This window comes from Streptomyces sp. BE303, assembly GCF_036290945.1.
In the GTDB taxonomy this organism is placed as follows: Bacteria; Actinomycetota; Actinomycetes; order Streptomycetales; family Streptomycetaceae; genus Kitasatospora.
In genome coordinates, this window is the sequence record NZ_JAQYWZ010000383.1 from 56,911 (window position 1) to 100,475 (window position 43,565).

A 43,565-nucleotide genomic window follows, 5' to 3' on the forward strand; every position below is an offset into this window, starting at 1 on the left:
GGTGCGGATGGCGCGCGAAGGGTACGGGTGGTGCGTGGGCACGCCGGGTGCACGTCGGCGGCTGCCACCGCCGGGCATGCGTTCGCCATACTGGACAGTCGGAACGCGTGCGGGTCTCCGGCGGCCTGGCCGCAGATTGGAAACCCGTCAGTGTTGTAAACCGGACGTCGCGTCAATGTCAAGACAAAACACAGGAGTTGGCGATGAAACCGGAGTCAGCTACTCGTCGTGCGGACGTACTCCTGCCCGGCGCGCGCACCGGCCGGGACCCGGCCCGATCGATCAAACGCGGTCCGAGCCGGCTGCCGCCCGACGTGGTCGCCGCCACCCAACGGGAGCGGCTGCTCGACGGGTTGGTGCACACGGTGGCGCAACACGGCTACCAGCGAGCCACGGTGAGCGACATCTGCCGCGCGGCGGGGGTGACCAGACCGGTCTTCTACGAGCTGTTCACCGGCAAGGAGGACGCCTTCCTGGCCGCTCACCGGCACGGGACGGGGGTCGTGATCCGCCGGATGGCGGCGGCCTTCGCGGTGGCGCCGGACTGGTGCACCGGGATCCGCGAGGCGCTTCGGGCGATGCTCGAACTGCTGGCCGGGGTACCGGCCTTCGCCACCATGGCGGTGATCGAACTGGACGCCGTGGGGCCGGCCGGGCGCCGCGAGCGGGACCAACTCCTCACCCGGTTCCGGGCCTTCTTCGCCGAGGTGCCGCAACTTCCTGACGGGGTGGCGGCGGAGGCGATGGTCGACGCGGTCGTCGGCGGCGTGTACAGCATGCTCCAGCGCTGCATCGACGCCGGGCGGACGGAGGAACTGCCGAGCTTGCTGCCGACGTTGAGCCTGTTCTGCCTGGCGCCGTTCCTCGGCCCGGAGGAGGCGGCGCGGCGCCTTGCGGCGGTTCCGGCGCCGCCGGAGCCCGGTGGGCCGGAGCCGTCGTCCCCGACCGGGTCGGGCCCGGTCGGGGGGTGCCCCGGACCGGGCCCGAGCGGTCGATGATCCTTCGCGCACCCGTATTGACCCCTTGAATACCGGGCAGTAGCTTCCCAGTTACCCACTGCGGATCCGACGGCCCGCCCCGCTGCCGAGAGACGGTCCACCCGGCCGGTCCGCAGAACGCTGTCCGCGCCAGGACAACGTGCCTGTGCCTGCCCGTCCACCGTTCGAGGGAGCACACATGGCCACGTCCGATGACGCAGCCCGCACCACCGAGACCACCGAGACCGCCGAGGCGCCCACCGGGTTCAGAGGACGGGTCCGGCTGAAGCGCACCGCGCTGATGGCCGTTCCCGCCGTCGCCGCCGGCGCCCTGCTGATGACCCTGACCGCGCAGGGCGTGCTCGCCGCCCAGTTCGCCATCTCCGGCATGCCGTTCACCGTCACGGCCGACAGCCTGGACGGCGTCGGCTTCGAGCAGTTCGGCAGCCTGGACCACATGATCGAGAACAGTCCCAACGAGGGGGACACCGGCGGGCAGGTGCTGGTCGCCGTCTCCGCGATCAAGGAGGCCTCGCTCACCAGGCTCTGCCAGAGCGTGGACCTGGGCGGCATCAACCTGCTGATCAAGGCCGGGGACGCCGGGACGCCCGTCACCGCCACCGACCTCACGACCGACTCCGACCTGCTCTCGGGCGACGCGGAGTTCAAGAACATCGAGATCGGCGGCGACGCGAGCACCTACACCAAGGCCGGCGTCAAGGGCCTGCCGGGCGTCTTCGGGCAGCAGGCCGACACCGTGAAGATCCGCAACCTGCGGCAGCACAACTACGCCACCACGGCCGGGGCCTTCAAACTGCCCAACCTCCGGCTGACCTTCAGCTCGGAGGGCTGCTGACGGTGGCCGAGCCCGAACCCGCCGCAGGACCCGCACCCGGGAACGCCTCCGCCGGGCAGGACGGCCGGCCGAGCAGCGACCAGGACGGCCGGCCGACCGCCGGGCAGGCCGTCGAGGAACGCCCCGCCCGGACCGGAGCCCGCCCCGGTCGGCGGGGCTGGCAGGGCCGACGGCCCTTCTGGGGCGGGCTGCTGGTCCTCCTGGGCGGCGCGGAGATCCTCTTCACCCTCCGGGCCCCGCTGCCCGTCGTCCTGCACATCGGGCTCCAGGGACTGGCCGGCTACCTCGTCCCGTCGGTGATGACGCTCTGCGGCCTGCTGATCCTCTTCAACCCGGCCCAGCGGCTGTTCTACTCGATCGTCGCCGTCCTGGCGTCGCTGGGCAGCTGGCTCACCTCCAACCTGGGCGGGTTCCTGATCGGCATGCTGCTCGGCGTGGTCGGCAGCTGCCTGACCTTCGGATGGCTGCCCGACCAGCCCCCGCGCCGCCGCTTGCTGCGCCGGGGCTCCGGCCGCCGCAAGGCGGCCCGCCCGGCCGGGGCGTGAGCCGGGCGGGCGCCGTACCTGCGCCCCGCCCCCGGTGATCGGAGAGCACCGGGGGCGGGGATCCGGGCGCCGACGGCGGCGCGTCCGTGCGCCGGACCGCGCCGTCGGACCGGGGCGGTCGGGCGGGGTGGGCGGGACGGTGACGGGGGACCGGGGAGGTCAGATCGTCGCGGTGTCGATCACGAAGCGGTACCGCACGTCACTCGCCAGCACCCGGTCGTACGCCTCGTTGATCTGCTCCGCCCGGATCAGCTCGATCTCCGCGCCGATGCCGTGCTCGGCGCAGAAGTCGAGCATCTCCTGCGTCTCCGGCAGGCCGCCGATCATCGAACCGGCCAGCGACCTGCGTCCGACGAGCAGCGCGTGCGCGTTGATCGAGACCGGCTTCTCCGGCGCCCCGACCTGGACCAGGGTGCCGTCGGTCCGCAGCAGCCCGAGGTAGCCGCTCAGATCGAGGTCGGCCGAGACGGTGTTGACGATCAGGTCGAAGGTGCCGGCCAGCTCGGTGAAGGTGGCCGGGTCGGAGGTGGCCCGGTAGTCGTGGGCGCCCAGCTCCAGCCCGTCCTCGCGCTTGCGCAGCGACTGGCTCAGCACGGTGACCTCCGCCCCCTTGGCACGGGCGATCTTCACCCCCAGGTGGCCGAGGCCGCCCAGACCGACGATCGCGACCTTGCGGCCGGGACCGGCGCCCCAGCGCGTCAACGGGGAGTACAGGGTGATGCCCGCGCAGAGCAGCGGCGCGGCGACGTCCAGCGGCAGCGCCCCGGGGATGCGCAGCGCGTAGTTCTCGTCGACCACCAGCTGCCTGGCGTAGCCGCCGTAGGTGGGCGCGCCGTCCCGGCCGACCGCGTTGTAGGTGAAGACCGCGCCGCTCCCACCGGTGCAGTACTGCTGGAGTCCGGCCCGGCAGCTGTCGCACTCCCGGCAGGAGTCGACGAAGCAGCCGACCCCGACCCGGTCGCCGACCGCCCAGCGGGTGACCTCCGGGCCGACCTCGCCGACCACGCCGGCGATCTCGTGGCCGGGGACCATGGGGAAGATCCCCGGACCCCAGTCCTCGGCGACCTGGTGGATGTCCGAGTGGCAGATACCGGCGTAGGCGATGTCGATCAGGATGTCGTGGGCACCGAGCGCCCGGCGGGGGACGGTGGTCCGCTCCAGGGGGGCCTTCGGGGCCGGGGCGGCGTACGCGGCGACGGTGCTGCCGCCCGCCTCGGTGCGGGGGGCCTCGACGTCGCCGGCCTCGGCGTTCGTGTGGATGGTGTCCGTGACCGTGGTGTTCGTCATGCCTCAAGGCTCGGCCCGGCGGCCCGGGGTAGACAGACCAGTGCCTAACGTAGGCACGGCCTTCCTACCACCGGCAGTATCACCCTCCAGCACTCGCCGGGAGCCCGGTCGCACGCATACTGCAGACGTGGACCAGCGCACCGAACTCAGCGAATTCCTCCGGTCCCGGCGTGCCCGGCTCCAGCCGTCCGACGTCGGCCTGCCCGACTACGGCGGCCGGCGACGGGTCCCCGGGCTGCGCCGGGAGGAGCTGGCCCAGCTGGCGGGCGTGAGCACGGCGTACTACGTCCGGCTGGAGCAGGGCCACGGGGAGAACGTCTCGGCCGCCGTCCTGGACGCGATCGCCCGCGCCCTGCGGCTCTCCTCCGCCGAGCGCGAGCACCTGCGCCGCATCACCAAGCCCGCGCGCCGCCGCCCCGGTCGCGGCCGTTCCACCCGCCCGCAGCAGATCCGCCCCGAGTTCCAGCAGCTGCTGGACGCGATGGAGAGCGTCCCGGCCTACGTGCTCGGGCGGCGCCTCGACGTGATCGCGTGGAACCCGCTCGGCAACGCGCTGGCGGGGGACTTCGCGGCGCTCCCGCCGGAGCACCGGAACATGGCCTGGCAGGTCTTCCTCGATCCGGCCGCCCGCGAGCTCTACCTGGACTGGGAGACCAAGGCCGCCGACGTGGTCGGCATTCTCCGGCTGGACGCGGGCCGCGACCCGGACGACCCGAGGCTGACCTCGCTGATCGGCGAACTCTCCCTCAAGAGCGGCGAGTTCCGTCGTCTCTGGGCCGCGCACGACATCCGGGACAAGGGCCACGGCACCAAGGAACTGCACCACCCGGTGGTGGGCCGGCTCACGCTGCGCTACGAGACGCTGCGCCCGGCGGAGGAGGCGGACCAGGTGCTCGTCGCCTATCACGCCGACCCGGGCTCGCCGTCGGCCGAGTCGCTCCGGCTGCTGGCCAGCTGGACCGCGACCGGGCCGGCACGGCCGTCCTCGCCGGCCGTCCGGCCGGACGGTGCGCCGCCGCCGGACGCCTCGCCGGTGCACGGGGACGCGGGACGGCCCCCGACCCCGCCGGTGTAGTTCTCCGGGGAGTCCGGCGGCCCTGCCGGCAGCGCCCGCCCGGCCTGGCAGGCGTCGCCGCCCCCGCGTCCGGGCGTTGCCGGCGGCCGGGGCCCGTCGGGACGGCCGGTCCTCCCGGAAGGGTGCCGTCATGGCGGCACCCCGGTAGCCGCGCGGCCGTGGCCGTGGCGGCGATGGGTCGGGAGTCCTCTTTGTGGCGGGGTCGTTGGTCCGGTGGTCCCGGGAGGGCCGGGACCACCGGCCCTTTCCCGGTGGCGCGTCCTGCCGTCTACTGGACCGGGAGCCACCCCCGGGCCGCCGCCTGCCCGAAACCCGGTCGGGGCGGGTCCGTTGCCGGTCGACGGCATGAACGGTCCTGTCCTGTCATGTAACTGATGGGTAGTTAGGCTGCCGGTCATGGAGATCAGCAGCACCACCACCGAGTACGACCGCCTGATCGCGCGGCACCATGCCATGCGCCTTCGCCGGCAGATCCTCACGCCGGCGTCGTCCCCGCTGGACTCCTTCCCCGACGCCCGTCCCGGCTCGCGCCCCGGCGGCCTCGGCCCCGGTGCCCTCGACGCCGGTACGGGCGGGGCCCTCGACGCCGGGGACTTCGACGCCGCCGCCGACCAGCGGCTGATCATGGGCGCCCTCGGCCTGGTCGCCCCGTTCGCCGACCTGATCGACCACCTCTACGCGTGCATGTTCCGCCGCCGCCCGTACCTCCGGGCGCTCTTCCCGGACTCGATGGAGTTCCAGCAGGCCCACCTGGAGCGGATGTTCGACTACCTGGTCGAGAACCTGCACCGGCCCGCCCAGCTGTCCGCCACGCTCGCCCAACTCGGCCGCGACCACCGGAAGCTCGGGGTCCGGCCGGTTCACTACCGGGCCTTCGAGGAGGCCCTCTGCGAGGCGATCCGGCACCGGGCCGGATCCCGGTGGAGCGCCGGACTGGAGGACGCCTGGGTGCGGATGCTGCGGTTCGCGGTCGAGGCGATGGTGGCCGGCGCCGAGTCGGCGCTCACCGAACCCCCGTACTGGCACGCGGTGGTGGTCGGCCACGAGCGCCGCCGACCCGATATCGCCGTGCTGCAGGTCCGCACCGGCGAGCCCTACCCGTACCGGGCCGGCCAGTACGGGACGGTGGAGCACCCGCGGCTGCCGCACACCTGGCGGCAGTACTCGATGGGCTGTGCGCCGCGCGCCGACAACGAGCTGGAGTTCCACGTGCGCCGCACCGGCCCGGGCGGCGTCAGCGAGGCGCTGGTGGAGCACACGGCCGTCGGCGACCGGCTTCGGCTCGGGCCGCCGCGCGGCACGCTGATGCCGGACGACGACAGCCGGGACCTGCTGCTGGTGGCCGGCGGCACCGGACTCGCCCCGATGAAGGCGATCGTCGAGCAGCTGGTCGAGCACCGCCCGCGCGGTCGCCGGGTCCACCTCTTCGTCGGCGCCCGGGCCCGGGCCGACCTCTACGACTGGCCGTCGCTCGCCGAACTCGGCGGCTGTAAGCCCTGGTTGGAACTGGTGCCGGTGGCCGACGACGCGGCCGGCGGGCGACCGGGCGCCGGCCCGGGCCGCCGGCTCGCCGAGGCGGTCGGCCGGGCCGGCGACTGGTCCGAGCACCTGGTCTGCGTCAGCGGCCCGGCCGGCCTGGTGACCGAGGTCCGGACCAGGCTGGCCGCCGACGGCCTGCCGGCGAGCCGGATCCACCACGACCCGGTGCTCGGCCGGGTCTGACCGCCGCCGGCGGCCAGGGCGACCGGCGGCGGGCCCTTCGGCACTGCCGCCGGAGGGCCCGCCAACGGCCGCGACACCCCTGCTCGGGGACCGCGAGCGGGACCGCGGCCAGTGACGGGGACCGCAACCGCGACGGGGACCGCGACCGCACGGGACTACCGGTAGCAGTACGAGTCCGAGGAGGCGTCCCCGCCCGCCAGGTGGGTCTGGTGCACGCGCAGCCCGCGGAACTCCTCGCCGTGCGGGAAGAAGCGCCGGTCCACGGTCAGCCCGCCCGCCTCCGGGTCGGCGTCCAGCTTGACGATCCACGGCTCGATCCCGTCGGGGTAGAACTGGTCGTCCCACGCCCCGTACAGCGAGTTGGTGACGTAGAGCCGCCGACCGTCCCGGCTGATCTCGACCATCTGCGGCGCCCCGCTCAGCGGTCGGCCGGGCTGGGCCGGGTGCGGCGTGCGGGCCGCGACCCCGCCGAGCCGCACCGAGGCCGTGAGCCGCGGGTGGAACGGGTCCGACACGTCGTACTGGAACAGCTCGCCGGTGCCCCAGGCCGAGACGTACAGCCAGCGGTCGTCGACCGACAGGTTGATGTCCGTGATCAGCGGCGGCACCGCGCCGAACGGCTGGAGGGCCGGCGGCAGGTCCTCGGCCTTGGCCTCCTCGGCGGGTATCTCGATCACCTTCCGCGCCGTGAACGCCTCGCCCTGCCGGTACCAGAGCCAGACCGACGCGGAGAGGTCCTCCACGTTGGTGACCACCCCGGCGAACCCCCACTCCGCCTGCGGATCGTGCGCCGGGCGCAGCTCCAGCACCATCTGGTACTGGTCGCCGAGGTCGATCCGCTGAAGGTGCCGGCCCGAGTCGAGCTCCCAGAAGTGCAGCGCGTGCCCGTACTTGCGACCCAGCAGCAGCTCCGGGACGACGCCGTCCTCGACCATCCACGGGGTGCCCCACTCGCTGGTGACACCCACGTTGGTCCCGAGGTGCCACCACACGTCGTAGGCGAAGTTCTGCGGTCCGCGCTCGGTTTCCCAGGGGCGCAGCACCTCGAAGGTGGTGTGGTCGAGCAGCGCCACCCCGCCGGGCCCGTCCGCGCCCTCCGCCGCGCCGAGGCAGGAGAGGAACACGCCGTCCGGTCCGCAGTGCAGCGTGTGCGGCCGTGAGTAGCCCGCTCTCTTCGCGAGCTCCTCCGCCTCGACGGTCTTCACCAGCCGTGGCCGCACCGGATCCGGTCGGGTGTCCAGCACGTGCAGCTTCGACGACCGCAGCCCGGGCAGCAGCAGGTACCGCCGCTCCGGGTTGTCGTGGCAGGCGTGCGCGAGCGCGCTGGAGCAGGCGTTCCACCCGAAGTGGTGCAGCTCGTCACCGACCCCCGGCATGGCGGTGAAGTTGAGGACCCGCCCGTAGCTCGGCGACTCCGGGTCGGCGTCGACGGTGATCAGCGCGTCCGGCTGCTGCGCCGACCGGTCGAACCCGGCGACGTACGCGAGCTTCTCCGGCGGCGCGGCGATCGCCTCGGCGGGCGTGCGGTAGAGGGAGGGGTCGCTGTGTCCGTCCTGGTGGTCGTCGTGCGGGCCGTGTCCGTGCGGCATGCTGGCTCCTCAACTCGCCTTCTCGGCAAGGGAAGTGACAGGGGCCCGGGTAGCCTTCCACAGATTCACGGGCGCACAGCAGGCGCACGGGGGAGCGGGCGGGGGGTATTCCCGTGGCACGGGCTCCGCCATCCGGACGGTCGCGGTCCGCCCGGCCCGCCGCACGCCGGTGCGGCCGGCCCCACGGTCGGCCCTGCGGCCGGGACCGCGGGGGCCGCGCCCGCGCAGACGACTCCGCCGGCACCCGGGCGGGTGCCGGCGGAGGGGGAGGCGCGGAGGCGAACGGGTCACGCGTCCTCGGGCCGCGGGCCGTCGGAGCACGGGGGCCGTCGGAGCGCGAGGGCCGGTGTGCGGCGAGGGATCAGTGCACGGCGAGGGGGAAGTAGGCGTCGAGCCAGCGGTCGAGTTCGGCGAAGACCTGGGTGCGGGCCTTCTCGCCGGAGAGGACGAGGTCGTGCATGCCGCCCTCGATGCGCACGATGGTGACGTGGCGGCCCAGGTGGGGCCCGGCGGCGGCGATGTCGTCGGCGCGCAGGATGGCGTCCGCGTGGTGGAGGGCGTTGTGCCAGCGGGTGGTGGAGATCGAGGCGGTGGAGGCCATCAGCAGGATGGGGACCTCGACGCCGAGGCCGCGCCGCACCTCGCGGTGGCCGCGCTGGACGGCGGCGAGCCAGCCGGCGAACAGCGGGACGCCCTCCGCCGGCTTGAGACGCAGGTCGAAGTCCCACGCGCCGCGGTGGTCCTGGTGCAGGCTGTGCACGTAGTGCGGGTTGAGGGCCGACGGCAGCACGCGGGTCGGGGCGAAGCGGCCGAGGGCGTCCAGGGCGGGGGCGCCGAGGGTGCGGACGGCGGGGGCGGCCGGCATGGAGAGGAAGGGGCTGTTGAGGAAGAGCGCGTCGACCAGCCCGCGCCCGGCGCGGCGGCCGGCCCAGAGGGCGGCGATCAGGCCGCCGGTGGAGTGGCCGTTGATCAGCAGCCGGGTGTGCCCGTCCAGCTCCCGGACGACCCGGACCGCCTCGTCGAGCTCCTCGTCGTAGGCGGCGAGGTCGCGGACGAAGTTCGGGGACTGGTGCGGTCGCAGCGAACGGCCGTACTTGCGCAGGTCGAGCGCGTAGAAGGAGAAGCCGGCGGCGGCGTAGTGGTCGGCCAGGTGGGTCTGGAACCAGTAGTCGTTGTAGCCGTGGATGTAGAGGACGGCCCGGTCCGAACCGGGGACCAGCCGCCGGACGAGCGTGGCGGAGACCTCGCCCTCCTCGTCCGGGCGGAGCGGCAGTTCGACCGCCTCGTAGGGGGCACCCAGGATGTCTTCGCGGAACTCCATGTCCAGTCGCACCCAATCTCTGCTCGGTATCGCTGCCTCGGGAGCCCCGACGATACCGGCCGGTAGCCTCGGGCGTGACGGCGACTCGGGCGAGCCGCCTATGCTGCCGTCATGCCCGAGATGCCCGACACGCCCAGACCGTCCGTGGACGACGACCCCGTACCGGTCGTGCGGCGGACGGACCTCGGGCAGGCCAAGCTGCTGCCCGACATCGACCACGACGGCGGCTGGCTGCTCACCCTGGACGACACCCCGCAGTCCTACGTCGACCTCGGGGACCCGACCCACCTGGAGTTCGAGTACACGCAGCGGTTCGGCCACCTGGTCGACGCGCTCGCCCCGGCCGGGCAGCCGCTGGACGCGCTCCACCTGGGCGGTGGCGCGCTGACCGTCCCCCGCTACCTGGCCGCCACCCGTCCGGGCTCCCGCCAGCGGGTGGTGGAGGTCGACGGCCCGCTGCTCTCGCTGGTGGCGGAGCACCTTCCCTGGCACGGGCCGGGCGCCGACATCACGGCCGTGGTCGGTGACGCCCGGGCGGCGCTCGCGGAGGCCGCACCCGGCTCGCTGGACCTCGTCGTCGCCGACGTCTTCCACGGTTCGCGGACGCCCGCGCACCTGACCTCGGTGGAGTTCCTCCGGCTGGCGTCGGCCGCGTTGCGCCCCGGCGGCTGCTACGCCGCCAACCTCGCGGACGGTCCGCCGCTCGCCTTCGCCCGCGCGCAGGCGGCGACGGTGCGGGCCGTCTTCCCGGAGGCCTGCCTGATCGCGGAGCCGCCGGTGCTGCGCGGGCGGCGGTACGGCAACATCCTGCTCGTCGGCTCGACCGGTCCGCTGCCGGTCGCCGACCTGGTCCGGCGGCTGGCCGGCGACATCTTCCCGGCCCGGCTGACCGACGGCGCCGACCTCGCGGCCTTCGTCGCCCGGACGGAGCCGGTGACGGACGCCACCGCCACCGACTCCCCGCCCCCGCCGGAAGGGGCGTTCAGCGTCGGCTGACCGTGCGCGCGTCCCGGGTACGGTGCGCACGGTCGCGCGGGGCGGCGCGCCGGGGCTTCGCGCGCTCTGTTCACGCCCCCGGCAGTGTCAGAATCGGCGGGTCCGTCCCGGGGTCCGAGGATGCAGAGGAACGACCGAGTGATGAACAGCATGGAACGGCCGGATCTGACGGCGGTCCCCGAGACGGCACTGTGGACGCTCTACCAGCGCTCCGTCGAGGCGCGCAGGCCGGACACGGTGCTGCACGACCCGAAGGCGGTCGAGCTGGTGGACCGGATCGACTACCCGTTCGCCGAGCGCTTCGGAACCAGCGGCGTCCAGGCCCAGCTGCAGGCGCTGCGGGCGGCCTGCTTCGACCGCGAGGTGGCGGACTTCCTGGCCCGGGAGCCGCGCGGCACCGTGGTCTGCCTGGGGGAGGGCCTGGAGACCCAGTACTGGCGTGTCGACAACGGCCGTGCCCGGTGGATCGGGGTGGACCTGCCCGAGTCGGTCGCCCTGCGGGAGCAACTGCTGCCGCCCGGGCCGCGCCGGCGCTCCGTGGCCGCCGACGTCACCGACCTCGGCTGGGCCGAGGAGGTGGACCGGAGCCGGGCGGTGCTGATCACCGCGCAGGGTCTGCTGATGTACCTGCGGCCGGCCCAGGTGCGGGCCCTGATCGCGGGCTGTGCCGAGCGGTTCCCGGGCGGTTCGCTGGTCCTGGACGCGGTACCGCGCTGGTTCGGCCGGCTCACCCTGAGCGGCAGGGTGCGGACCCGGGGCTACGAGGCGCCCCCGATGCCGTGGGCGATGGACGCGGGCGAGCGGGCCAAGCTGCGCAGCGCCGGTCCTGCGGTGGCCGCGGTGCGGGACGTCCGGCCGACCGGCGGACGCGGACTCGTCGGCGCCCTGCTCCCGATCGCCCTCGCCGTTCCCCCGCTGGCGGACCGCCGCCCCTCGGTCACCGTCGTGGACTTCGCGGACCGCCCCGTGCAGCCGTAGCCGACCGGGCCGTGGGGCCGGGGCCCCCGGCCGGTGCCGGGTCGGGGGCGGCTGCACGGGGCCGGCGAGGGTCCCCGGGCGGAGGCGCGGTGGGCGGCCCGGTTCCCGGGCACGCCGGAACCGCCGCAGGCCGCCACGCGTCGTAACCAGGGGTGATCGGCCAGGGGGACGGGCCGCCCGGCACGTTAGGCTGCCTTCTCGGGGAGCGGCCTGGTGCCGCCATTCGGACGACGTCGAGACCGGCGCGCGGGCTGCGGATACCTGACCGGGCCTGCCGTGGGTCTCGTCCTGCCACGGAGGTACTGGCCTTGCTGCACATCGACGCCTGGATCGAGGGCGTGCCACCGGGCGCGGTGTATGCCCTTGTAGGTCTGATCATCGGACTGGAGTCGCTGGGCATTCCGCTCCCCGGCGAGATCGCCCTGGTGTCCTCGGCGCTGCTGGCCGCGCGCGGCGTGGTCAGCCCGGTCTGGGTGGCGGTCTTCGCGATCCTCGGTGCGATCATCGGCGACTCGATCGGCTACTCGATCGGACGCAAGGGCGGCAAGCCGCTCTTCGAGAAGCTGGGGCGACGGTTCCCCAAGCACTTCGGCCCGGACCACCTGGCCAGCGCCGAGCGCTCGTTCCAGAAGTGGGGCATGTGGGCCGTCTTCTTCGGCCGCTTCATCGCCCTGCTGCGCATCTTCGCCGGGCCGCTCGCCGGCGCGCTCAAGATGCCGTACTGGAAGTTCCTGATCGCCAACGTCCTCGGCGGCATCGTCTGGGCCGGCGGGACGACCCTGCTCGTCTACCAGGTCGGCAAGGTCGCCGAGCAGTGGCTGTCGAAGTTCTCCTGGATCGGCCTGCTCCTGGCCGCCCTCGGCGGCGCCTTCTCGGCCTGGCTGATGAAGCGCCGCGCCGCCAAGTCCGCCCGGGCCCGCGAGGCGGAGGACGCGGCGGCGGAGGCGGCCTCGGCCGCCGAGGCCCCGATCGGAGCACCGTCGGCGACTGCCGCCGCCACCACGGCCACCACCACGGTCACCACCACCACGGTCACCACCACCACGGCCACTGCCGCCGCCACGGCGACGGCGACCGCACCGGGTGCCGGCGCGCAGACCGCCGCAGCACCCGCCGGGCCCGTCGCGGACTGACCCGCCGGCCAGGGCCGCCGTCGCCCCGGGGGAGCGACGGCGGCCTTCGTGCGACCGGGCGCGGTACCCACCGGGCACGGATCCGACCGGGCGGCGGAGTACGGTCGAGCACCATGGCGGTACGGCACAGCACGGCAGCACACGAGATCGACATCGACGCACGACCGAACACCCGCGCACGACCGAGGAGCGAGACCACCATGCGGATCGGACTGCTGGGCACCGGCCCCTGGGCGGAGCGGGTGCACGCACCCGTCCTGGCGGAGCACCCCGCCTTCGAGTTCGCGGGAGTCTGGGGCCGCCGCCCCGAGGCCGCCGCAGCGCTCGGCGCGCAGCACGGCGTCCCCGGCCACGCCGACCTCGACCGGCTGCTCGCCGAGGTCGACGCCGTCTCCATCGCACTGCCGCCGACCGTCCAGGCGGACCTCGCCGTACGGGCCGCCGAGGCGGGCTGCCACCTGCTGCTCGACAAGCCCGTCGCGCTGACCGTCCCCGACGCCCGCCGGGTGGTCGAGGCGACCGGACGCAACGGCGTCGCCTCGGTGGTGTTCTTCACCGTCCGCTTCGGCGGCGACCAGATCCCGTGGATCGAGGCGCAGGCCGCCGCCGGCGGCTGGTTCACCGGCCGCTCCGACTGGCTCGGCTCGGTCTTCGCCCCGGACTCCACCAGCCCGTACGCGGCCTCCGCCTGGCGCAAGGACAAGGGCGCGCTCTGGGACGTCGGCCCGCACGCCCTCTCCGTGCTGCTCCCGATCCTCGGCGACGTCACCTCCCTGACGGCCGTGGCCGGCCCGCTGGACACCGTCCACCTCGTGCTGCGCCACGTCGGCGGCGCGTCCAGCACCCTGGCGCTCAGCCTCACCGTCCCCGTGGCGGGCGGCGGCACCGGGATGGAGCTGCGCGGCGAGGCCGGCACCGTCCACCTGCCCGAACGCGGCGAGGGCCCGATCGCGGCCCTGCACCGCGCCCTCGACGCGCTCGACGAGTCCGTCCGCACCGGTGAGCCGCACCCCTGCTCCGCCGCCTTCGGCCTGCGGACCGTGGAGATCCTCGCCGCCGCCGAACGCTCCCTCGCCGCGGGCACCACGGTCGCCGTCTGACCACTGGTCCCGGATCCCTCCCGCCGCCGCGTGCGCCGGACCCGCAGCAGCGGTCCGGCGCACGCGGCACCGCTGCTCATGTCGCCGTGATCGCCGAAGCAGCCGGTCCGGGGAAGGGCGGACGCCCCGTCGCGGCCGGGGCGTCAGATGACGTCCGGGCGGCGGTCGGTGGGGCGGGCCGGGGGCACGGTCGGCGCCCGGAAGTCGCGGGGGCCGGTCCAGAGGGCGGGGACGGCGTCGCTGCGGCGGGCGAGCTCGTGGGCGAGGTGCTCGTAGTTGACCCGCCAGCCGCGGAAGTGCGGCCAGGCCTCGGCGGCGGGCCGTTCGTGCGGGAACCCGGCGGCGGCGATCAGGGCGACGGCGGCGTCGAACTCGGTGTAGCCGAGGCGGATCGGCGCCTCGGGGGACGGGTCGGGGTCGAAGTCGACGCGCAGCGAGCGGCCGATGTCGCGCAGCGCGGTGAAGCCGGCCCGCAGGACGAGGCGGGCCTCGGGCGGGGCGGTGCGCGGGGCGATCGCGAGGTGGAGGGCGGCGGCGTCCATGACGGCGGTCAGGCCGACCACCCAGCTGCGCTCGGGCTGCGGGGAGCGGAACGAGATGAGAACGGGGTAGTTGGAGTGGCTCTCGCCGAGGTCGGCGGCGAGCCGTTCCCAGTCGCGGTACAGCTGGGGGAGGGCGGTCTCGGTGTCGACCAGCGCCTGCCGGGCGAGCAGTTCGGGACCCCAGGCGGGTTCGCCGGCCCGGGACTGCAGGAGCGTCACCTCCAGTTCGCGGCGGTTGTAGGCGGCGTAGAGGGTGGGGAGGTACGCGATCTGCAGGGCGATCACGAGGGGGCCGCTGGCGGCGGCGAGGAAGTCGATGACGGAGAGGTGGAGCCGGTCGCCGCTGGCGAAGCCGAGGGTCAGCAGGCTGGAGCCGGCCTCGCGGAAGGAGACCGACCAGTCCAGTCGCGAGGTGCCGTGCAGTATCAGCGTGTAGGCGGTCAGCATGGCGCCGAGCCAGACCCCCAGCATGCCGAGCAGCATCAGCGGGGCCAGCCAGGTCTGCGCCCGGTCCTGCGCCCGGTAGGTGCCGAACGGGGCGGCGGTCAGCCGCAGGACGGACCGCAGTGCCCGCCACAGGCCGTGCACCAGGGAGGAGTACAGGCCGCGCGGCACGACCAGCGTGCGCAGGATGCTGCCGATGGTGAGCAGCAGGAGCAGCACGCCGGCCACGGTGTGGATCAACCTCATGGGCACATTGTGGCGGGCGGGTGGGATTGACAGGTGAACGCGGTCGGCTGAATGCTAAGCAAGCGCTTAGTCAGTGGATCGCCAACAGGCCAACAGGCCGACCGACCAAGGAGCCGACGGGCCGCCAAGGGCCGCCGACGGCCGACGAGGAGAGAGCCCGTGCCGGAGAACCACCCCGCCGATCCGCCCGGGCTCGACCTGGGCCGGCTCCGCGCCCACCTCGACCGGGTGCTTCCGGGCACGGTGAACGGCCCGCTGCGGGCCGAGCTGATCGAGGGCGGCCGTTCCAACCTCACCTACCGGCTCACCGACGGCCGCTCCCGCTGGGTGCTGCGCAGGCCGCCGCTCGGGCACGTCCTCGCCACCGCGCACGACATGGGCCGTGAGCACCGGGTGATGACTGCCCTGCACGGCACCGGCGTGCCGGTGCCCGCCACGCTCCACCTCGACCCCGGTACGGAGGTGCTCGGCGCGCCCTGGTACCTGATGGCGTACGTGCCCGGCACCGCGCACCGGGACGCGGCGCCGCTCGCGGCACTCGGCGAGGGGCGCGTCCACGCCATCGGCCTGTCGCTGGTGGAGACCCTCGCCGCGCTGCACCGGATCGATCCGGCGGAGGCCGGGCTCGCCGACTTCGGGCGCCCGGAGGGCTACCTGGAGCGGCAACTGCGCCGCTGGTCCACCCAGCTGGACGCCTCGCGCAGCCGCGACCTGCCCGGCATCGACCGGCTGCACGAGCTGCTCGTCGCCCGCCGGACGGTCTCGCCGGCCCCGGCGCTGGTCCACGGGGACTACCGGCTCGACAACGTGCTGATCGACGACGGGGACCGGATCGCGGCCGTCCTGGACTGGGAGATGTCCACCCTCGGCGACCCGCTCACGGACGTCGGCCTGCTGGTGATGTACACCCAGCTCGCCGGTGCCGGCGGTGGCCTGATCCCCGGCGCCGCCACCGCCCCGGGCTTCCCGCCGGCCGGTGACCTGGCCGCCCGGTACGCCGGGGCGACCGGACGGGACGCCGCCGACCTCGACTGGTACGTCGCCTTCGCCTCGTACAAGCTCGCCGTCGTCGCGGAGGGCATCCACTACCGGTCCCGGCAGGGCAGCACCCTCGGGGCCGGGTTCGAGCGGGCCGGCACCATGGCGCCCGTCCTCGTCGAGCACGGCCTCACCACCCTCGAAGCACCCCGGGAGCGCTGAACGATGGACTTCGCCCACGATGACCGGACCCTCGAACTCGTCGACCGGCTGACGGAGTTCATGGACCGCCAGGTGTACCCGGCCGAGTCCGTGCTGGCCGCCCAGCTGGCCGACCCGGACCGTCCCGCCTGGGCGGTGCCCCCGGTCGTCGCCGGCCTGCGGGCGGAGGCCAGGAAGCAGGGCCTGTGGAACCTCTTCCTCCCCGGCGAGCACGGCGCCGGCCTCACCAACCTCCAGTACGCCCCGCTCGCCGAGATCACCGGGCGCAGCCCCCAGCTGGCCCCGCCCGCCCTCAACTGCGCCGCGCCCGACACCGGGAACATGGAACTGCTGGCCCAGTTCGGCACCGCCGAGCAGCGCGAGCGGTGGCTCGAACCGCTGCTCGACGCCGAGATCCGCTCCGCCTTCGCGATGACCGAGCCCGACGTCGCCTCCTCCGACGCCGCCAACATCGCCACCCGGATCGAACGCGACGGCGACGACTACGTGGTCAACGGCCGCAAGTGGTACATCAGCGGAGCGATGAACCCCGAGTGCCGGATCCTCGTCGTGATGGGCAGGACCGACCCGGAGGCCGAACCGCACCGCAGGCAGAGCATGATCCTCGTGCCCCGGGACACCCCGGGCGTGACCGTCCGGCGCGGCATGACCGTCTTCGGCTACGACGACGCCGAGCACGGCGGGCACGCCGAGATCGACTTCGAGGACGTCCGGGTCCCCGTCGGCAACCTGATCGGGGAAGAGGGCTCCGGCTTCGCGATCGCCCAGGCGAGGCTCGGGTCCGGCCGGATCCACCACTGCATGCGGGCGATCGGCACCGCCGAGCGCGCCGTCGAGCTGATGTGCCGCCGCACCCTCGACCGGGTGGCCTTCGGTCGTCCGCTCGCCGAGCAGGGCGTGATCCAGGACTGGATCGCGGAGTCCCGGGTCCGGATCGAGCAGTTGAGGCTGCTGGTGCTCAAGACCGCCTGGCTGATGGACACCGTCGGCAACCGCGGCGCGCACACCGAGATCCAGGCCATCAAGATCGCCACGCCGCGCACCGTCGAGTGGATCCTGGACAAGGCCGTCCAGGCGCACGGCGCGGCCGGGGTCGGCCAGGACACCCCGCTCGCGCAGCTGTGGGCCGGCAACCGCACCCTCCGTCTGGCGGACGGGCCGGACGAGGTGCACAAGCGCTCGCTGGCCCGGCGGGAGCTGAAGCGGTACCGGTGAGCCCCGGCCGGAGGAGCGGGCGCAGGCACGCACCGGTGCCCGGCTGCGCCGTCCGGGTGCCGTGCGCCGCGCGTCCGCGCAGGTCATCGGATGTCATACCCGGGTAGCACCCGGCGGGTTGGCTCCGCGGTATGACGCCCCCCGCGCCGCCCGGCCCGTACTGTCGCGGTACGGGCCGGCCGGTCGGCGGCGGTCCCACGGAACGGGGAGCGGGGAGACATGCGCAAGCGGGGACACGGAGGGGGCGTGCGGACGGGGATCGCCGCCGTACTGGTGGCCGCGACGGCGACGGCCGTCCTGGGCACGGGGGCGGTGGCCGCGGCGGCGGCGCCGTCCGCCGCGGAACGCCAGGCACGGGCCTGGCTGCCCCGGCCCGTCGGGCCGTACGCCGTCGGGACCACCTCGCTGCGACTCACCGACGCCGGGCGGCAGGACCCGTGGCAGCCGGACCGCGCCCGCGAGCTGATGATCAGCCTCTGGTACCCGGCCACCCGTCCGGTGTTCGGGAACGAGCAGCCGGCCCGCTACATGGTGCCGCGTGCGGCCGAGCACTTCGGGGGTACGGGCGGCGCGTCCGTCTTCAACTACGGTACGGAGCCCGGCCGCACCGACTGGTCGGGGGTCCGCACGCACGCCCGGCAGGACGCGCCCGCGTTGCCCGGAGCCGGCCCGCGCCCGGTGGTGCTGTACTCGGCCGGGCTCGGCGACCCCCGGACGTGGGGCACCGGCCTGGTCGAGGACCTCGCCTCGCGCGGCTACGTCGTCGTCACCGTCGACCACACCTACGAAGCCTCCGAAGTGGCCTTCCCCGGGGGCGCCCTGGCCACCTCGGTGCTCCCGGCGATGGTGGGCCGACCCGGTCTGGACATCGGCGCGCTGCTCCGCAAGGCCCTGCAGACGCGGGTCGACGACACCCGCTTCGTCCTGGACGAGCTGGGCGCGCTGCGGACCGACGGGCGGCTGCCGGCGGCCCTCGCGGGCTCGCTGGACCTGGGCCGGGTGGGCATGGTCGGCCACTCGGCCGGAGGGTTCACCGCGGCCCAGAGCATGCACGACGACCCGCGGATCAAGGCCGGCGTGAACATGGACGGTCAGCTGCACTTCCCCGGCCCGGACGGGACGGGGGTGCACCTGAGCAGCGTGGCCGAGGACGGCCTCGACCGCCCGTTCCTGCTGATGGGCACGGGCAGCCCGGACTCCGGCGACTACCGGAACCAGCCCGGCTGGGCCTCGTTCTGGCAGCACACCCGGGGCTGGAAGGCCGACGTCACCCTGACCGGATCCCGGCACGGCTCCTACACCGACGCCCAGTCCCTGCTGCCCCAGCTCGCCCGGCAGGGCGCCGTCTCCGCGGAGGCCCTGCGCGGAGACGTGGGCGAGGTCCGCCCCGACCGCGCGGTGCTCGCCACCCGGTCCTACGTCGCCTCGTTCCTCGATCGCTGGTTGCGCGGACACGACGACCACCTGCTGGACGGGCCGTCGCCGAGGTTCCCGGAGATGGAGTACGCGAGCTGACCCTCCGCGCGTACCGCGGCCGGGCCAGGGGGGCGGGCCGGGCGGGGCGGACGGGGCGACCGCCGTCCGGCCTCGTGCGCCGTTGCGGTCCCGTCCGGCCTCGCGCGGTGCTCCCTGCGGGCTACCGGATGTCCGAGTCCGGGTTGGCGGCGTCCCAGTCCTGCCGTGACGCGAGGATCGAGTCGTGGTGGTCGTAGGACCAGTCCACCATGGCGCGGACCAGGTGGGTCAGGCTGTGGCCGACGGGCGTCAGCTCGTAGTCCACCTGCGGGGGGACGGTCGGGTGGACCGTCCTCGACACCAGGCCGTCCCGTTCCAGCCGGCGGACCGTCAGCGTCAGCATCCGCTGCGAGATCCCCGGAACGGCGCGCTGGAGTTCGCGGAACCGCCGTACGCCCCGGGCGAGTTCGACGACCACCAGGACGGACCACTTGTCGCCGAGCCGGTCCAGCAGACCGCGGATGCCGCAGTCCACGCCGTCCTCGCACCAGACCACCGGACGGGCGGTGGCCGGGGTGGTTATGCCGGTGTGCCCTACTGACATGCAAGTGCCTCCTTACGCCGAACGCCCAGGTTATCGAGGATGGACGCAGTGCAGGGCGCGGCGGGGACCGCCGGCCCGGGGCGGACCGTCGGCGTCCGCCGACCGCTTCTCGATCACGGAGGAACCATGCTTCTCGTCACCGGCGTCAACGGCGGTCTGGGCGCCCTGGTACTGGAGCGGCTGGCCCGGCTGTCGGCCGGTGGGCCGGACAACGGCCCGGGCGGTGTGGTGGCCGGGACCCGGAACCCGGAGCGGGTGACCGTGCCGGGCGTCCCGGTCCGGGCCGTGGACTTCGACCGGCCGGAGACCCTGGACGAGGCCTTCGACGGCGTGCGGACGCTGCTGCTGATCTCGGCCGGCTACGGGGAGGACGACGTGGTGATCGCCCGCCACCGGGCGGCCGTCGAGGCGGCCGAGCGGGCCGGGGTCGAGCACGTCGTGTACACCAGCCTCTCCGGTGACGGCGACCACCTCGCCTACGCGCTGGCCCACCGCTGGACCGAGCGCCGGCTGCGCGCGTCGGCGACGCTGCGCTGGACGATCCTGCGCAACGGCCTCTACGCCGAGTTGCTGGGCGCCCTGGCCACTCCGGACCGGCACGGTGTGATCACCGCACCGCTCGGCGACGGACGGCTGGCGGCGGTCGCACGGGAGGACCTGGCCGAGGTGGCCGTGACGGTGGCGCTGGCGCCGGCCCGGCACGCGGGGCGGGTCTACGAACTGGTCGGCGAGGAGGCGGTGGGCGGCGCGGACGTCGCGGCGGCGCTGAGCCGGGCCGGGGAACGGCCGGTCGAGTACCGGCCCGGGTCCCTCGCCGAACTGCGGGCGGCCGTCGTGGCCTCCGGTGCGGAGTCCTTCCAGGTGCCGATGACGGCCGGCACGTACTCGGCCGTCGCGCACGGCTTCCTCGCAGGGCCGGGCGGGCCGGGGGACCTCGCGGCGCTGCTCGGCCGCCGCCCCCGTCCGGTCCTGGAGGTGATCGCCGCCGGCGCGGCGGGCCGGGGCGCCGACGGCTGAGCCGGTCGGCGGGGCGCCGACGGGCGGTGACGGCCGGGGCGGCGGAGTCCCGGCCGCCCCGCGCCGTCAGGGCAGCACCACCAGCCGTCCGGTGGTGGTGCCGTCGGCGACCCGCTGGACGGCGTCGGCCGCCTCCGTGAGCGGCAGGCGGGCGGTGACCACGGGGCGGACCACGCCCCCGGCGGCGAGTGCGGTGAGCTCCTCGTGGGCGGTGCGGACCGCCTGCGGGTCACGGGTGGCGTAGAGGCCCCAGTGCAGGCCGAGGACGGTGTAGTTCTTCACGAGCACATGGCTGAGCGGGGGCTCCGGGATCCGCCCGGAGGCGAAGCCGACCACCACGATCCGGCCCTCGAACGCGACGCACCGGGTGGAGCCGGTGTACGCCTCGCCGCCGACCGGGTCGAAGACGACGTCGGCGCCCCGGCCGTCGGTGGCCTCCCGGACGGCCGCGACGAAGTCCGTGGCCGTCCGGTCCACCACCAGGTCGGCGCCCGACTCCCGGGCGGCGGCGGCCTTTCCGGGCCCGCCGACCACCGCGATCACCCGCGCGCCGGCCGCCCGGCCGAGCTGGACGGCGGCGCTGCCGACCCCGCCGGCCGCGGCGTGCACCAGCAGCGTCTCGCCGGGGCGCAGCGCCGCCCGGCGGTGGAGGGCGAACCAGGCGGTCTGGTGGCCGATGTGCAGCGCGGCGGCCTCGGCGTCGTCCAGCGCCGCGGGAGCGGGGAAGGCGGCGGTCGCGTCCAGCAGGGCGTACTCGGCGAAGGCGCCGTGCGGCAGCAACGGGGTGCCGATGACCCGGTCGCCCGGACGCCACGTTCCGTCGGCGCCGACGACCTCGCCGCACAGTTCCACGCCGGGTGTGAACGGCAGCGGAGGGCGCACCTGGTACTGGCCGCGTGCCATCAGCGCGTCCGGGAAGTTGACGGCGGCGGCCCGGACCCGGACCAGCAGCTGTCCCGGTCCGGGGACCGGCCTCGGGACGCCCCCGGCGAGTCGCAGCACCTCACGCGGTTCGCCCAACTCCCTGACCTGTCAGGCCCTCACAGTGCTCCGCTCCTCTCCAGTCCCTGTTGCAGCCGGTTCATCCCGGCCAGCCAGCGGTCCGGGTCGCCCGCCCGGACGGCGGTGTACTCCGCGACCTCGGGGTGCGGCAGGACGAGGAAGCGGTCGGCCGCCAGCCCGTCCAGCAGCGCCTCGGCGACGTCGTCGGCGTCCAGTGCGGTGGGTGCGAGCAGGGCCGCGCCGACCGGGCCGGTGCCGTCCAGCATCGCGGTGCGCACGCCCTGCGGGCAGAGCGCGTGCACCCGGAGGCCGCGGTGCCGGTAGGTGGCGGCCAGCCATTCGGCGAAGGCGAGGGCGCCGTGCTTGGAGACGGCGTACGGGGCCGAGCCCAGCATGGTGAGCAGCCCGGCGGCCGAGACGGTGGCGACGAAGCGCCCGGTGCCGCGCTCCAGCCAGCGGGGGAGGAGGAGCTCGGCGGCCCGGACGTGGGCCAGCACGTTGACCTCCCACGCGGCGGCCCACGCGGCGGGCGGTGCGTCGGCGCCGCCGGTCGGGGCGACGCCCGCGTTGGCGCACCAGACGTCGATCTCGGCACCGTGCTCGGCAAGCGCCGTCCGGGCGGCGCCGACGAGGGCGGCCAGCCCCTCGGCGGAGGCGGCGTCGCCGGGGACGGCGGTGCCGGCGCAGTCGGCGGCGACCGCGCGGGCGGCCCCGGCGTCGAGGTCGTTGACCACGACGTGGGCGCCGGCGGCGGCGAAGGCACGGGCCACGGCGGCGCCGATGCCCCGCCCGGCGCCGGTGACCACCACGCCCTGGCCGGCGTACGGGGGCGCGGCGGCGTGCGGCGAGGGGTCGGTGGCCGGGTGCCGGCCCGGGTCGGGGCTCACAGGCCGCCGCCGAGCGTGACGCCGCCGTCCACGACGAGCGTCTGGCCGGTGATCCAGGCCGCGTCCGGGGAGAGCAGGAAGGCGACGGCGCCCGCGACGTCCTCCGGGACCCCGAGCCGGCCCAGCGGGTAGGCGGCGGCGACCTCGTCCTCGCGGCCCTCGTACAGGGCCTCGGCGAACCTGGTCTTGACGACGGCCGGCGCGACCGCGTTGACCCGGATGCCCTGCTCGCCGAGTTCGGCGGCGAGTTCGGCGGTGAGCCGGATCAGAGCGGCCTTGGAGACGCCGTACATGCCGATGCCGAGGGAGGCACGGATGCCGGCCACGGAGGCGACGTTGACCACCGAGCCGCCGTGCTCGCCCATCCAGGCGGCGTGCGCGCGGCGGGTCCAGGCGAGCGGGGCCAGCACGTTGACGGCGAGGATCTTGGCGGCGGCGGCCTCGTCGGTGGCCAGCACCGGGCCGTGGACCGGGTTGATGCCGGTGTTGTTGACCAGGCAGTCGAGCCTGCCGAAGGCCTCCAGGGTGCGGGTGACGGCCTCCTCCTGGTGGGCCGGGTCGTCGGCCTTGCCGGGGACGCCGACGGCGACCTCGGGACCGCCCAGGTCGCGGACCGCCTCGGCGAGCGGTCCGGGGGTGCGGGCGGTCAGGCAGACCCGGGCCCCCCGGGCGACCAGCTCGCGTGCGATGCCGAGGCCGATGCCCCGGCTCGCTCCGGTGACGACGGCCACCTGGCCCTTGAAGGAGTGCACCACGGGGTCCTCTCGGCGGGGGTCGGCCCTGTGCGCGGCTCGGCACGGCCGTGACTAAGCGCTTGCTTAGCATGGTGTCGGCGGGTGACCCTGTCAACAGCCGTCGGGCCGGGGCGGCCGCCGGTCCCGGGCCGCTCCGTCCGCCGGTCCCGGGCCGCCGGTCCGTCCCGCCCGAGCCGGCCCTCGTGGGCTCTCGCGGGCTCCTGCGGGCTCCTGCGGGGCGAATGTCCGTACGACCGATCTGCGAGGATGGCGCCATGACCAGCACGCCCATCGCCGAGCTCTGGCCCACGCTGCCCGGCGGCGCCGACACCCGCCCCGAGGCGGCGCACCGGCTGCTCCGGGCCGCCGTGGAGTCCTTCGCCGAGCGCGGCTTCCACGCGACCACGACCCGGGACATCGCCACCGGTGCCGGGATGAGCCCGGCCGCGCTGTACATCCACTACCCGTCCAAGGCCGCGCTGCTGGCCGAGATCAGCCGGGTCGGCCACGCCGCCACCCTCGCGCTGGTCCGGACGGCGGTGGCCGGCGAGGGTGACCCGGTGACGCGGATGCGGCGGCTGGTCGAGGAGTTCACCGCCTGGCACGCCCGGGCCCGGACGGTCGGCCGGGTGGTCAACTACGAGCTGCACGCGCTCCCCGAGGACGCCTACGCGGTGGTCGCGGCACTCCGCCTGGACATCGAGCGCGAGGTCACCCGGCTGATCGAGGCGGGCCTGGCGGCGGGCGTCTTCGAGGTCGGCGAGGTGCGGACGGCCGCCCGCGCGGTCACCTCGCTGGGCATCGACGTGTCCCGCTGGTACACCGACCGAAGCAGTGAGACGCCCGAGGAACTGGGCCGCCGGTACGGTGAGTTGGTGCTCAGAATGCTGGGCGCGCAGCTGCCGGGGGCCGGTCCGTCGAAGCCGGGGCCGTGAACCGGCTCACGGCTTGACGGCGGTGTGTACCAGCCAGGCGATGTGGTCCCGGAGCGCGTACATCTCCACCGTCGACCGCAGCGCCAGCCACTGTTCGGTCGCCCCGAACCGCCGCAGCACCGCGTACGGGATCCGGAAGTAGGCGTACAGCGCCTCCGTGGTGGGCCGGTAGTAGGAGCTGGCGTCCAGCTCCTCCTCGATCCGGAAGCCGGCGTCGGTGATCAGCCCGCCGAGCGAGCGGGTGTCGTAGCGCTTCGCGCCCACCATCGTCATCGCGTCCAGGTACGGCTCCAGTAATGCCCGCTTGTCCGCCGGGACTTCCGCCGCGGGAAACCCGACGGGGCCGAGCAGGACCAGCCGCCCGCCCGGGCGCAGCAGCCGGTGGAACTCCGCCAGCGCCCGGGCCGGGTCGTAGGAGTGGCAGAGCGTCTCCATCGAGTAGATGCCGTCGAACGAGCCGTCCGGGTAGTCGAGTTCGTGGAAGTCGCCCCAGCTGAACGTGGTGCGTTCCTCCAGCGCGGCCAGGGCGCTCAGCCGGCGTGCCTCGCGGACGTGGAAGTCCAGGACGTCGACGCCGGTGATCCGCAGGCCGAGGCGGCCGGCGAGCCGGCGCGCGACCACGCCGGAGCCGGCTCCGGCGTCCAGGACGCGCGAGCCGGGCGGCAGCGCGAGTTTGCGGCCCAGGACGGCCTCCAGCTGGCGCTGTGCCTGCCAGCAGCGCCACTTGGACTGGCCGGGTTCGGTCCAGCCCCAGTGCCGGGCGTTGCGGCAGACGAGCGCGTAGAAGAGCCGGTGGCCGGGCCGCCCGTAGACGCGTCGCAGCCCGGTGAGATCGAGTTCGCCGCCGATGTCGCTGACCATCGCTCCCGCCCGCCTTCCGCTGCTCGCTGCCCTTGCCGTCCCGGCCACGCTACCGACGGGTGGGGGCGGTCGCCGGTCCGGTGCGGCCGGACGGGCGACGGGCGCGAGGGGTGCGGGCGGTGGGAGTGCGGACGGCGGGAGCGCGGGCGGGAGGGGTGCGGAGGGTGGGCGACGGGCGGGCCGTCGACGGGGACGACGGCCCGCCCGCGCTCCGCCGCCCCCGGTGCGAGCGGGGGCGGCGGGGCCCCGGGTACGGGGGCCCCGGGGCCGTTCAGGGGCGGGGGGCGATCCCTGCCGGTCAGGGGCTGTCCGGGGTCCAGTCGGCGACGAGTCCGAGGAGCCCGGGGAATCGGGCGTCCAGGTCGTCGATCCGGACGTGGCTGCGCCGCTCCAGGCCGTACTGGCGCTGGCGGATGACGCCCGCCTGGCGCAGCGCCTTGAAGTGGTGGGTCAGCGAGGACTTGGGCCGGTCCAGCCCGAACCAGCCGCAGGGGTGGTCGAACCGCTCCCGTTCCAGGAGGAGCTTGCGGACGATGGTGAGCCGCAGCGGGTCGCTCAGGGCCCCGAGTACGAGCTCCAGCCTGAGCTCCTCGACGGCCGGCTCGGGAAGCGCCTCGGGCAGGTCGGCCGGTTCCGGCAGGACGACGAAGGGCGGGGCCTGGCGCAGCGTCGAAGGCATGGGCGACTCCTCGTGGGCCGAAAGGATTTCGGACTCTCCTGTACGAGTCTCATCGTACTGCATGCTATGTTCGAGTTAACTCGTACTACGTCTGGCGGAGGGAGCGACCATGTCGGAGAGTCGGACGGTGTCGGTGCAGGGGGTCGCCGAGGCGGACCTGCCGACGCCCGGGAGGGAGCAGGGGGCGGCCGTGGGGACGCCCACCTGGTGGGTGTGGCTGGCCGCGTGGCCGGTGACCGCGGTGTTCGTCCTGTCCAACGCGGCGACCCCGCTGTACGTGGTCTGGCAGCGGGACATCGGGTTCTCCAAGGGCACCCTGACCGTCGTGTTCGCGTTCTACATCGTCGGGCTGCTGGGCTCGCTGCTGGTCTCCGGCGTGGTCTCCGACCGGCTCGGCCGCAAGCCGGTGCTGCTGCCCGCGCTGGGTCTGGCGGTGGCCGCCTGCGCGATCTTCGCCACCGCCTCGTCGGTCGCCGCGCTGATCGTGGCCCGGCTGTTCACCGGCATCGCGGTCGGCGCCGTGGTCTCGGCCGGCATGGCGGCCGTGACCGACGTGGCGGGCCCGGCCCGCAAGCGCCTCGCCGCCCTGCTCGCCTCCTGCGCGATGGTCTTCGGCGCGGGCCTCGGCCCGCTGCTCGCCGGGGTGCTCTCCGAGACGGCGCCCGGCCCGACCGTGACCGTCTTCGTGGTCGAGGCGGTGCTGCTGGCCACCGCGGTCTTCGCGGTGCTGCGGATGCCGGTCCGCCGGCCTGCCGCGCCGGCGAAGGGCGCCTGGATCCGGGTGCCCGGGGTCCCGCGCGGCAACGGCCTGCAACTCGCCCTCGGCATCGCGGTGTTCGCGCCCGGCATCACCGCGACCTCGTTCGTGCTCTCGCTCGGCCCGTCGCTGCTCTCCGGCCTGCTCGGCACCACCAGCCGGATCGTGGCCGGCGCGATGGCGTTCGTGATGTTCCTGACCGCCACCGCCGTGCAGTTCGCCGTCCAGAAGCTGCGCCGGCGCACCATCCTGATGGCCGGCGCGGTCTCCACCACGCTGGCCATGGTGACGCTGATCGCCGCCGTCCACGCCTCCTCCGTTCCCGTGCTGGTCGCCTCGGCCCTGCTCGCCGGGGCCGGCCAGGGCATGGGCCAGCTCGGCGGTCTCTCGCTGCTGAACTCCGCCGTCCCGCCGCGGCGCCTGGCCGAGGCCAACGCCGCGCTCAACGTGGGCGGTTACGTGCCGGCCGGGCTGCTCCCGGTGTCGGCCGGCTACCTCAGCGACTCCGTCGGGCTCACCGACGGGGCGACGGTCTTCGGTGTCGTCCTGCTGGTGCTGGCCGTCGCCGGCGGCCTGATCGTGGCCGGCAGCCGGGGCCGGCTGCCGGAGACCACCTGACCGGTTCGGCCTCCCCGACCGGCCCCCGTCCGGCCGGGTCGACCGGACCCGGGGTCCGACGGACCCCCGGTGAAGCGCACCGCGGCGATGCCCGCGGTGCGCTTCCGCGTGCGCCGGCCGCGCCCGCCGGGCCGGCCCGCCCGGGGTGCTACCTCGCGCTGATCGCGCGGAACAGCAATTCGGCGGTCTCGGACCAGCGTTCCACCACGTCGGCCCGCTCGTGGAGCACGTCCGAGATGTGCTGGGTGCCGAAGAACGCGGCCACCAGCGACCGCGCCGCCGCGTGCGGCGAGACCCCCTCCCGCAGCTCGCCCGCCGTCCGGGCGCTGATCAGCAGCGCGGTCAGCAGCTCGGTCCAGTCCACGTACGGGGTGGGCAGCTCGGCGTCTATCTGCGGCCGTTCGATCTGCAGCCGGGCGCCCGCCTGGACGACGATGTCGTCCCGGAACGCCGCCGCCGCACCCGCCAGCAGCCGTGCGGCCGTCTCCAGCGGCCCGCGCCCCTCGGCGGTGACCTCCTCCAGGAGCATCGGCCACCGGGCGTAGTGCTGTTCCACCACCGCGATGGCCAGCGCCTCCTTCGTCGGGTAGTGGAAGTAGACGGCGCCCTTGGTCATCTCGACCCGGTCCGCCACGTCCTTGACCGAGGTGTGGCGGAAGCCCTGTGTCGAGAAGAGTTCGGCGGCGGCGGTCAGCACCAGCAGTTTGGTGCGGGCCGCCCGGTCCTGTTTGGGGTCGGGGCCCCGCCGGGTGGTGATTCTGCGCACAGGGAACGGGGAGGTGGTCTGCGGCTCGGGCATGGACGGCTCCTGTGATGGTGGGGTCAACGGTGGTGCCGGATCGTCAGGGCGGGGGCGATTTGGACAGAGTGGCGCAAAATTTCGCCTCGACGGTAAACCTTCCAGAAGGTATGTTCCTGAGCTGTCGCTCCGGTAGGCACCGAAAGATAGCGGGCCTGCTCCCGTCGCCGCGACATGGGGGAGGAAGAATTCATGAACGTCCTGTCATCTCAGGTGCCCGGGCAGCGCCGTCCGCTGCTCCGGGAGGGCTGGAACGGCCTGCGTTTCGACCGGCACCTGCCGCGGGAGGCGGTCCACAAGCACGCCGACCCCGAGGTGCTCCTGACGGACGCCGTGCGGCTGGAGGAGGAACGGTTCGCGGTCGCCGCGCGCTGGCTCCGCGACCACCACCTCGGTCACCGGCGGGGAGCGGCGTCCGACCCGATGATGCTGGCCGAGACGGTCCGCCAGACCGCGATCCACCTGGCCCACCGGTTCCACGGCAGCACCTACGGCCACCCGTTCGTGCTGAACGAGCTCACCGTCGACCTCGACGAGGCCCTGCCGCCGACCGGCCCGGACGGCCTGGACGTCGGCCTCGACCTGCGCTGCCCGCCCGCCGCTCCCCGGCCCGGCCGGGAGCGGTTCGCGCTGGAGGGCCTGGCCTGGGCCGGCCACCGGCCGGTGGGGCGGGTCCGGATGCGCTGGGAGGTGCTGGAACCCGGCCGCTACGCGTCCCTCCGGCGGCGGTCGGCCGACGCGGCGGGGGAGCCCGGGACCGCCCCGACCGCGCCCGTGCCGCCGGAGCCCCGGCGGGTCGGGCAGATGACCGACCGTGACGTGGTGATCGCCGCCGACCCGGCCCGCCCCGACCGCTGGTGGCTGCGGCCCTTCGAGGACCACCCGGTCCTGTTCGACCACCCGGTGGACCACGTACCCGGCATGGTCCTGATGGAAGCCTTCCGGCAGGCGGCCGCCGCCGCGTACGGGGCCGGTGACGCGGTCCGCGAACTGCGGGAAATCGCCACCGTGTTCACCGCCTTCGGCGAACTCACGACGCCGGTCGCGATCGTCGCCGAGCCGGCGGACGGCGGCCCGGCCGGGGCGCTGCGCCTGACGGCGGTGCAGGACGGCCGGCCGATCGCCGCCGCCCGGGTGCGCCGGACGGCGGCACCGGGCCCGGCCGGTGCGGGCCCGGTGGGTGGGGGAGCGGCGGCAACGGGCCCGGTGGGCGCGGGTGCGGACGCGGCGGCCGGGCCGGCCGGGGCGGAGGGCACGGCATGCTGAGCGATGTCCGGGCCGAGGGGCTCGACGCCGGGGTGCTCGACGTCCGGGTGCTCGGCGAGCTGGCCGGGACCGCCCGCCGGGACGCCGGGCGGGCCGAGGAACTGCGCCGGCTGACCGGCGAGGTCGCCGACGGGATCACCCGGGCCGGCTTCCCGCGCCACTTCGTCCCGCGCCGGTGGGGCGGCACCGCCGGGGAGTTCGGGGCGCTGGCGACCGGGGCGTCGACGCTGGCCGAGTCCTGCGCGGGCGCCGCCTGGTGCGCCGCCCTGTACGCGGCGCACGGCCGGCTGGCCGCCTACCTTCCGACGGAGGGGCAGCGCGACCTCTGGGGCGGCGGTCCCGACGTCCGGATCGCGGCCGCTGTCGTCCCGCCGCAGGGCCGGGCCGAGCGGGTGGGGGACGGCTGGCGCCTCGACGGCGAGTGGCGGCCGGCCAGCGGCGCGGACCACGCGGAGTGGATCCTGCTCGCCTCCTGGACCGAGGGTCCCGCAGGCCGCGAGCACCGGGTCCTCGCCGTGCCCCGTTCGGAGTTGACGGTGCTGGACACCTGGCACTCGGCCGGGCTGCGCGGCAGCGGCAGCACGTCCGTGGCCGCCGACGGGGTCCGCGTCCCGGACCACCGCACGCTCACGCTGGACGCGCTGCTCGTCCCGCAGCAGGACGCCGCCCGCTGCCACACCGTGCCGTACCCGATGGTCGCGGCCCTGGTGTTCGCCACGCCGCTGCTGGGCATCGCCCGGGCCGCCCTGCGCGAATGGACTGCCGGCGCCCGGCGCGCGGTCGACCCGCACCCGGCCGCGCACACCGTGCTGACGCACGCCTCGGCCAGGATCCACACGGCGGGGCTGCTGCTCGACGGCGCCGCCGCCCGGGCCGACCGGGGGGAGATCACCGCGCTCGCGGTGGCCGAGAACCGTCGTGACGCGGCGACCGCCGCCGTGCTCTGCCGTGAGGCGGTGGACGCGCTGTTCCTCGCGGCCGGTGTCGGGGCGCAGGCCCCGGGCTCGGTCCTGCAACGCGCCTGGCGGGACGCGGCGGCGGTGGCGGTGCACCGCACCCTCGACCCGGACGCGGCGGCCCGGGGCTACGCGGAGGCGGTCCTCGGCGCCGGCGGCGGTGCGGCGTGAGCGGTACGGCGCCCGCCCCGATCGCCTTCTTTGACGTCGACGAGACGCTGATCGCGGCCAAGGGGATGCTCGCGTTCTGGGACTTCTGGACGGCGGACCCGGCCCGCACGGACCCCGCGCACACGGACCCCGCCCGTACGGACCCCGGCACCGCCGGGCCCGCCCCGACCGGGCCGGCGCGGCGACCCGGGGCGACGCCGCCCGGGGCACCGGACCTCCGGGCGGCGATGGCCGCGGGCGTGCCCCGCGAGGAGCTGAACCGGATGTACTACCGCCGGTTCGCCGGCGTGCCCGCCACCGCGCTGCGGTCGGCGGCACGCCGGTGGTACGAGGAGTACCGCCGGGGCGCCGCGGCCTTCGTCACGGCGAGCCTCGACGCGTTGGCCCGCCACCGGGACCTCGGGCACGAGGTGGTCCTGGTGTCCGGGTCGCTGCGCCCGCTGCTGGAGGCGGTGGCGGAGGACTTCGGCGCCGCCGCGGTGCGCTGCACCGAGCAGCTGGCGGCGGGGGGAGTGCTGACCGGGGAGGCGGACCGGCCGATGATCGGGCAGGCCAAGGCGGACGCGGTGGCGGCGCTGGTCCGGGCGCGGGGCGTCCGGCCGGCCGACTGTTTCGCGTACGGCGACCACGAGAGCGATCTCGCGATGCTCCGCACGGTCGGGCACCCGGTGGTGGTGAACGGCTCGGCGGAACTGCTGGCGGAGGCCGGGCGCGCGGGCTGGCCGGTGCTCGACGGGCGGCGCGGTCCGCGCCGCCCGCCGGGGCCGCCGGCCCGTCCGGCCGTCGCACACCGATCGGTTTCCGTCTGATGTGCGGACAGCCGGGCGGGCGCGCCCCCTGTCCTGAGAACATTCCTTTAGGAAGGTATGTTCTTGACCAGGAGGGCGCCCGCATGATCAAACAGGAGCGAGCACGGCGTACGCGGGAGAAGGTGCTGGACGCCGCCGCAGAGGAGTTCTCCGCCCAGGGGTACAGCAGGGCCACCCTCAACGCGGTGGCGCAGCGGACCGGCATGACGAAGGGGGCCCTGTACGGGCACTTCGCCTCCAAGCGGCTGCTGGCCGGGGCGTTGCTGCTGCAGTCCCGCAAGGTCTGGGAGGAGATGCGCCAGGCCCGGGACGTCCCGGGTGCCGCGGCCGGCGCGGTGCTGGAGTCGCTCGTCCTGGACCTGGCGCACCGGCTGAAGGAGGACGTCAGGCTGCGGGCGGCGCTCCGGCTGGCGACCGACTGCCCGGCGCTGGCCCAGATGGTGCCGGACATCTTCGAGGACGTGCAGCGGGGCCTGGCGAACCTGATCCGTCGGGCCCAGGGGGAGGGGAGCATGGCGCCCCGGCCGCCCGAACTCGTCGCCCAGCTGCTCCTGGCCGTGATGCACGGCGCGCCGCACGTGTCGTTCGGGCCGCCGGGCGCCTGCGGTTCGGCCAGCGCCTACGAGGCGGCGTGGCGGTTACTGCTGGAGGCGCTCGCCGGCCCGGCCGCCGGGACCGCCGGGGCCCCGGTTCCGGAGGGCGGGACTCCGGCGGGGTGCAGCCTGTGCCCGGATCCACGGGTCGTATGAGGGTTCCGTTACGGAACCGTTGAAAATACCCTCGTGAAGGTATTTTTAGGGAGAACGTGGCTGCCCCGGACCTCCGGGGCAGCCCACCGCCCGGCGGCGGACAGGCCGGTCGCGGGTCGCGAACCGAGACGATGTGACGGAGGGGTGTCATGAGTGTGCTGCACGAAAGGATCGGATCGTCCGCCCTGTACCAAACGGAATCCGGTCACGCCCCGGAGGATTCGGCGCGGGTCGCCGCCCGGCGCGCGGCGGGTCATGCCGAGCACGTCGACGACTTCGACATGCGGCACCTCCGGTATTTCCTCACAGTGGTCCGGGCGGGGACCGTTTCGGCGGCTGCCCAGGAACTCCGGATATCCCAGCCGAGCCTCAGCCAGCAGATCAAGAGACTGGAAAGCCGGGTCGGTGCCTCGCTCTTCATCAGGAGTTCACGCGGTGTCGAACTGACGGCGAGCGGGCGGGCATTCCTGCGGGAAATCCAGTCCATTCCCGGGCAGCTCCGATCGGCGATCGCCGCGGCTGCCCCGACCCCCCGGGTCTGGCCGGTCGGGGTCTGCGGCGGGGTGCCGACCGAGGTCCTCGCCGAGGTGCAGAACGGACTGGCCGGTGAGCAGGCCGACGGGGCCGCCCGGGCGGGCACAGAGCTGCGCATGCGGCACGTGGGTGCGGCCGACCAGCCGGAGCTGCTGCACCACGGCGAGCTGGCGTTCGGCATCGTCCGGCTTCCGGTCACCACACCCGGTCTGGTCGGCGCGGTGGTCTGGGACGAACCGCTCGGGGTGGTCATGCGCCCCGACCACCGGTTGGCCGCCCGACCCGGCCTGACCTGGGACGATCTCGCCACCCAGCGGTTGCTCTGGTACGACGAGGGGTGTGCGCCGGGCTACGCCGAGACGATCCCGGCCCAGCTCGCCGCACTCGGCTGGCGGGCCGAGCTGCACCCCGTCGACGACCAGCAGGCGCTCTTCGTGCACACCCTGCAGACCGCCTGCGACCTGGTGGCGCTGCGTCCGCGGCTCGCCGTGCAGGGCGAGACGCAACTCCACTGGCGCCCGCTGCCCACCAGTGCGGCGCCGCGTGAACGGCTGGCGGTCACCGCGCTGGCCGGCGGCCGGGCCGCCCGGGTGCTCGCCCAAGTGGCCGAGCGGCAGGGCTGGCCCTTCCTCGCCTGAGGAGTTCATCTTCCGCCGGTCCGCTGCCGTCCCACCCTCACCTCCCACCGCTGTCGCCACCTCTGCCCCCACCCGTACGCCCGGCCCGGAGAATGTTTTCTCCGGGCCGGGCGATTTTTTGCCCCGGGGTCATGGAAGGTTCACTTCCGGTGCCCGGGCGACTCCTTGCGGTCCCCCTCGTAGGGTCGGCCCATAGGACCGGTCCTATGGCTTCCACGCATTTTCTGTCTTGGCCCTCGGAACGCCGTTCGAACTATGGTTTGAGTGCGAAAGCGGGCAGGCCGGAACCGGGAACGGAAAACCCCGGAGGCCGTGCCGGTGACCCGCCGCCCGAGGAATTCCGGGCAGGGCGCCGGACGGTATTCACCGGCCGATCCACTGGCCGATCCACCAGTCGATCCGTCGTCGTCCATGTCGTTCCCGACGACGTTCAGGCCGCCGTTCCGTCCGCCACACCGACATTCGAGCTGGGAGCCGGGGAAGTCGTGATCTCGACCAAGTTGACAGAATTGCTGGGAATCGACCATCCGATCGTCAGCGCACCGATGGGCGGCGTCTCCGGCGGCCGGCTGGCCGCCGCCGTCACCCGCGCCGGGGGGCTGGGGCTCGTCGGCGTCAGCTACGGCGACGCCGCGTTCATCGACGAGCACCTCCCGCAGGCCGCCGAGGGCGGCGGCGTCTGGGGCGCCGGCTGCGTGATGTTCACCTTCGACGAGCGCCCCGGACTCTGGGACAAGGTGCTCGGCTACGCGCCGCCCGTCATCGCCCTCTCCTTCGGCGACGCCGAGCAGGTGGGCCGCTACGTCTCCTCCGCCGCCGGGAGCGGTGCCCGGGTCGTGGTGCAGGTGCACGACACCGAGCAGGCCGTCGTGGCGCTGCAGGCCGGCGCGTCGGTGCTGGTGGTCCAGGGCGCCGAGGCCGGCGGCCACCACAAGACCCGGGCCACCCTCCCGCTCGTCCCGGCCGTGCTGGACCTCGTCCGGGGCGCCGTCCCGGTGGTCGCGGCCGGCGGGTTCGCGGACGGCCGGGGCCTGGCCGCGGCGCTGGCGCTCGGCGCCGACGGCGTGATGATGGGGACCCGCTTCGCGCTCACCGTCGAGTCGATCGCGACCGCCGGCTTCAAGACCTCGCTGACCGCCGCGGGCACCACCGACACCGTCAACACCCGGTCCTTCGACGTGCTCCGCGGCATCCCGTGGGACGAGGTCTACCAGGCGCGCTCGGTGAGCAACGCCTTCACCCGCGAGTGGACCGGCCGCGACGACGACCTCGCCGCCCGGCGCGCCGACGTCGAGCCCGGCTGGACGGCCGCCGTCGCCCGCGACGACGTCAGCCAGCGCGCCCTGTTCGCCGGCGAGGTCCTCGACCTGGTCAAGGACGTCCGGACCGCCGCCGCGATCGTCGAGGACACCGTCTCCGAGGCGGAGACCGTCCTGCGCGGCCTGGCGACGCGCATCGGCCGCTGACACCGGCTCCGCAACCGGCTCCGAACCGGCGCGGGCTCCGAACCGGCGCGGGCGCCGGCCGGCCCCTCCCCGCGTCCCTCCTCCCCGTGTTCGCCCTCTCACCGTCCGTCCTCCCACCGCACCGGAGAACACCGTGATCCACGTCCTCACCCTCACCTACCTGAAGCCCCGTGAGACCGTCACCGCCCACCTGCCGGAGCACAGGGCCTGGCTGCGCGAGCACGCCGACCGCGGTCGCATCCTGCTCAGCGGCCCCCGGCCGGACGGCGGCGCCGTCATCGTCACCGCCGACCTCGACGACGCCACCGTCACCGAGCTGATCGAGAGCGACCCCTGGCACACGCTCGGCATCGCCTCCTACGAGCGGACCCCGTTCACCGCGGGCTTCGCCAGCCCCGGCGTGGTCACCACCCCCGAGCCCGGCGACGGCGTGCTGCTCATCAACGTGGCCACCACCGAGTCCGCGCCCGCCACCGTGGCCGCCCTCGCCTCCGCCGTCGAGCACGTCGCCGCCACCGCCGAGGGCTTCCGCGGCTCCCGGCTGCTGACCAGCGTCGAGGGCGACGCGGTGGTGAACCTCGCCGCCTGGTCCGACGAGAAGAGCTTCGACGCGATCTTCGACGACCCCGAGTTCACCCGCCGCTACCAGCGGTTCGCGACCACCACGACGGGTGCCAAGTACCGCCTGTACCGGACCAGCCGGGTCATCACCCCCAACCGCTGACCCGGCGTCCCGGCCGGGAGGCACACCCCCGCGCATCGCCCGACACCCGCCCACACCCCTCACACCGCGTAGGAGAACCATGTCAGGCACGTCCACCCCGGCCCCCGCGTACGACCTGATCGTCGTCGGCTTCGGCGCCGCCGGCCTCTCGGCCGCGCTGTCCTTCGCCGAGGCCACCGACGGCCGCGACCGGCCGGCCAGGATCGCGATCCTGGAGCGCTCCGGCAAGGAGGACCGCGGCGGCGCCACCCGCTGGACGGGCGCCTTCCTGCGGATCGACCAGCAGCGCCGGCTCGACTCCGACTGGGCCGAGCACGTCCACCGGGTCTCCGGCGGCCTGGCCGACCTCGACTACTGCCGCACCGTCGAGCGCGACACCCCCGGCACCCTCGCGTTCGTCGAGAAGCACGGCGTCGAGATCGCCTTCCAGGACTTCCCGCTGCCGCACACCTTCGCCGCCGGCGTCCCGTCCATGGTCCCGCCGGCCAGCCCGCGAGGTGGCGGCGCCGCCATCGTCGAACACCTCGGCGCCGCCCTGGAGGCGGACCCCCGGGTCGACATCCGCTACCTGACCGAGGCCCTGCGCCTCTCCACCGACGAGGACGGCGCCGTCGACGGCGTCGTCGTCCGCGGCCCCGACGGCCTCACCCGCACGCTGGCCGGCCGCGCGGTCGTGCTCGCCTGCGGCGGCTTCGAGGGCAACCCCGAGATGCTCACCCGGTACGTCGGGCAGAACGCCTGCGACCTCCCGCTGATCGCCCCCGGCATCGCCGCCAACCGCGGCGACGCGCTGCGGATGGCGCTGGAGCTCGGCGCCGACACCGCCGGCCAGTTCGACGGCATCCACGCCGAGCCGGTCGACACCCGCACCGACAAGGCCGACGCGGTCCTCTACGGCTTCGCCGCCGGAATCTTCGTCAACGGGCGCCTGGAGCGGTTCTTCGACGAGGGCCGCGACACCTGGGACAACACCTTCGAGCACGTCGGCTACGAGATCTGGAAGAACCAGGACCAGGAGGCGTACTGGATCGCCGACGCCAAGACCCTGGCCATCCCCGGCATCGCCGGTTCGCTGCTCACCGACGTGCCCCCGGAACAGGCCGACACCCTGGCCGGGCTCGCCGCCAAGCTCGGCATCGACGCCGAGGGCCTGGAGAAGACCGTCGCCGGGTTCAACGCGGCCGTCTCCCCGGGCGAGTTCGACCCCACCCGGCTGGACGGCAAGCACACCGTCGGCCTCACCCCGGCCAAGTCCAACTGGGCCACGCCGCTGGACACCGCGCCGTTCATCGGCATCCCGGTGACCGCCGCGATCTGCTTCACCTACGGCGGCGTCCGCACCGACCTCGACGGCCGGGTCGTCACCCCGTCCGGCACCGCCATCCCCGGCCTGTACGCGGCGGGCGAGGCCACCGGCCTCTTCTACCACGCCTACCCGCCGGCCACCTCGGTGCTGCGCTCGCTGGTCTTCGGCCGCCGTGCCGCGCACCACGTGGCCGCCGGCCAGTCCGCCTGACGCGCACCCGACGTGTCCGCCGGACCCTTCCCGATCCAACCCGCACGTCCGCTTTCTGGAGGAGCCATGAGGATCACCAACATCGACGTCACTCTCCGGGACGGGGGGTACCGCACGGGATTCCACTTCCCGCTCTCCTACGCCCTGGAGCACGCCCGGCTGAGCGTCGAGGCCGGCTTCGACTGGGTCGAGATCGCCTACCGCAAGGGCTCGTTCGCCCCGATCCCCGACCTGGGCCTCACCGGCATCGGCGGCGACGACTTCATCGCCGCCACCGCCCGCGAGATCGGCCCCCACCGGGTCGCGATGATCCTGCACCCGAAGAACATCACCCGCGACGACCTGCCCGCCATGTACGCGGCCGGTGCCCGTCTCGTCCGCATCATCCTGCCCGCCAAGGGCTACGAACCCGGCCTGGAGTACATCCGCCAGGCCCGCGACCTCGGCTTCACCGTCGGCGTCAACTTCGCCCGGATCAGCCAGTGGCCGGCCCGCGAGGTGGTCGAGGTGGCGACCGCCGCCACCGACGCCGGCGCCGAGGTCGTCTACCTGGCCGACTCCAACGGCAGCCTCTCCCCGCTGGACACCACCGACCTGACCACCCTGACCCGCTCGGTCACCGGCGGCGCGGTCGGCCTGCACGCCCACAACAACCTCGGCCTCGCGCTGGCCAACGCCATCAGCGCCGTCGCGGCCGGTGCGACCTGGATGGACTCCTCGATCCAGGGCATGGGCAAGGGCCCCGGCAACCTCATCGCCGAGCAGTGGCTGGCGCACCTCGACCGCACCGACCCGGAGAAGGCCGGCCACATCGACCTCGCCCCCGTCCTGCGGCTGGCCGAACTGCTGCTGGCCACCGTCCCCGAGGGCCGGCCGTCCCTGCCGCTGCCCGACCTCGTGCTCGGCCGCTACGACCTCTCGGTCGAGCACCGCAAGGAACTGCTCGGCGAGCACGGCGAGGCCATCGCCACCGCGCGCACCCTCGCCGGCGTCCGGTGACCACCCGGTGACCACCCACGCCGGACCGGTCGTGCCGACGGCGGTCTTCTTCCCCCGGACCGCCGTCGGCACGGCGCACGCCCTGGTCCTCGCCCCGGTGACCCCGGGCTGGGACGGCGGCGCCTTCTTCACCCCGGTCGTCCGCACCCTGGTCGGGGCCGGACTGCGGGTCACCGTCGCCGACACCCTCGCCCTCTGGGGCGAGGAGGTGACCAGCCTGGCCGGTCTGGCCGCACGCTGGCGCGAGGTGCTGCCGACCTTCGGGCCCGTCGACGTGCTCTGCGGCAACGCCCTGGGCGGCGCCGTCGCCCAGGCGCTGCTCCCTGACATCGACCCCGCCACCGCCGCGCTGTTGGTCTCCGGACCCGCGCGCAGCGACACCGCCCTCGCCGAGCGGCTCGGCGCGATCGCGGACCTGGCCGCCGCCGGCCGGCCCGCCGCCGCCCTCGACCTGCTGTCCCGCCGGATCCTGCCGCAGGGCCGGACACCGGACACCGGGGGCGTCCCGGCGCCGGCCACGGAGCCGGACCCCAGGACGGCTCCCGCGACGGAGACCGACGCGGACCCCGCGACGGACACCGAGGCCGGGCGGCGGCTCGCCGGCGGCCTGCGGCTGCTCCGCGACATCGACCTCACCGACGCCGTCCGCGCCCACCCCGGCCCGCTGCTCCAGATCGTCGGCGGCCGGTCCCAGCTCGTCACCCGGCGGCACACCGCCGCCGCTCCCCACCACGTGGTGCACGTCGTCCCCCGAGCCGGCATGCGCCCCCACTTCGACCAGCCCGCAGAGGTCTCCGCACGCGTCGAGGCACTCCTGCGCGAGAAGGGACTCCGGTAATGCCCGCCGCACCCGCCGCACCCGCCACCAGGAGCATCGCCGTCCTGCCCGGCGACGGCATCGGACCGGAGGTCGTCGAAGCGGCCCTCGCCGCCGTCGAACGCCTGGGCCTCCCGCTCGACCTGCGCTTCGGCGACATCGGCTGGGAGTGCTGGCAACAGGAGGGCGACCCGGTGCCCGCGCGCACCTGGAAGCTCCTGGAGGAGACCGACACCTGCCTGCTCGGCGCCATCACCAGCAAGCCGCTGCGCGAGACCGAGGCCGAACTCGTCCCCGAACTGCGCGGCACCGGCCTCGGCTACGTCTCGCCCGTCGTCCAGCTCCGCCAGCGCCTCGGCCTCTACGCCAACATCCGGCCCGTCACCGACCTCGACCACGGCCGCTTCGACTTCACCGTCATCCGGGAGAACACCGAGGGCCTCTACGCCGGGCTCGACCTGCACGGCCTCGACGGGGCGCTCTGGGACGCGGTGCGCCACCACCCGAACGCCGCCGCCTCCGGCCCCGAGCACACCAGCGTCACCCTGCGCCTCCAGACCCGGTTCGGCATCGACCGGCTGCTGCGCTTCGGCCTCGAACACGCCCGGGCCCGCGGCAAGCGCCTGCTCACCCTCGTCGACAAGCCGATGGTCCTCCGCAACAGCAGCAACCACCTGCGCGAACGGCTCGAACTGATCGCGGGCGAGTACCCCGGGATCGAGACCGAGATCCTCAACGTGGACGCCGTCGCGCTCTGGATGGTCCGCCGGCCGGAGCGGTTCGGCGTGCTCGTCGCCGAGAACATGTTCGGCGACATCCTCTCCGACCTCGGCGCCGGGGTCATGGGCGGCCTCGGCCTCGCCCCCAGCGGCAACATCGGCGACCAGGGCAGCTACTTCGAGCCCGTGCACGGCTCCGCCCCCGCGATGGCGGGCCGCGGCCGGGCGAACCCGATGGCGATGCTGCTGACCGTCGCCCAGATGCTCGACCACCTCGGGCTGACGGTGCCCGGCGAGGAACTGCGCGCCGCCGTGCGCGGCGTCGCCCGCGCCCGGACCACCGTCACCTACGACCTCGGCGGGACGGCGGGCACCCGCGAGGTGGCCGAGGCCGTGGCCGGAGCCCTGGACGCCGCGGCCTCCCGGCCCGCCGCCGGGGCCTCCGCCGGGGCCGCTGTACGGCGGCCGGGCGCCGGTGATCCACCGTCGGAGACCGACGAGGTCGTCGACCGGCTGGCCCGCCTCGACACCGCCTCGGTCTCCGACGCGCTGGACAGCCTCGGCCTCCCGGGCGTCCTCGCCGGTCTGGCCGCCCGCGTCCCCGGGGCCCGCACTGCCGGACGCGCCTACACCGTCACCTACCGGCCCGTCGGCGACACCCGGGGCGGCTTCCGCAACGCGGCCAACTACCTCGACGAGGTACCCGCCGGCTCCTTCGTCGTCGTCGACAACGGCGGCAGCACCGCCTGCACCAACTGGGGCTCGCTGCTCACCGCACTCGCCCGGAGCCGGGGCGCGCGCGGCACCGCCGTGTACGGGTCGGCCCGCGACGTCGCCGAGATCCGGGCCGCCGGGTACCCGCTGTTCAGCACCGGCGTCACCATGGTCAGCGGCAAGAACCGCGTCGAACTCGACGCCACCGGACGGGACGTCACCATCGGCGAGGTCACCGTCCGCCCGGGTGACGTGATCGTCGCCGACGACAACGGAGTCCTCGTCGTGCCCGCCGGACAGGCCGTCGAGGTGGCCGACCGGGCCGAACGCGTCGAAGCCACCGAGGCCGCCATCGCCGAGGCGGTGGCCGGCGGGCTGCGCCTCGACGAGGCCCGCCGGACGTTCGGCTACGCCGAGCCGTGGGAGGGGCCGGCGCGCAGGACCGGCGATGCCTGACGGCCCCCGGCCCCCGGCGGTCCGGTCGGTGGCCGGGCCGGCACCCCGGTCGGCCGGGCCGGTGATCGGGCCGGCGGGGCCGCCGCCCTCCGAGGGGGCCGCGGCGGGGGAGCGGTCCCGGACCGGGGAGCGTCCCCCGGCCGACCGGCAGGTGGTGGACGTCCACTACCACGCCGGACCGGACCTCTACCGGCGCCGGCTGACCGCCGCCGGCGCCGGGCGGGCCTACGCCGGGATCGACGGCTGGGTCGCGGTCAAGAGCCACCTCGGCTCCACCGCCGCGTCCGCCTGGGAGGCCCGCCAGGAGGGACTTCCGGTCTCCGGCGCCGTCGTCCTCAACGAGCTCGCCGGCGGCGTCCGGACCAGGGTCGTCGAGCAGGCCGTCTACGCCCACGGCCCCGACAGCCCCGCCCGGCTGCTCGTCCACCTGCCCACCCACATCGGCCCCGCCCACCCGTCCCCCCTCCACCGCGCCCCCTTCCACCCGCTGCTCGACCTCGAACGGTGGCGCGGCCCACGGATCCTCGACGGCACCGGCCGGCTCGCCCGGCCGGTGCGCGAGGTGCTCCGCGCCGCCCGGGACCTGCCGGTCGTCCTGGCCACCGGTCACTGCGACCGGGAGGAGACCCTCCGGGTGGCCGACGAGGCCGCCCGGCTCGACGTGCCCCGGCTGCTGCTGACCCACGCCACCCACCCGATGTCCGGCCTCACCCCCGCCGACCTCGCCGGCCTGGCCGACCTGCCCGGCCTCTACGTCGAACTCACCGCCCTGATGCTGCTGCTGGGCCACCGGAGCCCGGGCCACCTGGCCGAACTGGTCCGCGCCCACCCCCGGATCGTCTTCAGCTCCGACCTGGGCCAGCCCGACCAGCCGGACCCCGCCGGCTGGCTGGTCCGCAACGCGGAGTGGTTCCGCGCCGCCGGCCTCACCGGAACGCAGGTCCGCGCCGTCACCCGGCTGAACCCGGCCGCGCTGTTGGCGCCCTGAACCCCGGGCCCCCAACCCGCCCCGCCCGTTGCCCTGTCGATGGGCCTGCCTGTCTGCCGGACGGCCCGCCTGCCGGACGGCGCGCCTGCCCGTCGGCCCTGGGCCGACCCGAAACCGCCCCACCAGGGAGAACCCATGAACGCCCCGATCGCGAACGCGGCCCTGCGCGCCGACATCCGGCGCCTGGGCGACCTCCTGGGCGAGACGCTGGTCCGCCAGGAGGGCGCCCACCTGCTCGGTCTGGTCGAACAGGTGCGCCTGCTCAGCCGCACCGACGGTGAGGCCACCGCCGAACTCCTCGCCGGCGTCGACCTGGAGACCGCCGTCGAGCTGGTCCGTGCCTTCTCCACCTACTTCCACCTCGCCAACGTCACCGAACAGGTCCACCGGGGGCGCGAGTTGAGAGCGGCCCGGGAGCGCAGGGAGTCCCCGCTCGGCCGCGTCGTCCGGGAGGCGGCGGAACGCTCGCCGGAACTCCTCGCCGACGCCGTCGCCAGCCTCAACGTCCGCCCCGTCTTCACCGCCCACCCCACCGAGGCCGCGCGCCGCAGCGTCCTGCACAAGCTCCGCCGGATCGCCGCCCTGCTCGACACCGCCGGCACCCCGTCCCACGAGGCCGACCGCCGCCGCCTCGACACCCGGCTCGCGGAGCACATCGACCTCGTCTGGCAGACCGACGAACTGCGCGTCGCCCGCCCCGAACCCGCCGACGAGGCCCGCAACGCGGTCTACTACCTCGACGAACTCCACGCCGGCGCCGTCGGCGACCTCCTGGAGGACCTCGCCGCCGACCTCGACCAGGCCGGTGTCCGCCTGCCCGACGACACCCGCCCGCTCACCTTCGGCACCTGGATCGGCGGCGACCGGGACGGCAACCCCAACGTCACCCCCGACGTCACCTGGGAGGTCCTCCTCCTCCAGCACGAGCACGGCATCGACGCCGCCCTCCGGACCGTCGACGAACTGCGCGGCCTGCTCTCCCACTCCGTCCGGCACACCGGCGTCACCGAGGAACTCCTCGCCTCGCTCCGCACCGACCTGGCCGACCTCCCCGAACTCAGCCCCCGCTACCGGCGCCTCAACGCCGAGGAGCCCTACCGCCTCAAGGCCACCTGCGTCCGCCAGAAGCTGGAGAACACCAAGCGGCGCCTCGCCGAGGGCACCCCGCACACCGAGGGCCGCGACTACCTCGGCACCGCGGGCCTCCTCGCCGACCTCCGCCTCGTCCAGGACTCGCTGCGCGAACACCGCGGCGGCCTGCTCGCCGACGGACGGCTCGCCCGCACCGTCCGCACCCTCGCCGCGTTCGGCCTCCAGCTCGCCACCATGGACGTCCGCGAGCACGCCGACGCCCACCACCACGCCGTCGGCCTCCTCGTCGACCGCCTCGACGAGGAGTCGTGGCGCTACGCGGACATGCCCCGCGACTACCGGCAGCGCCTGCTCGCCAAGGAGCTGACCTCCCGCCGGCTGCTGGGTCCGGCTCCCCTCGACCCGGCCGCCGCCCGCACCCTGGACGTCTTCCACACCGTCCGGCGTGCCCTGGACACCTTCGGCCCCGAGGTCGTCGAGTCCTACGTCGTCTCGATGTGCCGCGGCGCCGACGACGTCCTCGCGGCCACCGTGCTCGCCCGCGAGGCCGGCCTGATCGACCTGCACGCCGGGACCGCCCGGATCGGCCTGGTGCCGCTGCTGGAGACCACCGACGAACTGCGGGCCGCCGGTCACATCCTGGAGGACCTGCTCGCCGACCCCTCCTACCGCCGGCTGGTCACCCTGCGCGGCGACGTCCAGGAGGTCATGCTCGGCTACTCCGACTCCTCCAAGTTCGGCGGCATCACCACCTCCCAGTGGGAGATCCACCGCGCCCAACGGCGGCTGCGCGACGTAGCGCACCGGTACGGCGTCCGGCTGCGCCTCTTCCACGGCCGCGGGGGCACCGTCGGCCGCGGCGGCGGCCCCTCGCACGACGCGATCCTCGCCCAGCCGTGGGGCACCCTGGAGGGCGAGATCAAGGTCACCGAGCAGGGCGAGGCGATATCCGACAAGTACCTGCTGCCCTCGCTCGCCCGCGAGAACCTCGAACTCGCCGTCGCCGCAAGCCTCCAGGCCACCGCCCTGCACACCGCGCCCCGGCAGTCCGCCGAACAGCTGGCCCGCTGGGACGCCGCCATGGAGGTCGTCTCCGCCGCCGCCCACACCGCCTACCGCCGGTTCGTCGACCACCCCGACCTGCCCGCCTACTTCTTCGCGGCCACCCCGGTCGACCAGCTCGCCGAACTCCACCTGGGCTCCCGTCCGTCCCGCCGCCCCGACTCGGGCGCCGGCCTGGACGGCCTGCGCGCCATCCCGTGGGTGTTCGGCTGGACCCAGTCCCGCCAGATCGTCCCCGGCTGGTACGGCGTCGGCGCCGGCCTCGCCGCCGCCCGCGAGGCCGGTCTCGGCGACGTGCTCGACGAGATGTACGGC

Annotated in this window: 39 protein-coding genes; 28 read left to right on the forward strand and 11 right to left on the reverse strand. The window is 74.9% G+C overall.

Annotated elements, in window-relative coordinates; genetic code table 11:
• The first annotated feature begins 203 nt into the window (after positions 1–203).
• From PUR56_RS06675 to PUR56_RS06685, 3 genes are all read left to right on the forward strand, one after another.
• The gene (locus tag PUR56_RS06675) at positions 204–998 is read left to right on the forward strand and encodes a TetR/AcrR family transcriptional regulator (protein ID WP_329948216.1); all 795 of its coding nucleotides are present in this window, start codon (positions 204–206) and stop codon (positions 996–998) included.
• Positions 999–1,176: 178 nt separating this feature from the next.
• Complete coding sequence (locus tag PUR56_RS06680; protein ID WP_329880864.1) at positions 1,177–1,833, forward strand: DUF6230 family protein; 657 nt, start codon at positions 1,177–1,179, stop codon at positions 1,831–1,833.
• Positions 1,834–1,835: 2 nt separating this feature from the next.
• Positions 1,836–2,378 carry a DUF6114 domain-containing protein gene (locus PUR56_RS06685; protein WP_329948217.1) on the forward strand — a complete coding sequence of 181 codons (543 nt, stop codon included), beginning with the start codon at positions 1,836–1,838 and terminating at the stop codon, positions 2,376–2,378.
• A gap of 159 nt (positions 2,379–2,537) precedes the next feature.
• On the opposite strand, the gene PUR56_RS06690 is transcribed toward PUR56_RS06685, so the two are convergent.
• On the reverse strand, positions 2,538–3,665 hold the full coding sequence (locus tag PUR56_RS06690; protein WP_329948218.1) for an NAD(P)-dependent alcohol dehydrogenase: 1,128 nt from the start codon (positions 3,663–3,665) through the stop codon (positions 2,538–2,540).
• 127 nt (positions 3,666–3,792) lie between these two features.
• On the opposite strand from PUR56_RS06690, the gene PUR56_RS06695 reads away from it, so the two are divergent.
• Both PUR56_RS06695 and PUR56_RS06700 read left to right on the forward strand, forming a co-directional pair.
• Positions 3,793–4,740, forward strand: coding sequence for a helix-turn-helix domain-containing protein (locus PUR56_RS06695; protein ID WP_329880860.1), 948 nt, complete (start codon positions 3,793–3,795; stop codon positions 4,738–4,740).
• Between the two features lie 396 nt (positions 4,741–5,136).
• Positions 5,137–6,462 carry a globin domain-containing protein gene (locus PUR56_RS06700; RefSeq protein WP_329948219.1) on the forward strand — a complete coding sequence of 442 codons (1,326 nt, stop codon included), beginning with the start codon at positions 5,137–5,139 and terminating at the stop codon, positions 6,460–6,462.
• A 155-nt stretch (positions 6,463–6,617) separates the two neighbouring features.
• Here PUR56_RS06700 and PUR56_RS06705 read toward each other — a convergent pair whose 3' ends face one another.
• Together PUR56_RS06705 and PUR56_RS06710 are read right to left on the reverse strand one after the other, a co-directional pair.
• A complete protein-coding gene (locus tag PUR56_RS06705; RefSeq protein WP_329880856.1) occupies positions 6,618–8,051 on the reverse strand; it encodes a selenium-binding protein SBP56-related protein in 1,434 nt (477 codons plus the stop codon).
• Positions 8,052–8,412: 361 nt separating this feature from the next.
• Complete coding sequence (locus PUR56_RS06710) at positions 8,413–9,372, reverse strand: alpha/beta hydrolase (protein ID WP_329948220.1); 960 nt, start codon at positions 9,370–9,372, stop codon at positions 8,413–8,415.
• A 111-nt stretch (positions 9,373–9,483) separates the two neighbouring features.
• On the opposite strand from PUR56_RS06710, the gene PUR56_RS06715 reads away from it, so the two are divergent.
• From PUR56_RS06715 to PUR56_RS06730, 4 genes are all read left to right on the forward strand, one after another.
• Positions 9,484–10,368 (forward strand): spermidine synthase, encoded by an 885-nt coding sequence (locus PUR56_RS06715; RefSeq protein ID WP_443034445.1) that lies wholly within the window; start codon positions 9,484–9,486, stop codon positions 10,366–10,368.
• Between the two features lie 141 nt (positions 10,369–10,509).
• On the forward strand, positions 10,510–11,346 hold the full coding sequence (locus PUR56_RS06720) for a class I SAM-dependent methyltransferase (protein WP_329948221.1): 837 nt from the start codon (positions 10,510–10,512) through the stop codon (positions 11,344–11,346).
• Between the two features lie 308 nt (positions 11,347–11,654).
• Positions 11,655–12,479 (forward strand): DedA family protein, encoded by an 825-nt coding sequence (locus PUR56_RS06725; RefSeq protein ID WP_329948222.1) that lies wholly within the window; start codon positions 11,655–11,657, stop codon positions 12,477–12,479.
• Between the two features lie 200 nt (positions 12,480–12,679).
• The gene (locus PUR56_RS06730; protein ID WP_329948252.1) at positions 12,680–13,579 is read left to right on the forward strand and encodes a Gfo/Idh/MocA family protein; all 900 of its coding nucleotides are present in this window, start codon (positions 12,680–12,682) and stop codon (positions 13,577–13,579) included.
• 143 nt (positions 13,580–13,722) lie between these two features.
• Here the strand turns inward: PUR56_RS06730 and PUR56_RS06735 are convergent, their stop codons facing one another.
• Positions 13,723–14,811, reverse strand: coding sequence for a hypothetical protein (locus PUR56_RS06735; RefSeq protein WP_329880851.1), 1,089 nt, complete (start codon positions 14,809–14,811; stop codon positions 13,723–13,725).
• A gap of 159 nt (positions 14,812–14,970) precedes the next feature.
• On the opposite strand from PUR56_RS06735, the gene PUR56_RS06740 reads away from it, so the two are divergent.
• The 3 genes from PUR56_RS06740 to PUR56_RS06750 all read left to right on the forward strand — a co-directional run bounded on the left by PUR56_RS06740 (position 14,971) and on the right by PUR56_RS06750 (position 18,741).
• Positions 14,971–16,011, forward strand: a complete 1,041-nt coding sequence (locus PUR56_RS06740; RefSeq protein ID WP_329948223.1) for a phosphotransferase family protein — start codon at positions 14,971–14,973, stop codon at positions 16,009–16,011.
• Positions 16,012–16,014: 3 nt separating this feature from the next.
• Positions 16,015–17,226 carry an acyl-CoA dehydrogenase family protein gene (locus PUR56_RS06745; protein WP_329880849.1) on the forward strand — a complete coding sequence of 404 codons (1,212 nt, stop codon included), beginning with the start codon at positions 16,015–16,017 and terminating at the stop codon, positions 17,224–17,226.
• 219 nt (positions 17,227–17,445) lie between these two features.
• Positions 17,446–18,741: an alpha/beta hydrolase family protein gene (locus PUR56_RS06750; RefSeq protein ID WP_329948224.1), complete on the forward strand. Its 1,296-nt coding sequence runs from the start codon at positions 17,446–17,448 to the stop codon at positions 18,739–18,741.
• A gap of 121 nt (positions 18,742–18,862) precedes the next feature.
• Here the strand turns inward: PUR56_RS06750 and PUR56_RS06755 are convergent, their stop codons facing one another.
• Positions 18,863–19,285 carry a winged helix-turn-helix transcriptional regulator gene (locus PUR56_RS06755; protein WP_329948225.1) on the reverse strand — a complete coding sequence of 141 codons (423 nt, stop codon included), beginning with the start codon at positions 19,283–19,285 and terminating at the stop codon, positions 18,863–18,865.
• A gap of 126 nt (positions 19,286–19,411) precedes the next feature.
• Between PUR56_RS06755 and PUR56_RS06760 the strand changes: the two genes are divergently transcribed.
• Positions 19,412–20,302 carry an NAD(P)H-binding protein gene (locus tag PUR56_RS06760; protein WP_329948226.1) on the forward strand — a complete coding sequence of 297 codons (891 nt, stop codon included), beginning with the start codon at positions 19,412–19,414 and terminating at the stop codon, positions 20,300–20,302.
• Between the two features lie 66 nt (positions 20,303–20,368).
• Here the strand turns inward: PUR56_RS06760 and PUR56_RS06765 are convergent, their stop codons facing one another.
• From PUR56_RS06765 to PUR56_RS06775, 3 genes are all read right to left on the reverse strand, one after another.
• The gene (locus PUR56_RS06765; protein WP_329948227.1) at positions 20,369–21,322 is read right to left on the reverse strand and encodes an NADPH:quinone oxidoreductase family protein; all 954 of its coding nucleotides are present in this window, start codon (positions 21,320–21,322) and stop codon (positions 20,369–20,371) included.
• A gap of 20 nt (positions 21,323–21,342) precedes the next feature.
• The gene (locus PUR56_RS06770; protein WP_329948253.1) at positions 21,343–22,110 is read right to left on the reverse strand and encodes an SDR family NAD(P)-dependent oxidoreductase; all 768 of its coding nucleotides are present in this window, start codon (positions 22,108–22,110) and stop codon (positions 21,343–21,345) included.
• A 77-nt stretch (positions 22,111–22,187) separates the two neighbouring features.
• A complete protein-coding gene (locus tag PUR56_RS06775) occupies positions 22,188–22,946 on the reverse strand; it encodes an SDR family oxidoreductase (RefSeq protein ID WP_329948228.1) in 759 nt (252 codons plus the stop codon).
• Positions 22,947–23,200: 254 nt separating this feature from the next.
• Here PUR56_RS06775 and PUR56_RS06780 point away from each other — a divergent pair, with 254 nt between their 5' ends.
• Positions 23,201–23,860, forward strand: coding sequence for a TetR/AcrR family transcriptional regulator (locus PUR56_RS06780; RefSeq protein WP_329948229.1), 660 nt, complete (start codon positions 23,201–23,203; stop codon positions 23,858–23,860).
• Between the two features lie 6 nt (positions 23,861–23,866).
• On the opposite strand, the gene PUR56_RS06785 is transcribed toward PUR56_RS06780, so the two are convergent.
• Positions 23,867–24,721 carry a class I SAM-dependent methyltransferase gene (locus tag PUR56_RS06785; protein ID WP_329948230.1) on the reverse strand — a complete coding sequence of 285 codons (855 nt, stop codon included), beginning with the start codon at positions 24,719–24,721 and terminating at the stop codon, positions 23,867–23,869.
• A gap of 298 nt (positions 24,722–25,019) precedes the next feature.
• Entirely contained in the window at positions 25,020–25,400 is a 381-nt protein-coding gene (locus PUR56_RS06790; RefSeq protein WP_329880839.1) for an ArsR/SmtB family transcription factor, read from the reverse strand.
• 109 nt (positions 25,401–25,509) lie between these two features.
• Here PUR56_RS06790 and PUR56_RS06795 point away from each other — a divergent pair, with 109 nt between their 5' ends.
• Positions 25,510–26,775, forward strand: coding sequence for an MFS transporter (locus PUR56_RS06795; RefSeq protein ID WP_329948231.1), 1,266 nt, complete (start codon positions 25,510–25,512; stop codon positions 26,773–26,775).
• Between the two features lie 148 nt (positions 26,776–26,923).
• Here PUR56_RS06795 and PUR56_RS06800 read toward each other — a convergent pair whose 3' ends face one another.
• Entirely contained in the window at positions 26,924–27,574 is a 651-nt protein-coding gene (locus PUR56_RS06800) for a ScbR family autoregulator-binding transcription factor (RefSeq protein ID WP_329948232.1), read from the reverse strand.
• 192 nt (positions 27,575–27,766) lie between these two features.
• Here PUR56_RS06800 and PUR56_RS06805 point away from each other — a divergent pair, with 192 nt between their 5' ends.
• The 13 genes from PUR56_RS06805 to PUR56_RS06865 all read left to right on the forward strand — a co-directional run.
• Positions 27,767–28,840 (forward strand): ScbA/BarX family gamma-butyrolactone biosynthesis protein, encoded by a 1,074-nt coding sequence (locus tag PUR56_RS06805; protein WP_329948233.1) that lies wholly within the window; start codon positions 27,767–27,769, stop codon positions 28,838–28,840.
• Entirely contained in the window at positions 28,834–29,967 is a 1,134-nt protein-coding gene (locus PUR56_RS06810; RefSeq protein WP_329948234.1) for an oxidoreductase, read from the forward strand. Before PUR56_RS06805 ends, PUR56_RS06810 begins: the two co-directional genes overlap by 7 nt.
• Positions 29,964–30,776, forward strand: coding sequence for an HAD family hydrolase (locus tag PUR56_RS06815; RefSeq protein WP_329948235.1), 813 nt, complete (start codon positions 29,964–29,966; stop codon positions 30,774–30,776). The genes PUR56_RS06810 and PUR56_RS06815 overlap by 4 nt, the downstream gene beginning before the upstream one ends.
• 83 nt (positions 30,777–30,859) lie before the next feature.
• On the forward strand, positions 30,860–31,525 hold the full coding sequence (locus tag PUR56_RS06820; protein ID WP_329948236.1) for a TetR/AcrR family transcriptional regulator: 666 nt from the start codon (positions 30,860–30,862) through the stop codon (positions 31,523–31,525).
• 149 nt (positions 31,526–31,674) lie between these two features.
• Complete coding sequence (locus PUR56_RS06825; protein WP_329948237.1) at positions 31,675–32,697, forward strand: LysR family transcriptional regulator; 1,023 nt, start codon at positions 31,675–31,677, stop codon at positions 32,695–32,697.
• A gap of 206 nt (positions 32,698–32,903) precedes the next feature.
• Positions 32,904–34,163, forward strand: coding sequence for an NAD(P)H-dependent flavin oxidoreductase (locus PUR56_RS06830; RefSeq protein WP_329948238.1), 1,260 nt, complete (start codon positions 32,904–32,906; stop codon positions 34,161–34,163).
• Between the two features lie 133 nt (positions 34,164–34,296).
• The gene (locus PUR56_RS06835) at positions 34,297–34,887 is read left to right on the forward strand and encodes a YciI family protein (RefSeq protein ID WP_329948239.1); all 591 of its coding nucleotides are present in this window, start codon (positions 34,297–34,299) and stop codon (positions 34,885–34,887) included.
• 79 nt (positions 34,888–34,966) lie between these two features.
• Positions 34,967–36,403 (forward strand): FAD-binding protein, encoded by a 1,437-nt coding sequence (locus PUR56_RS06840; protein ID WP_329948240.1) that lies wholly within the window; start codon positions 34,967–34,969, stop codon positions 36,401–36,403.
• Positions 36,404–36,469: 66 nt separating this feature from the next.
• A complete protein-coding gene (locus PUR56_RS06845) occupies positions 36,470–37,402 on the forward strand; it encodes a hypothetical protein (protein WP_329948241.1) in 933 nt (310 codons plus the stop codon).
• 7 nt (positions 37,403–37,409) lie between these two features.
• Positions 37,410–38,240, forward strand: a complete 831-nt coding sequence (locus PUR56_RS06850; RefSeq protein ID WP_329948242.1) for an alpha/beta fold hydrolase — start codon at positions 37,410–37,412, stop codon at positions 38,238–38,240.
• Positions 38,240–40,108, forward strand: a complete 1,869-nt coding sequence (locus PUR56_RS06855) for an isocitrate/isopropylmalate family dehydrogenase (protein WP_329948243.1) — start codon at positions 38,240–38,242, stop codon at positions 40,106–40,108. The genes PUR56_RS06850 and PUR56_RS06855 overlap by 1 nt, the downstream gene beginning before the upstream one ends.
• Positions 40,101–41,096 (forward strand): DUF6282 family protein, encoded by a 996-nt coding sequence (locus PUR56_RS06860; protein ID WP_329948244.1) that lies wholly within the window; start codon positions 40,101–40,103, stop codon positions 41,094–41,096. Before PUR56_RS06855 ends, PUR56_RS06860 begins: the two co-directional genes overlap by 8 nt.
• A 135-nt stretch (positions 41,097–41,231) precedes the next feature.
• Positions 41,232–43,565, forward strand: a 2,334-nt coding sequence (locus PUR56_RS06865) for a phosphoenolpyruvate carboxylase (RefSeq protein WP_329948245.1), incomplete at its 3' end; no start/stop codon positions are given.

What these genes read in the sequence shown, in the direction of transcription:
- PUR56_RS06675 (WP_329948216.1), top strand. Translation starts at nt 204, where the DNA reads ATGAAACCGGAGTCAGCTACTCGTCGTGCGGACGTACTCCTGCCCGGC.
- PUR56_RS06680 (WP_329880864.1), top strand. Translation starts at nt 1,177, where the DNA reads ATGGCCACGTCCGATGACGCAGCCCGCACCACCGAGACCACCGAGACC.
- PUR56_RS06690 (WP_329948218.1), bottom strand. Translation starts at nt 3,665, where the DNA reads ATGACGAACACCACGGTCACGGACACCATCCACACGAACGCCGAGGCC.
- PUR56_RS06700 (WP_329948219.1), top strand. Translation starts at nt 5,137, where the DNA reads ATGGAGATCAGCAGCACCACCACCGAGTACGACCGCCTGATCGCGCGG.
- PUR56_RS06705 (WP_329880856.1), bottom strand. Translation starts at nt 8,051, where the DNA reads ATGCCGCACGGACACGGCCCGCACGACGACCACCAGGACGGACACAGC.
- PUR56_RS06710 (WP_329948220.1), bottom strand. Translation starts at nt 9,372, where the DNA reads ATGGAGTTCCGCGAAGACATCCTGGGTGCCCCCTACGAGGCGGTCGAA.
- PUR56_RS06715 (WP_443034445.1), top strand. Translation starts at nt 9,484, where the DNA reads ATGCCCGAGATGCCCGACACGCCCAGACCGTCCGTGGACGACGACCCC.
- PUR56_RS06720 (WP_329948221.1), top strand. Translation starts at nt 10,510, where the DNA reads ATGAACAGCATGGAACGGCCGGATCTGACGGCGGTCCCCGAGACGGCA.
- PUR56_RS06730 (WP_329948252.1), top strand. Translation starts at nt 12,680, where the DNA reads ATGCGGATCGGACTGCTGGGCACCGGCCCCTGGGCGGAGCGGGTGCAC.
- PUR56_RS06735 (WP_329880851.1), bottom strand. Translation starts at nt 14,811, where the DNA reads ATGAGGTTGATCCACACCGTGGCCGGCGTGCTGCTCCTGCTGCTCACC.
- PUR56_RS06745 (WP_329880849.1), top strand. Translation starts at nt 16,015, where the DNA reads ATGGACTTCGCCCACGATGACCGGACCCTCGAACTCGTCGACCGGCTG.
- PUR56_RS06750 (WP_329948224.1), top strand. Translation starts at nt 17,446, where the DNA reads ATGCGCAAGCGGGGACACGGAGGGGGCGTGCGGACGGGGATCGCCGCC.
- PUR56_RS06755 (WP_329948225.1), bottom strand. Translation starts at nt 19,285, where the DNA reads ATGTCAGTAGGGCACACCGGCATAACCACCCCGGCCACCGCCCGTCCG.
- PUR56_RS06760 (WP_329948226.1), top strand. Translation starts at nt 19,412, where the DNA reads ATGCTTCTCGTCACCGGCGTCAACGGCGGTCTGGGCGCCCTGGTACTG.
- PUR56_RS06780 (WP_329948229.1), top strand. Translation starts at nt 23,201, where the DNA reads ATGACCAGCACGCCCATCGCCGAGCTCTGGCCCACGCTGCCCGGCGGC.
- PUR56_RS06785 (WP_329948230.1), bottom strand. Translation starts at nt 24,721, where the DNA reads ATGGTCAGCGACATCGGCGGCGAACTCGATCTCACCGGGCTGCGACGC.
- PUR56_RS06790 (WP_329880839.1), bottom strand. Translation starts at nt 25,400, where the DNA reads ATGCCTTCGACGCTGCGCCAGGCCCCGCCCTTCGTCGTCCTGCCGGAA.
- PUR56_RS06795 (WP_329948231.1), top strand. Translation starts at nt 25,510, where the DNA reads ATGTCGGAGAGTCGGACGGTGTCGGTGCAGGGGGTCGCCGAGGCGGAC.
- PUR56_RS06800 (WP_329948232.1), bottom strand. Translation starts at nt 27,574, where the DNA reads ATGCCCGAGCCGCAGACCACCTCCCCGTTCCCTGTGCGCAGAATCACC.
- PUR56_RS06805 (WP_329948233.1), top strand. Translation starts at nt 27,767, where the DNA reads ATGAACGTCCTGTCATCTCAGGTGCCCGGGCAGCGCCGTCCGCTGCTC.
- PUR56_RS06810 (WP_329948234.1), top strand. Translation starts at nt 28,834, where the DNA reads ATGCTGAGCGATGTCCGGGCCGAGGGGCTCGACGCCGGGGTGCTCGAC.
- PUR56_RS06820 (WP_329948236.1), top strand. Translation starts at nt 30,860, where the DNA reads ATGATCAAACAGGAGCGAGCACGGCGTACGCGGGAGAAGGTGCTGGAC.
- PUR56_RS06825 (WP_329948237.1), top strand. Translation starts at nt 31,675, where the DNA reads ATGAGTGTGCTGCACGAAAGGATCGGATCGTCCGCCCTGTACCAAACG.
- PUR56_RS06830 (WP_329948238.1), top strand. Translation starts at nt 32,904, where the DNA reads ATGGCTTCCACGCATTTTCTGTCTTGGCCCTCGGAACGCCGTTCGAAC.
- PUR56_RS06840 (WP_329948240.1), top strand. Translation starts at nt 34,967, where the DNA reads ATGTCAGGCACGTCCACCCCGGCCCCCGCGTACGACCTGATCGTCGTC.
- PUR56_RS06845 (WP_329948241.1), top strand. Translation starts at nt 36,470, where the DNA reads ATGAGGATCACCAACATCGACGTCACTCTCCGGGACGGGGGGTACCGC.
- PUR56_RS06855 (WP_329948243.1), top strand. Translation starts at nt 38,240, where the DNA reads ATGCCCGCCGCACCCGCCGCACCCGCCACCAGGAGCATCGCCGTCCTG.
- PUR56_RS06860 (WP_329948244.1), top strand. Translation starts at nt 40,101, where the DNA reads ATGCCTGACGGCCCCCGGCCCCCGGCGGTCCGGTCGGTGGCCGGGCCG.